The sequence below is a fragment of the Siphonobacter aquaeclarae genome, assembly GCF_900103285.1.
Classification (GTDB): Bacteria; Bacteroidota; Bacteroidia; order Cytophagales; family Spirosomataceae; genus Siphonobacter; species Siphonobacter aquaeclarae.
This window is the reverse complement of record NZ_FNGS01000012.1, coordinates 1-57671: the sequence shown is the minus strand read 5'-3', so window position 1 is coordinate 57671 and position 57671 is coordinate 1. Positions and strand designations below refer to the sequence as shown.

Annotated in this window: 43 protein-coding genes (1 of these 43 running past the window's edge); 30 read left to right on the top strand and 13 right to left on the bottom strand. The window is 55.0% G+C overall.

Translation table 11 applies throughout. The features are described 5' to 3' along the window. The 5 genes from BLR09_RS24080 to BLR09_RS24060 form a co-directional block, all read left to right on the top strand. Nucleotides 1-2887: the 3' portion of a SusC/RagA family TonB-linked outer membrane protein gene (locus BLR09_RS24080; protein ID WP_093208793.1), read on the top strand. Its footprint begins 242 nt before the window's first position; only the last 2887 of its 3129 coding nucleotides appear in the window; the start codon falls outside the window, past its left edge; its stop codon occupies nt 2885-2887. A gap of 12 nt (nt 2888-2899) precedes the next feature. Beyond that, entirely contained in the window at nt 2900-4570 is a 1671-nt protein-coding gene (locus tag BLR09_RS24075; protein WP_093208790.1) for a RagB/SusD family nutrient uptake outer membrane protein, read from the top strand. A 52-nt stretch (nt 4571-4622) separates the two neighbouring features. After that, nucleotides 4623-6161 carry a glycoside hydrolase family 30 protein gene (locus tag BLR09_RS24070; protein ID WP_093208788.1) on the top strand — a complete coding sequence of 513 codons (1539 nt, stop codon included), beginning with the start codon at nt 4623-4625 and terminating at the stop codon, nt 6159-6161. A 245-nt stretch (nt 6162-6406) separates the two neighbouring features. Continuing rightward, nucleotides 6407-7288, top strand: coding sequence for a helix-turn-helix domain-containing protein (locus BLR09_RS24065; RefSeq protein ID WP_093208785.1), 882 nt, complete (start codon nt 6407-6409; stop codon nt 7286-7288). A gap of 50 nt (nt 7289-7338) precedes the next feature. Then, nucleotides 7339-8253, top strand: coding sequence for a 1-phosphofructokinase family hexose kinase (locus BLR09_RS24060; protein WP_093209037.1), 915 nt, complete (start codon nt 7339-7341; stop codon nt 8251-8253). Here BLR09_RS24060 and BLR09_RS24055 read toward each other — a convergent pair. From BLR09_RS24055 to BLR09_RS24040, 4 genes are all read right to left on the bottom strand, one after another. Then, nucleotides 8241-10640 (bottom strand): TonB-dependent receptor, encoded by a 2400-nt coding sequence (locus BLR09_RS24055; RefSeq protein WP_093208782.1) that lies wholly within the window; start codon nt 10638-10640, stop codon nt 8241-8243. The genes BLR09_RS24060 and BLR09_RS24055 overlap by 13 nt on opposite strands. Nucleotides 10641-10681: 41 nt before the next feature. Next, nucleotides 10682-11962, bottom strand: coding sequence for a sensor histidine kinase (locus BLR09_RS24050; protein ID WP_176785658.1), 1281 nt, complete (start codon nt 11960-11962; stop codon nt 10682-10684). Further along, a complete protein-coding gene (locus tag BLR09_RS24045) occupies nt 11959-12633 on the bottom strand; it encodes a response regulator transcription factor (RefSeq protein WP_093209034.1) in 675 nt (224 codons plus the stop codon). The genes BLR09_RS24050 and BLR09_RS24045 overlap by 4 nt, the downstream gene beginning before the upstream one ends. A gap of 107 nt (nt 12634-12740) precedes the next feature. Continuing rightward, on the bottom strand, nt 12741-15935 hold the full coding sequence (locus BLR09_RS24040; protein WP_093208777.1) for a TonB-dependent receptor: 3195 nt from the start codon (nt 15933-15935) through the stop codon (nt 12741-12743). A gap of 394 nt (nt 15936-16329) precedes the next feature. Between BLR09_RS24040 and BLR09_RS24035 the strand changes: the two genes are divergently transcribed. The 4 genes from BLR09_RS24035 to BLR09_RS24020 all read left to right on the top strand — a co-directional run bounded on the left by BLR09_RS24035 (nt 16330) and on the right by BLR09_RS24020 (nt 22229). Beyond that, complete coding sequence (locus BLR09_RS24035) at nt 16330-17145, top strand: metallophosphoesterase family protein (RefSeq protein ID WP_143011209.1); 816 nt, start codon at nt 16330-16332, stop codon at nt 17143-17145. Between the two features lie 196 nt (nt 17146-17341). After that, the gene (locus BLR09_RS24030) at nt 17342-18154 is read left to right on the top strand and encodes a helix-turn-helix domain-containing protein (RefSeq protein ID WP_093208772.1); all 813 of its coding nucleotides are present in this window, start codon (nt 17342-17344) and stop codon (nt 18152-18154) included. Nucleotides 18155-18194: 40 nt separating this feature from the next. Next, nucleotides 18195-19700, top strand: a complete 1506-nt coding sequence (locus BLR09_RS24025) for an FAD-dependent monooxygenase (RefSeq protein WP_093209031.1) — start codon at nt 18195-18197, stop codon at nt 19698-19700. Nucleotides 19701-19853: 153 nt separating this feature from the next. Further along, nucleotides 19854-22229, top strand: a complete 2376-nt coding sequence (locus tag BLR09_RS24020) for a TonB-dependent receptor (RefSeq protein ID WP_093208770.1) — start codon at nt 19854-19856, stop codon at nt 22227-22229. A gap of 65 nt (nt 22230-22294) precedes the next feature. Here BLR09_RS24020 and BLR09_RS24015 read toward each other — a convergent pair whose 3' ends face one another. From BLR09_RS24015 to BLR09_RS23995, 5 genes are all read right to left on the bottom strand, one after another. After that, the gene (locus BLR09_RS24015) at nt 22295-23716 is read right to left on the bottom strand and encodes an alpha-L-fucosidase (RefSeq protein WP_093208767.1); all 1422 of its coding nucleotides are present in this window, start codon (nt 23714-23716) and stop codon (nt 22295-22297) included. Between the two features lie 52 nt (nt 23717-23768). Further along, nucleotides 23769-25562: a RagB/SusD family nutrient uptake outer membrane protein gene (locus BLR09_RS24010; protein ID WP_093208765.1), complete on the bottom strand. Its 1794-nt coding sequence runs from the start codon at nt 25560-25562 to the stop codon at nt 23769-23771. Between the two features lie 2 nt (nt 25563-25564). After that, nucleotides 25565-29017 (bottom strand): TonB-dependent receptor, encoded by a 3453-nt coding sequence (locus BLR09_RS24005; RefSeq protein WP_093209029.1) that lies wholly within the window; start codon nt 29015-29017, stop codon nt 25565-25567. A gap of 146 nt (nt 29018-29163) precedes the next feature. Then, entirely contained in the window at nt 29164-30204 is a 1041-nt protein-coding gene (locus tag BLR09_RS24000; protein WP_093208762.1) for a FecR family protein, read from the bottom strand. A gap of 69 nt (nt 30205-30273) precedes the next feature. Next, the gene (locus tag BLR09_RS23995) at nt 30274-30861 is read right to left on the bottom strand and encodes an RNA polymerase sigma factor (RefSeq protein WP_093208759.1); all 588 of its coding nucleotides are present in this window, start codon (nt 30859-30861) and stop codon (nt 30274-30276) included. Nucleotides 30862-31332: 471 nt separating this feature from the next. Here BLR09_RS23995 and BLR09_RS23990 point away from each other — a divergent pair, with 471 nt between their 5' ends. Continuing rightward, nucleotides 31333-32817 (top strand): capsule assembly Wzi family protein, encoded by a 1485-nt coding sequence (locus tag BLR09_RS23990; RefSeq protein ID WP_093208756.1) that lies wholly within the window; start codon nt 31333-31335, stop codon nt 32815-32817. Between the two features lie 19 nt (nt 32818-32836). On the opposite strand, the gene BLR09_RS23985 is transcribed toward BLR09_RS23990, so the two are convergent. After that, entirely contained in the window at nt 32837-33211 is a 375-nt protein-coding gene (locus tag BLR09_RS23985; protein WP_093208754.1) for a VOC family protein, read from the bottom strand. A 134-nt stretch (nt 33212-33345) separates the two neighbouring features. Here BLR09_RS23985 and BLR09_RS23980 point away from each other — a divergent pair, with 134 nt between their 5' ends. The 14 genes from BLR09_RS23980 to BLR09_RS23915 all read left to right on the top strand — a co-directional run bounded on the left by BLR09_RS23980 (nt 33346) and on the right by BLR09_RS23915 (nt 43711). After that, entirely contained in the window at nt 33346-33921 is a 576-nt protein-coding gene (locus tag BLR09_RS23980; RefSeq protein ID WP_093208751.1) for a Crp/Fnr family transcriptional regulator, read from the top strand. Nucleotides 33922-34012: 91 nt separating this feature from the next. Further along, nucleotides 34013-34654 (top strand): NADPH-dependent F420 reductase, encoded by a 642-nt coding sequence (locus BLR09_RS23975; RefSeq protein ID WP_093208749.1) that lies wholly within the window; start codon nt 34013-34015, stop codon nt 34652-34654. Between the two features lie 310 nt (nt 34655-34964). Continuing rightward, nucleotides 34965-35345 carry a hypothetical protein gene (locus BLR09_RS23970; RefSeq protein ID WP_093208746.1) on the top strand — a complete coding sequence of 127 codons (381 nt, stop codon included), beginning with the start codon at nt 34965-34967 and terminating at the stop codon, nt 35343-35345. Between the two features lie 150 nt (nt 35346-35495). Then, a complete protein-coding gene (gene ureA / locus BLR09_RS23965) occupies nt 35496-35798 on the top strand; it encodes an urease subunit gamma (protein ID WP_093208744.1) in 303 nt (100 codons plus the stop codon). A gap of 2 nt (nt 35799-35800) precedes the next feature. Further along, nucleotides 35801-36178 (top strand): urease subunit beta, encoded by a 378-nt coding sequence (gene ureB, locus BLR09_RS23960; protein ID WP_093208741.1) that lies wholly within the window; start codon nt 35801-35803, stop codon nt 36176-36178. After that, on the top strand, nt 36175-37884 hold the full coding sequence (ureC, locus tag BLR09_RS23955; protein ID WP_093208738.1) for an urease subunit alpha: 1710 nt from the start codon (nt 36175-36177) through the stop codon (nt 37882-37884). The genes ureB and ureC overlap by 4 nt, the downstream gene beginning before the upstream one ends. Before the next feature lie 20 nt (nt 37885-37904). Then, nucleotides 37905-38531 (top strand): hypothetical protein, encoded by a 627-nt coding sequence (locus tag BLR09_RS23950; protein ID WP_093208736.1) that lies wholly within the window; start codon nt 37905-37907, stop codon nt 38529-38531. 5 nt (nt 38532-38536) lie between these two features. Continuing rightward, on the top strand, nt 38537-39031 hold the full coding sequence (gene ureE / locus BLR09_RS23945) for an urease accessory protein UreE (protein WP_093208733.1): 495 nt from the start codon (nt 38537-38539) through the stop codon (nt 39029-39031). Then, nucleotides 39031-39729, top strand: coding sequence for an urease accessory protein UreF (locus BLR09_RS23940; RefSeq protein WP_093208731.1), 699 nt, complete (start codon nt 39031-39033; stop codon nt 39727-39729). The genes ureE and BLR09_RS23940 overlap by 1 nt, the downstream gene beginning before the upstream one ends. 10 nt (nt 39730-39739) lie before the next feature. Beyond that, nucleotides 39740-40378: an urease accessory protein UreG gene (ureG, locus tag BLR09_RS23935; RefSeq protein WP_093208728.1), complete on the top strand. Its 639-nt coding sequence runs from the start codon at nt 39740-39742 to the stop codon at nt 40376-40378. After that, nucleotides 40378-41154, top strand: a complete 777-nt coding sequence (locus BLR09_RS23930; RefSeq protein WP_093208726.1) for an urease accessory protein UreD — start codon at nt 40378-40380, stop codon at nt 41152-41154. The genes ureG and BLR09_RS23930 overlap by 1 nt, the downstream gene beginning before the upstream one ends. After that, nucleotides 41151-41849: a hypothetical protein gene (locus BLR09_RS23925; RefSeq protein WP_093208723.1), complete on the top strand. Its 699-nt coding sequence runs from the start codon at nt 41151-41153 to the stop codon at nt 41847-41849. Before BLR09_RS23930 ends, BLR09_RS23925 begins: the two co-directional genes overlap by 4 nt. A gap of 16 nt (nt 41850-41865) precedes the next feature. Beyond that, nucleotides 41866-42759 (top strand): urea transporter, encoded by an 894-nt coding sequence (locus BLR09_RS23920; protein ID WP_093208721.1) that lies wholly within the window; start codon nt 41866-41868, stop codon nt 42757-42759. 64 nt (nt 42760-42823) lie between these two features. Continuing rightward, complete coding sequence (locus BLR09_RS23915) at nt 42824-43711, top strand: helix-turn-helix domain-containing protein (RefSeq protein WP_176785657.1); 888 nt, start codon at nt 42824-42826, stop codon at nt 43709-43711. 103 nt (nt 43712-43814) lie between these two features. Here the strand turns inward: BLR09_RS23915 and BLR09_RS23910 are convergent, their stop codons facing one another. Next, entirely contained in the window at nt 43815-44933 is a 1119-nt protein-coding gene (locus BLR09_RS23910; protein WP_093208716.1) for a DUF4236 domain-containing protein, read from the bottom strand. Nucleotides 44934-45115: 182 nt separating this feature from the next. Here BLR09_RS23910 and BLR09_RS23905 point away from each other — a divergent pair, with 182 nt between their 5' ends. After that, a complete protein-coding gene (locus BLR09_RS23905) occupies nt 45116-45724 on the top strand; it encodes a HEAT repeat domain-containing protein (RefSeq protein ID WP_093208713.1) in 609 nt (202 codons plus the stop codon). A gap of 139 nt (nt 45725-45863) precedes the next feature. Beyond that, nucleotides 45864-46496 (top strand): NAD(P)-dependent oxidoreductase, encoded by a 633-nt coding sequence (locus BLR09_RS23900; RefSeq protein ID WP_093208710.1) that lies wholly within the window; start codon nt 45864-45866, stop codon nt 46494-46496. 34 nt (nt 46497-46530) lie between these two features. Here the strand turns inward: BLR09_RS23900 and BLR09_RS23895 are convergent, their stop codons facing one another. Further along, nucleotides 46531-47589: an NADH:flavin oxidoreductase gene (locus BLR09_RS23895; RefSeq protein WP_093208707.1), complete on the bottom strand. Its 1059-nt coding sequence runs from the start codon at nt 47587-47589 to the stop codon at nt 46531-46533. A 101-nt stretch (nt 47590-47690) separates the two neighbouring features. On the opposite strand from BLR09_RS23895, the gene BLR09_RS23890 reads away from it, so the two are divergent. Together BLR09_RS23890 and BLR09_RS23885 are read left to right on the top strand one after the other, a co-directional pair. After that, entirely contained in the window at nt 47691-48008 is a 318-nt protein-coding gene (locus tag BLR09_RS23890; RefSeq protein ID WP_218126709.1) for a winged helix-turn-helix transcriptional regulator, read from the top strand. A gap of 56 nt (nt 48009-48064) precedes the next feature. Next, nucleotides 48065-48790 carry a YoaK family protein gene (locus BLR09_RS23885; protein WP_093208704.1) on the top strand — a complete coding sequence of 242 codons (726 nt, stop codon included), beginning with the start codon at nt 48065-48067 and terminating at the stop codon, nt 48788-48790. A gap of 122 nt (nt 48791-48912) precedes the next feature. On the opposite strand, the gene BLR09_RS23880 is transcribed toward BLR09_RS23885, so the two are convergent. Further along, on the bottom strand, nt 48913-54726 hold the full coding sequence (locus BLR09_RS23880; protein ID WP_093208702.1) for a DUF3320 domain-containing protein: 5814 nt from the start codon (nt 54724-54726) through the stop codon (nt 48913-48915). Between the two features lie 547 nt (nt 54727-55273). On the opposite strand from BLR09_RS23880, the gene BLR09_RS23875 reads away from it, so the two are divergent. Both BLR09_RS23875 and BLR09_RS23870 read left to right on the top strand, forming a co-directional pair. Beyond that, nucleotides 55274-56491, top strand: a complete 1218-nt coding sequence (locus BLR09_RS23875; protein WP_093208699.1) for a site-specific integrase — start codon at nt 55274-55276, stop codon at nt 56489-56491. 728 nt (nt 56492-57219) lie between these two features. After that, on the top strand, nt 57220-57549 hold the full coding sequence (locus BLR09_RS23870) for an ArsR/SmtB family transcription factor (RefSeq protein ID WP_093208696.1): 330 nt from the start codon (nt 57220-57222) through the stop codon (nt 57547-57549). Nucleotides 57550-57671 lie beyond the last annotated feature (122 nt).

Sequence of the window (57671 nt, the reverse complement as noted above, 5' to 3'; positions counted from 1 at the left end):
CGCGCTTCCCAACGGGCAGGGCACGCTTCAGATCTCGTACATCGGCTATGTGAGTAAGGAAGTAGCCGTTGGCAACCAGACGCAGATCGACATTCGCCTCGACCCGAGCGATACCCACCTGGAAGAAGTAGTCGTGGTAGGTTACGGTGTTCAGAAAAAAGCCACGCTTACGGGCTCGGTCTCCGAAGTAAAAGGTGCGGATATCGTAAAAAGCCCGCAGCCGAACGTTTCAAACTCCCTCGCTGGTCGCTTTTCCGGCTTCGTAGCGAACAACCGTGCAGGTGAGCCGGGCTATGACGGCTCCAGCTACACCATTCGCGGTTTTGCGACGACGGGGAACAACGACGTACTGGTTGTCGTCGACGGCATTCCCGGTCAGGTAGGCGGTCTTGAACGCCTCGATCCGAACGACATTGAGAGTATTTCGGTCCTGAAAGATGCCTCCGCTGCCGTATACGGAAGCCGTGCGGCTAACGGCGTCATCCTCGTCACGACCCGCCGCGGTACCACCGGCAAGCCTGTGATTTCCTACAGCTTCAACCAGGGTTTCTCGTCGCCGACACGCCTGCCGAAAATGGCCGATGCACCTACCTATGCGACCATCCTGAACGAAATCGACTATTACAACAACCCGAACGGAGGCATGAACCAGCATTACTCCGCCGAGCAGATCGAGAAGTTCCGGAACGGATCAGACCCCATCAACTACCCCAATACCAACTGGCAGAAGGAGTCCCTGAAGCCCGTTGCCCTTCAGAACCAGCAAAACCTGGCGATTAACGGCGGCACGGAAAATGTCAAGTACTATGCCTCCCTCGGTACGCTCTATCAGGACGGTCTGTACCGCAACAGCGCGACGACCTACCGGCAGTATAACTTCCGGTCCAACATCGACGCAAACATCACGAAGGATTTCAAGGTAAGCCTCGGGCTGTCAGGACGGCAGGAAAACCGGAATTTTCCGGTATCCTCGGCCGGTAACAACTTCCGCTCGATTTACCGTGCCTATCCGACAGTCATCGCCCGGTATCCGAATGGCTACTATTCGACAGGTGTAGAAAACAACAACCCGGCCGTACTCGGCACGGACATGGGCGGAACGACGTCCAACCCGACCTCGATCTTTAACGGCATTCTCCGTGCCAACTATGCGCTGCCGTTTGTGGAAGGGCTTTCGGTAGATGGTTTCTATTCGGTCGACAAGTCGTTCAACTTTTCCAAAAGCTTCGCAATTCCCTACCGCCTGTACAACTACGATTCGGCAACAGGTACCTACAACGCCGTCGTAACCGGTGGATCAGCGGGCGCGGCTTCCCTGTCACAATCCCAGACCAACGTGACAAACATCACCCAGAACTTCCGGGTGAGTTTCCTCCGCCAGATCGGCAAGCACAACGTCAACACGTTTGTGTCGTACGAACAGAACCGCCGCAACGAAATCTCCTTTGGTGCGTCCCGGATCAACTTCCCGACGCCCTCTACCCCGGAACTTTCGCAGGGCGGCGCCGCTGCTACCGACAAGAACAACTCCGGCAGCAGCTACAACTTCACCCGCCGAAGCGTCATCGGCCGGCTGGCATATTCGTACGAAGACAAGTACCTGGCGGAAGTACAAGCCCGTCTGGATGGATCGTCGATCTTCCCGAAAGGCAAGCAATATGGATTTTTCCCCTCTGTTTCAGCCGGTTACCGTATTTCGGAAGAAAACTGGTTCAAGGAAAGCGTCCGCTTTATCGACGACCTGAAGTTCCGGGCTTCCTATGGTATGCTGGGGAACGACAACGTCGGGCAGTTTCAGTTTTACAACAACTACTCGTTCAACAACCAGTATGTGCTGGGCTCGAACGTGATCACGCCGGGTATCGACCTGACGAAACTGGCCAACCCGAACATCACCTGGGAAACGTCCCGGAAGCTTGACATCGGGTTGAACGCATCGTTCCTGAAGCACTTCACACTGGAAGTGATCTACTTCCAGCAGAAACGCTCGGACATTCTTGCGTCGCGTAACGCCTCCATCCCCAATACCTCCGGTATCGTCAATCCCTATGGCTCCGGCACGCTGGTACCTGATCAGAACCTCGGAAAGGTCAATAACTCCGGCTTTGAGACGTCGCTCAGCTACAACCATTCCGGCCGGTTCCGGTATAGTATCTCCGGCAACCTGACCTATGCGAAAAGCAAGATCATTTTCATCGACGAAGCGCCGGGACTGTTGCCCCACCAGCGTCAGACGGGCGGACCGCTCTACACCTACCTGCTGTACCGCTCGCTGGGTATCTTCCGCAGCCAGGCGGACCTGGACAAGTACCCGCACCTGTCAGGCGCCCGCCTGGGTGACCTGATCCTGGAAGACTACAACAAGGACGGCAAAATCACCGCTGACGACCAGGTTCGTACCTCCTATGGCAACGTACCGCTCCTGAGCTACGGCCTGGTACTGAACGCCGGCTACGGCGCCTTCGATGCTTCGGCTGTTTTTGCGGGACAGGGCATGGTCAGCCAGTATGTACTCCCGGAATCGGGCCAGGTAGGAAACTTCTACAGCAGCTGGGCGGATAACCGCTGGAGCCCGACCAACCCGAACGGAAGCTATCCGCGGGTAGATACCCGGGCGTCGTCGTCCATCAACGGCGGCCTGTATGCGAATAATTTCTGGCTCAACAACGCTTCTTTCCTGCGTCTGAAGAACGTCGAAATCGGCTATACCCTGCCGAAGAGTACCCTCAGCCGCCTGAAGCTCCAGTCGGTCCGCGTGTATGCGAGCGGTTTCAACCTGTTCACGATCACGAAAGTGAAGGACTATGACCCCGAAGGAAACAGCAGCAGCGGGCAGTTCTACCCGCAACAGCGTATCCTGAACCTGGGCCTGAATGTCAAGTTTTAATCTGAAGTTGAGATGATCAAGAAACTATCCGTTTCCCTTTCTATCGCGGCTATGCTGGCTGGAATGCTGGGTTGTAGCCAGAATTTCCTGGACGTTGTACCGACCGACCGGGTCTCCGACCCCTCTATTCTCTCGGACTCCGTTCTCTTTGAATCTTACGTCATCAACCGTTACATGGGCACCCGGCTCACCGACAAGGAAGCCGAAGGTACCCTGCCCGGATTCGGGCGCGGTTTTGAATATGCGATGTGGTCGTCCGTCACCGATGAGTCGATCTACAACAACGACGACAATACCTGGCTGATTCAGCGCGGGCAGATTGCGCCGGAAAATACCGGTATCGCCGGAACATTCTGGGGCCGCAGCTACCGCAGCATCCGCGAAATCAACTACGCGCTGGCCAACCTCGACAAGGTACCCATGAGCGCGGGGCACCGCAGCCGGCTGAAAGGCGAGCTCAAGTTCCTTCGCGCTTTCCGCTACCATGACCTCATCCGGAACTACGGAAAGGTGGTTCTCTTGGGCGACAAAGTGTATGAACTGAGCGACAACCTGACCGATCCCGCCCTGTTTCAGCGGTCGGATATTAAGTCAGGTATTGACTATGCCGTCGCCCAGCTCGACGAAGCAGCCTCGCTCCTGCCCGCCACGACCGACAACGGTAACTGGAAACTGGGCCGGGCTACCCGCGGCGCGGCGCTGGCGCTGAAGTCACGTCTGCTGCTGTACGGAGCGAGTCCGCTGTACAACGCATCTACCTGGCAGGCAGCCGCAGCAGCCGCCAAAGCGGTGATGGACCTCAACCAGTACAAGCTGTACTCAGGCGGGTATGGCGCGCTGTTTACGGTGACGAACAGCGAAGAGGTAATCTTCAGCCGGATATATGCCATTGGCGCGCGGCACGTATGCCTTGAAATCGCCAACGGTCCGAACGGATACAATGCCTGGGGCGGAAACGTTCCGCTGCAAAACCTGGTGGACGACTACGAAATGATCGACGGTACCTCCATCACCGAAACCGGCACCAGCTTTAACCCGAACGATCCGTACAAAAACCGGGATCCGCGTTTCTACGCGACCGTCCTCTACAACGGAGCCGCCTACCGCAACAGCACGGTACAGACCTATACCCCGGGCGGAAAAGACAGCAAAGACGGCCCGTCGAACTGGAATACCTCGAAAAGCGGATACTACCTGAAGAAATTCATGAACGACAACCTGCCGATCGACAATCCCTGGGACGTAGCCGGTACGCAGACCTGGATTTACTTCCGCTATGCCGAAATCCTGCTCAACTATGCCGAAGCGCAGAACGAAGCGTCCGGCCCCGATGCCACGGTATACGCCGCGGTGAACAGCATCCGGAAACGTGCAGGCATGCCCGACCTGCCGGCCGGCCTGACCCAGACGCAGATGCGTGACCGTATCCGCCACGAGCGGCGGATTGAGCTGGCGTTTGAAGAGCATCGTTTCTATGACGTCCGTCGCTGGAAAATCGCTCCGCAAACGGAAAGCGTCCCCGCCTATGGCATTGAAGTCGGAAAGAACGGGAATACCTATACGTATACCCGGAAAGAAGCCCTGACCGGCCGGACCTTTGCCGACAAGCAGTACTGGCTACCGATTCCGAGAGCCGAGATCCAGGCCTCCAACAACCAACTCGAACAAAATCCCGGTTACTGACCGGAACGCGGCGCGGGTTCCCCGCGCCGCGTTATTTTCTTCCTCCCATCCGATGACTCTTCTCCCGCATTCCCGGCGGCTGCTTGCCGCCCTCGTCCTGCTCGCCTCGGCGTGCCGGGCCGGCGGCTCGGAAACGCCTGATCGTCAGCCTCCGCTCCGCCTTCGCATCGATCCGTCAAAAACCTACCAGACCATCGAGCATTTCGGCGCATCCGACGCCTGGTCGTGCCAGTTTATCGGTACCTGGCCTCTCGCCCGAAAAAACGCCATCGCCGACCTGCTGTTCAGCCGTGATACGCTGGCGGACGGTCGCCCGAAAGGCATCGCTCTCTCTCTCTGGCGCTTCAATATCGGCGCCGGCACGGCCGAACAGGGAAGCGGCAGCGGTATCGGCGACGAATGGCGGCGTACCGAAAGCTTCGCCGTACCCGGAAAAGGCTACGACTGGAACCGGCAGGCGGGCCAGGTATGGTTTCTGGAAGCCGCCCGGGATCGCGGCGTACCGTCTTTCCTGGCTTTTTCGAATACGCCTCCGGTAACGCTCACGGTCAACGGGAAGGGCTATGCCACCAACGGGCAGGCGAACATCCGCGAAGAACGTTTTGATGCTTTTGCCACCTACCTCGCCGATGTACTCGACGGTATCCGGACCAAAACCGGCATCGCCATTCAGTACCTCAGCCCGTTTAACGAGCCGCAGTGGGACTGGAGCGACGGCGGTCAGGAAGGTACGCCCATTTTCAACGACCAGCTCGCTCCCGCCGTCCGCAAGATCAGCGCCGCGCTTCTGAAACGCAATTCTCCTACCCTCATCAGCCTCCCGGAAAGCGCACAGATCAATTACATCTACAGCGATTTTAACCGGCCGGGGCGTGGCAGTCAGGTACAGTCGTTTTTTACTGCTGCTTCGGCTAATTACCTCGGCGATCTGAAAAACGTCGACAAGGCGATTTCCGGACACAGCTATTTCACGACGTCTCCCTATGCCGCCGCCGCGCAGCAGCGTAAGACGCTGGCCGGCGCGTTTCCGGCGGGGGTACGGTACTGGCAGTCAGAGTATTGTGTTTTGGGTGATAACGAAGGCGAGATCAACGGAAACGGCCGCGACCTCAGTATGACTTCCGCCCTGTACGTCGCCCGGGTGATACACAACGACCTCGTCAACGCGAATGCTTCGGCATGGCACTGGTGGCTGGCCGTTTCTCCGTACGACTACAAGGACGGCCTCGTATATGTCGATAAAAACAAAACGGATGGTCAGTACTATTCCTCCAAACTGTTATGGGCGATGGGGAATTTCAGCCGGTTTGTACGTCCCGGCGCTGTGCGGGTATCGGTGACCGATACCGATCCGGCCGACGGATTACTGGTTTCTTCCTACCGGAATACAGATAATCAGCTCGTTACGGTACTCATCAACTCCCGGCCGGAAGCGCGGGAAGTACAGCTCGACCAGGCCGACCGCGCACTGGCGCCGGTACGGGTTTACGAAACTTCAGAAACCCGCGACCTGGCTCCGGTAACCGTTTCCGCAGGCGGTACACTTACGCTGGCTCCCCGGAGCGTCGTGACGGTTATCAGCCGTTTGTAAGTCTTTTTCTTCCCGTTTGAAAGCGAAAAGCCCGTCCGGACATCCCGGCGGGTTTTTTCATATTCGTGCCGAATTGATCGTATAAATGCGACAAAAACAGCTATGCGCATTTTCGCTAATTCAGAGCGCGAACGAACGCAGGGAAGTATCCCGCCTTTCTTTTCCTCTTTCTGAAAAAGCGAGCAAAAAACGGCGGAAAATCCCAGTCAACAACCGCCTGCCCCGGTTCGCCTTTTTCAAAAGCTATGAAAGCAATTGCTGTTCATCTTGGCATAGATTCCCAGACCCTGTTCCGGATCAAGGAATACCGCGGAACGTGTTTCTCAACCGATTATCACTACCACAGTGAGTTTCAGCTCAATCACATCGTGCAGGGCAGCGGCCGGCGGATTATCGGCGACAGCATCGAAAACTTCGCGTGCGGCGATATAACCCTCGTTGGCTCCGATATGCCGCATGTATGGCAAAGTCAGGCGGCGGCGGCAGCTCCTCTTCCGGCGGCGCATTCCCGTGCGGTGTATTTTTCACCGACGCGGCTGATCGAGTACTTCGCGCCCTTTTCTGCCGGGAAAGAAGTAGAAAACTGGCTGATGAAAATGCGGCAGGCGGCTGTTTTTCACGGCCAAACGCGCGACCGCCTCGCGTTCCTGCTCCGGAAACTCCACGAAGAGCAGAGTCTGGCGCAGGCCTTTGTTTTTCTGGAGATCATGCGTACGATGATCGGCTCTGACGAATATACGCTGTTGAACTCCCAGCCTGTTGCCGTCCGACCCGATAGCTATGACAACCAGCGTATCCGGACGCTGACGCGGTTTGTCGGCGAGCACTTCCGGGAACCCCTCTCGGTGGAAGAGGCGGCGTCGACCGTAAGCCTCAACAAGCACGCATTCTGCCGGTTTTTCAAGGCCCGGATGGGAAAGACCTTCACCCAGTATGTCAACGAAATCCGCATTTCACATGCCTGCCGCCTGCTTCGGGAAAACGACTGGAACATCGAAGTAGTCGCTTTTGACTGCGGATTCAATAACCTGTCCCACTTCAACCGGCATTTCAAGCGACTGACGGGCGTTACGCCCAAAACCTTCCGGGACCGCCTCCGCGCCGCGCGCCTCGCCGTTATTTCCTGACGCTTTGCAGGCGATTGCGTACCTTGGGAACTGTTCAATCGCTGAAAACCATGATTGTTACCCTGACGATCAGTCCTGCCGTCGATAAAAGTGCCGTCATCGACGGACTTATTCCCGAGAAAAAACTCCGTTGCCGCGATGTCCGCCGGGAACCCGGCGGCGGCGGTATCAACGTCAGCAAGGCGCTGAAAGAACTCGGGGAAGCGAGCCATGCCGTATTCGCGGCGGGCGGTCCGAACGGAACGGCCCTGGCACAGATGCTGACGGAGGCCGGGCTGGCGTTTACCGCAGTCCCGATCGCCGCCGAATCACGGGAAGACCTCAGCGTCACCGATGCCCAGAGCGGCGCGCAATACCGGTTTGTGATGCCCGGCGCACCGCTGACCGGCCAGGAAGAGGGGCACCTGCTCGAAGCGGTATGGAGTCATCGTCCTGCCCTGCTCGTCGCCAGCGGCAGCCTCCCGCCGTCGGCAGATCCCGGGTTTTACGCCCGGCTCGCCCGCGAAGCGAAGATCCGGGGCGTCCGGCTGGTACTCGATACCTCCGGCGAACCCCTGCAACGCGCTGTCCGGGAAGGCGTCTTTCTTCTCAAACCCAACCTCTCCGAACTGGCGGCATTGACCGGCCGGGAAAACATTTCAGACGAGGCGATCGTCCCTGCCGCCCGCGAAGTCATCAGCCGGGGCGGCTGCGAAACAATGGTCGTATCCATGGGCAGTAAGGGCGCCTGGCTGGTAACCGCGGAAGAAGATCGCTTTTTACCTGCTCCGGATGTGCAAGTCCGGAGTACGGTCGGCGCCGGCGACAGCATGGTGGCCGGGATGGTACATCAGCTCGCCCTCGGCAAAACGCCCCATGAAATGGCCCGGTTTGGCGTCGCCTGCGGGTCAGCCGCGACGATGAACGCCGGAACCCATCTGTTTAACCGGGAAGATGTGTTCCGGCTGCTCGATCAAAATTTGTAGTTGTACCCCGCCCGGATTACCTGAGTTTCGTAGTAGTCGGTGCTGGTGTAATGAAAACCGGCGCCGTTGATGGTTTTTTGTATCCGGAGGGTATTGAAGAGGTCGGTGGCATTGAGAAACCATTCGTTCTGGCCGACGGTCTTTTTCAGACCGGCGTCGACTGAAAAACGGCTGCCGATACGCCCCTGCGGTATCAGGTCCGGAGCAAGATAGATGGCTGTTACCTGAAGGTCGGTCCCTTTGCCAACCGATACCTGCCCGTTCAGTTTCACGTTTCCGGAAAACAACTCTTGTTTTTCCGACGTAAAGGTGTTTTCAACGGGGTATTTGTTGACGACTGTAAAGGCGTCGATGACATTGCGGTACCCGTTCAGGTTCAGGCTGATGGCGCCCTTCCGGCCCAGCGAGCGGGTGAAAAGCAGCTCCGCACCCGTGTTATAGCTCTTTCCTGCATTCTGAAAAATCGCGTAGATGAGCGTACTGCCGTTGACGGTACTGGAAATACGGGTAATCGTCGCATCCATCTGCTTGTGGTAGGCAGCGAGGTAGAGCGTCGATTTGTTCCAGCCGGTTTTGTACCCCAGCTCATAGGTATTGGTAAACTGCGGACGCAGGGCAGGATTCCCGACTTTGATGATTTCCGCATCGTCGTACTTCGGAAAAATCCGGATGTCTACTTCATTCGGTCGGTCTACCCGACGGTTGTAGAAAAATGAAAGGCGGTCTGTTTCATTGAATTTGTACGCCAGGCGTAAGTTCGGGAAAGGTTGGGTATACGAATAGCTCGCACTTTTGTAGGTCGGGTGGTTGGGATTCACGTCGTAATCTACCCGGACGTATTCCACCCGTACGCCTGCTTCCAGTTCTACACGATCACTTTCAAAGACATAGTTTCCATACACGGCCGGAATGGTCTCGCGGTAGTTGGCCCAGCCGCCTGCCGTGGTATCGAGCGGGGAATTGAGGCCGGGAATAAAGTGCATATCCGTCGGAATGGTACGGCGGCGCAGCTTTACGCCCCCTTCGATACGTCCGCGCCGCAACGGCTGGACGTAGTCGACCGTCGCATCCAATACCTGCTCGTCTGACAGTAGTTTGAACGCATCCTTACCGGTAAACGACGGCATGATGTTATCAAAAAAGTACTTCTCGTTTTCCCGGTGATAGGTGTAGTTGAGGCCGGCGTTGAGCTGACGTCCCGGCTGATCAAACCGCCGCTGCCAGGTAGCAGTACCGGTCGCAGTGGTCTTCAGCTCGTCTTCCAGAAACTGCCAGAGCCGCTGCCGCTGAGACAGGTCTCCGTTAAAAAATGGCTCGTCTCCGCGGTCAAGAATCTTCTCACTGCTGAAAAGGCCGGATACGGACAGGGTATTCTTCGGGTCGATGGACCAGTCCATTCCGGTTCGTACTGTCACGATATTGGTCGTCCGGTTCCGTTTGGTTTGCTGGCGGATGATCTGCCCGTCGTCGTAGTACCGGTCGACAAACTCGTTTTTGTTCAGCGTCCGCGTGAAAAGGTTGTCGGCTTGCAGAAACACGTTCATCTTTTTCTTCCGGTAGTTGAGAGAAACCGATGGATTCAGTTTCGGCGTAGCAGTATACTGTGGCCGGATATCGGGCAGGTTTTGTTTCCGCACCCAGAGCGCTCCGGCGCCGACGGACAACCCGATTTTGCCATTCAATCCTTCCTTTTTTTCCTTTTTGAAGACGAGGTTGATGATCCCGGCGTTGCCGTTGGCGTCGTACCGGGCGGAAGGGTTGTTGATGATCTCGACTTTTTCAATGGCCGATGCGGGTATGTTTCCGAGGGACTCCTGCCCGCCGAAACCCGTCAGGGCGGTTTGCTTCCCGTCGACCAGCACGGCTACTTTATCGCTGCCGCGCAGCAGTACCTTGCCCTCGGAAAGGGTTACGCCGGGCAGGTTGCGCAGCGCGTCGAGTACCGAAGCGCCCGTCTGCGTGAGGTTGTCGGCGAGGTTGAAGCTCTTCCGGTCCATTTTTTCGCTGATGCCCGTCTGGTTTCCGGTGACAGTTACCTCCGCAAGCTGGCGTCCGGCGCGCAGTTCGATGGTACCCAGGTCGAGGTTCGGACTGAGGTGGCCTACGGTCGCCGGTTTTGTCACCGTCTCATACCCGGAATACGTCACCCGTAGCAGGTACTTGCCACTGGGCACGGCCGGAAGGGAATACCGGCCTTTTTCGTTGGTGACGGTACCGGCTACGAAAGTCGAATCCTTGTCTTTCAGGAGTACGACGTTGGCGAAGGGAAGATCTGCCTGGTCGGCGGCATCTTTGATCTGTCCGGAAAGTTCGACACGGGCCGACTGGCCCCACGACACATTTACCGAACACAATACAATGGCGGGAAGAAGATAGATGGCTTTCATGCCTCAATTTTCAGACAGGAATCAGAAGAAAATCTGAAGGATCAGAACGTCACGGAGAAAATGTGGCTTTTTTCTTCAAACCGATACGCGATCGTCCATCCATACCTTGCACAAATTTGTGCGGCAATAGCCAGGCCGAGGCCGGTGCCGGGTTCGTCACGGTTGGCCCGGCCGAAGCGCTGAAAAACCACATCGCTGCGCAACGGCTGCGTTCCGGGATTCGTCACCGTGAAGCAACGGCCTTCTACCGACAATCCAAGCAGACTATCCGCCGGACTATATCGGATGGCATTGCGGAGCAGATTGGAAACGAGGATTTCGACCAGGGTCCGGTTAGCAGGAATGGAAAGCTGCTCCTTCGGGTCAAAACGGACCGTCAGCCGCTTGTTTTCCATGAATTCAGCTGAAAAGTCCAGGTTTTCAGCCGCTACTTCTCCTATCTCCACCGACTCGGTATCCGGAAACTGGCTGTTTTCAATCCGCGCCAGCATCAGCAGGTTTCGATTGATGCGATTGACCCGCAGCAGCGCCCGGTATGCTTCCTCGATCGCGCCGGATTGGCCGCCGGTCAGTTCCGGGTCCTGCAGCAGCAGGTCGAGTTTGGACTGAACGACAGCCAGCGGCGTCTGAAGCTCATGCGCGGCGTTTTCGATGAAGTGCTTTTGCTGGGTATATGCCGCCATATTGCCCTCAATGAGCTTCGACAACCCGTCGTTGAGTTCACGAAATTCCGTGATGCTGGTATCCTGAAAAGAAGGAGGCTCCGGACGGCTCAGGTCAAACCCCCTGATCTGCCGGAGGGTATTGTAGAACGGTCGCCAGAGACGAACGGAAAGCCGCCGGTTCAGAAACACAAAACCCACCAGCAGGATGGCCAGAAAAAGTACCGTCACTGCGGTGAGCGCCATGACCGTCTCCCGCGATTCCTCCATGTTGGTTTCGACGGTCAGTCGGTACACCTGCCCCTCCCGCTCGAAATACGTCACCAATCCCTGAAAACGATCTTCGCGGTCGTGTTTTGAATAGGTATTGTACCGGTAGACATTGTAAAGGCTGTCGGGGCGGATGCGGTCGGCAACAGTCATTGTCATTTCCGGGCGGATGGTATTCCAGGCCTTCAGGTGCGCTTCCAGTTCGGCCCGGCTCAGCCGGAGACCGGACAGGTGGTGCTCGATGCCCTCCGCGACGATGCGGTTGTGCTCGGTCAGTTCCCGCTGCCAGATCGCATCGACGAGGTAGTAGTAGGCCGGAACGCTGGCCACCAGCACGGCGACAGCATACCCGATGATGAACCGGAATGTCCGGGAGAGTAGCTTGCTCATGCTTCCCATTTGTAACCGGAGCCGTAGACGGTACGGAGGTAGTTCCGGCAGCCGGCGTCGGTCAGTTTGCGTTTGAGGTTTTTGACGTGGGCGTAGATTACGTCATAGCTGTCGAAGATTTCGGCAAGTTCTCCGGAGAGGTGCTCGGCCAGCGCCGCCTTGGAAATCACCCGGTTGCGGTTACTGAGAAAGTACAGAAGCAGGTCGTATTCTTTCCGGGTAAGGGACACCTCCTGCCCGTGAACGGAAACCGTCTTAGAGGGCAGGTCTATCGCCAATTCATTCTGCACCAGCCTGTTGACACTATCAAACGAACGGCGGCGGATCACAGAATAGATCCGCGCGGCCAGTTCCGGCAGGTGAAAGGGCTTCGCCAGGTAATCATCCGCGCCGATTTGCAATCCCTTGATTTTGTCGTCAAGACCGTCTTTCGCCGACACAATGATGACGCCGTCACGCTTCTGCTGGCTTTTGATTTCCTGGAGGATATGCATGCCGTCGCCTCCGGGCAGCATCAGGTCCAGAACAATGCAGTCGTAATCAAACAGGCTGATCTTGTCCATCGCTTCCCGGTAGGTGGCGGCGGTTTCGCAGAGGTATTGCTCGCCGGAGAGGTATTCGGTCATGCTGGCGGCGAGCGTCGGTTCGTCTTCGATGATCAGGATTTTCACGCCGGAAAGAACGGAGTAAATTCTGAAATTCTTCGGAACGGTCTCTTTCCCCCAAAAAGAAAAGCCGGAAACAACGTCTCCGGCTTTTCTGCAACACCAATAGAACATTAAAAGGAGAAGCGCGCCCCGAACTGCATCTGCCAGCGGGACGCCAGCGGATCGATCGAGTAAGGTGTCGTCGGCTGTGCCCAGGTAAATACCGGATCGCCGGTACCCGGGTTGTTGGTGCGTTTCAGCCCGACGGATGCGGTAGAATTAAACGTATTGGGAGAGAAGTATACCCATCCCAGCTTCTTGTCGACCAGGTTGAGGACGTTCACAATATCCCAGCTCAGTTGCAGGCTGCGGCGGCCACCGAGTCTGATTTCGTGGAGAATACGGAGATCGGCGGTGTTATTCCAGGGCGTCCGGTCGCCGTTCCGCTCCGTGAAAGTGCCTTTGCGGCCGTTGAGATACGGGGTACGTCCGACGAAAGCCATGAAATCTTCGGCCTGTGAACCTGTCGGCAACAGGGCTTTGGCCTCGGTCAGGTCTTTCGGTATATAGGCCAGACCGGCTGCCTGGGGCGTTCCGGCGATGTTCGAATTGATGTATCCCCAGCTGAACGGCGCGCCTGATTGCAGGGAATAGAAGAGCGTGAACGTCGTCGCGTTGGTTTTGCTCCATCCCAGGCGGTAGTTGAGCGTTCCGACGATGCGGTGACGGATATCGAAGTTGGAATAGGCCAGTTTGGGGTCGTTGGGCGTCAGCGACTGGTTGAGCTGCCAGTTCGATTCCATCGAGTTCCGGATACCGTTTGAGATATCGTAGGACTTGCCGTAGGTATACGCCGCGGAGAAACCGAAGCCGGTTTCATAGGTTTTCTGTACCTGGAACGTCAGGCTGTATCGGTAGCCTTTCGAAGTATTCGACAGCAGGTAGGCGTTGGAAAACGAGCCGTTTACCTTCTGCGCACCCGACGCGCCGCTGCCGCCTACGTAAATCGGCTGCTGGTGGCCGGCGTCATACGAGTAGTACCGGACGGTATCTTTCATGTTGACCTGCTGGAATTTCAGGTCGTGGATGACCTTGGTATACAGTCCTTCTACCGTAAACTTATAGCCGTTCACGATGTAGTCGACAGCCAGGTTCGAACGCCACATCTGCGGCATTTTGAAGTTGTTGTCGACGAGGTCCACCTGGGTAGATTTCGTCTTCAGGTTCTGGGCGTTGTAGGCGGGGGCGCCGGTGAGCGGGTCGCCGACGGGCCGCTGGGCAGGCGCCGTAGTGGCGATATTGTTGTAATCGTATGCGCCGAATCCCACGCCGTCGTTGTAAAAGGCATAGCCCAGCCAGGCAAAGGGTATGCGACCGGTAAATACGCCGCTTCCGCCTCTGATTGTCAGACTTTTGTCTCCGTTAACGTCGTATACAAACCCAAGCCGCGGCGAGGTCTGTACCTTCCCGAAAAACTGATTGGACAACTGGTTGAACGGGGTAAAGGTGAATGTCGTGCCGTAATTGGCGTTCGTCGGCGTGGCATTTACCTGCGGATTCAGTAGCGGTTTTGTCGGTAAGCCGGTATAGTCGAAGCGGAGGCCGGGGGTTACCTTCAACCGGTCCGTCACCCGGATTTCGTCCTGGAAGTACAGGCTCAGCAGGTTCGCATTGAAATGCGCATAGGGGTTGTTGAAGAGGTAATCCCTGTTGTTCTGACTATCGTTGAATGCATAGGATCCCCGTACCCGGTTCGGGAGCTTGTTGTAGAAATCGTCGAGGCTGTTATACGACACCCGCCCGTTCCAGGAATTGACAAATCCGTACTGAATGCTGTACAACTCGTTGTGCGTTCCGGCGGTGAAGGTATGGCGGCCTTTGAACCAGGTCAGGTTATCGGTGATTTCGAAGGTTTTCTGACGCAGGTTGAAGACCGTAGCTTCCCGGTCGTTGCCGAGGAGAATCGTCCCGCCGTTGTAGGCAATTTCGGTCTGCGGGAACGCGGAATTATTCGAAAGCGGGTCGCGGTAGTCATGAATCGCGGTGTAGCCGAGGATCAGGCTATTAGACACGCGGTTCGAAAACCGGCTTTTCAGCTCGGCGACGGTACTGCTCTGGACGTTGGTTTGCTTGAAATCGATGCTCCCGAAACGGAAATTGGCGGCGTCGCGCTCCAGGTTCGTCGCCTCTGAGAGAACGGTGTTGTTCCGGAGGGTAAACTGGTGTTTGTCGTTGATATTCCAGTCGATGCGGTTGAAGAACTTCGTGCTTTTCGAGTAGATCTTATAGTCACCGAACGAGCCGGCGTCGAAGTTGTAGTTCGTCTTCAGAAAATCCGAAATCTGCTGAGCTACAGCAGCATCCCCGATCAGCGAACCTTTCGTACCGGCCTGAAACTGAACCGGTTCCTGCCGGTTGGTGATTTCTTCGTTTGTAAACCAGAACAGCTTGTTTTTCACGAGCGGAAGCCCGAGGCGGAAGCCCGTCTGGTAATCGTGAAAGGTATTCTGCAGCTTCGCTTTGGAGTCGGAAACGGGGTTGTAGCTGCCCACGAACGTGGCATTCCGCCCGAACGCATAGACCGAACCGGCGACGTCGTTGGTACCGCTGCGGGTCACGGCGTTGACAGATCCGCCGAGAAAGTTGCCGATTTTCACGTCAAACGGCGCGATATACACCTGAATATCCTGAATGGCGTCAAGGCTGATGGGGTTGTTCCGGGTACTGCTGCCGGGCATGCCGGAGGAGCCGGTCTGGCCGCCGAGCGACGGACTGAATCCGATCGCATCGTTGTTGATCGTCCCGTCGATCGTAACGTTGTTGTACCGGAAATTTGTCCCGGCAAAGGAGTTATTGCTGCTCTGAGGCGTCAGACGCGTCATATCCGTGATGCTCCGCGAGAGGGTTGGCATTGTCCGGATGGTCGCTTCGCTGACGTTGACACCGGCGGCAGGTTTGGTATCCCTGTTTCCGCGGACGACGACGTTTTCAAGCAAAACTGCCTGTTCACTCAAGACGATTTTCAACGTAAGATCCTCGCCCAGCGTCAGTTGCAGATCAGAGCGGGTATCGGTTTTCATGCCGACAAAGCTCGTCGTCAGTACGTAAGGACCACCGGGAAGGGCATTGGCGATCAGAAAGCGGCCGTTGGTAGCGGTCAACACGCCGTAACGCGTACCGGTAGGCTGGTGGACGGCAAGCACCGTCGCGCCCGGAATGACTTCGCCTTTTACATCCTGAACGGTACCGCTGAGGCTGGACGTCGTGACCTGCGCCTGCGCCCATTGAAAGGCGAAAAAGAAAAGAAGGAGTAACCGAAATTTCATTTTTTTGGGGGAAATGTGAGACAAATACCTCCCTGTCCGCGCTGGAAACAGCCGGTGGCAGGTAACGGAAACAGCATAGCGTCAAGGGGAGAAACAGACCATCGGGCAACGAGGTCGCTCGTCGGCAGTCGTGTTTCAGGGTCGCTTTCGCGGAGAGTAGTAGTGCAGTCGGGAAGGGATCACGTCGTAGCCGCGACGAATCACAGCACAAAGGTATAACCGGAGCAGGCCGGCGTACCTCTTTTCGTCTGTTATCAAATTGTGAAGTTCGCGAAAAGGGCTCCCGGCGATTCTCGGGCGTATTAAACCCCGATTAGAATTCCGGCCGGTTGCTGGTTTCGTGCAGGATACCCGCTACTTTCAGGCCATTATTCCATTTTTCACCCCGATTGTAATGAAGGTTCTGTCACGCCGCGAGGCGCTGAACATCCTGGGCGGCCTGGCCATCGCCTCGGCCTGCAAGCCCTCCGGTGGTGGCGACCCCACCCCGAAACCCGACACGTCTTTCCGTTTTCTGGTGGCGTCTGACGGCCACCTTGGCGAAGTCAATACGCCTTCTGATCAGTACTTTACGGATCTCATTTCGGCCGTCAAGGAAAAGCACGCCGAGTCGCCGCTGCGGTTTGTGGTCGTCAACGGCGACCTGGTACACGGCGACAATACCGATCAGCTACCCAAAGCGAAAGCCTACCTCGATACCCTTCCGGTTCCTTACTACGTTACACGCGGCAACCACGACCGGGTCACGAACGATGTCTGGAAAAAACTCTGGGGATACGATACCAACCATGTAGTTGCGCGGGACGAGGCGACGCTGATTCTGCTCGATACCTCCGATCAGTGGGGAAACTACCTTTGCGGCGATACCGCCTGGCTGAAACAGCAGGTATTGGCTGCCCGGCCCGGCGTACCGCTGTTCCTTTTCATGCATATTCCCTACCTGCGGGACCTGACCGGAACGACACCGTGCCAGGATATTCAGCAGGTCATTGCCGATTTTCCGACGATACGCGCTGTTTTTCACGGCCACGATCATACGCTGGACCTCGGCGTTCTGTCCGGTAAAACGGCCCTGCTCTTCGACGCCCATTTCGGCAGCAGCTGGGGAACCCCCTACCGCGGCTTCCGCGTCGTCGAATACGATACCGACGCCTATACCTATCAGTATGACTTTGTGAATAAAAAGAAGGTGAATGAGATGAGGTTTTGAGGCGGCGGAGAGAGTTCGGTTTACTGTTTTCAGTTTACTGTTTTCAGTTTGGGGTTGGATGGGGTAGTTGCAGGGGCGGGGTTACCTGCCCCTGCAACTACCCCATCCAACCCCAAACTCTAAACTTCAAACTCTAAACCCTAAACTGAAAACCGAAAACTGAAAACCGTAAACTGAAAACCGAACCAAACTCCCCATGCACCTCGAATTCCAACCTCCCGAAGCCCTGCGCGATACCATTCGCTGCTTTTGGTATGACCGGCAGGAGTATGGAGAACAGCCTGCGGCTTTTGAGGTATTGCCGGATGGATATGCCGAAATCATCTTCCATTTCGGCGGGGATTGCAGCCGGATGGAAGACGGTACATTGCGGCCCCTGCCCTCTCCCTTTCTGATGGGACTGCTCAACCAGCCGGCCGTCTTCTATGCCAAAGGCTGTCAGGAAATCATCGGCATCCGGTGTTTCCCGTGGACGGTCTTTGACCTGCTGGAACTTCCCTCCGGAAAAGGGATCCGGGTATTCGAACACCCGGTAGCCCGGCTTCATCCCGCGCTGGAAAGACTCGTCCGCGCCGGGCAGATCGACGAGGCCATCACCCTTGTACAACAATATTTCCTGATTACCCGGTCTCAAATCGGCGTAGACAGCATGTTGTTCAAGGCCGGAGAAGCCATGCGGAAAGCCAATGGCACCCTTCCCGTCGGACAGGTGGCAGCCGCGGCTCATGCGACAGTCCGCACCCTCGAGCGAAATTTCAAGCAATCGTCCGGCCACACGGTCAAGGATGTCTCGGCGGTCATGCGCTTTGAACAGGTCAGGAATCACCTGTGGCTTCATCCGGAGGCCAGCATCGCCGGCCTGGCGGCTGAGATCGGGTATACCGACCAGTCTCACCTCAGCCGGGAATTCAAGCGCTACTCCGGAACTACTCCCGCCGCTTTCGCCCGAAAAGCGAAGAAGAGAAAAGAGGCGCTGGCAGGTGATTTTGTCGCGTTTGTACAAGCCTGACGAGCTCGTACGGGAGAATTTTGTGCTTCAATCCAACGCGATGAACACACCACATTCTTCTTACGAAATCATCATCGCCGGCGGCGGACCCGTCGGCCTCTTTCTGGCCTGCGAACTGGCACTGGCCCATTGTTCTGTCCTTATCCTGGAAAAGACTGAAAATCCGGCTTCCCCGATCAAACGGCTTCCCTTTGGTCTCCGCGGGCTGTCGGCGCCGTCTGTCGAAGCGCTGGACCGGCGCGGCCTTCTCGAAGAACTGGAAATTCCGAAACGTCTTACCGACCCGCATATGCCCTCCGGCAATAGCTCCCGGCGACAGACCGGCCATTTTGCCGGCATTCCGTTTTACGACGACCAGCTCGATACCACCCAGTGGCCCTACCGCCTCCCCGGCTCTGCCCCTACCCATCTTCTGGCGGAAATGGAAGAACTCGAAACCGTACTGACCCGCCGCGCGGAAGCGCTGGGCGTTACCATCCGGCGCGGCCTCGCCTTAACCGGCCTCCGGCAAACCGAATCGGGTGTCATCGTTCAAGCCGGTCCCGAATCGGTTCAGGGGCAGTGGCTTATCGGTTGCGACGGCGCCCGGAGCGCCGTCCGCAAGCTCGGCGGCTTTGACTTTGCCGGTACCGATCCGGAGTTTACGGGGTACTCGGTACAGGTGGATGTCGCTGATCCTCAAAAACTCCGCCCCGGCCGGAACCATACGGCGACGGGCCTGTACCTGCAATCGCGTCCGGGGTATTTCGCCATTCAGGACTTCGACGGAGGTGCTTTTCACCACTCCGGCGAGCCGCTTACACTCGCTCACATCCAAAAGGTACTCAGGCGCATTTCGGGTACCGATGTAACCCTGACGGCGGTGCATGTCGCTACATCCTGGACCGACCGGGCACGGCAGGCAACCGCCTATCGAAACGGCCGCGTACTCCTCGCCGGCGACGCCGCACATATCCATTCCCCGCTTGGCGGGCAGGGGCTGAACCTCGGCCTGGGCGATGCCCTGAACCTGGGCTGGAAGCTGGCGGCGCTGATCCGGCGTGGAGCACCGGAAACACTGCTGGATAGCTACCAGGCTGAGCGTCACCCCGTTGGCGAGCAGGTACTCGCCTGGTCGCGCGCGCAGGTAGCCGCCATGAAGCCCGATCCGACCGGCCGTGCCCTGCTCGACGTTTTCCGCGATATGATCGGTACCCGGGATGGCGCTACGTATGTCGCAGGCCGGGTATGGGGTATTTTCAACCACTATCCCCTGCCGGGCAGCCACTCGCTGACCGGTCGCAGCGCCCCGCATTTCACCTTTGATGACGGCACGACACTGGCAGAACACCTGCGCCAGGGACAGGGCTTACTGCTTGATTTTGAAGCCAATACATCTCTGGAAACGTTCTTCGGCGAACGATACAGCCATATCCTATACCGCCGCCTTCGACCAGCAGCCCCCTCCGACCTCAGCGCTCTCCTGCTCCGTCCCGACGGAATTGTTGCCTGGGCGACCAACGATACCGTTGACTGGCAGGAGCTGGAAATCGCCGTCCGGGAATAGCAAAGGGTATCCCGCCCGCTTAAACAGCACTTATCCCTTCTCTTCTATAAATCTCCCGTGACAATAATCTTATTTTGAATCAGTCTTAATAAATTTCATGCCGAAACGGACCAACGGAAGGACGTTCCTTCCGTTGGTCCCGTCTTTTCCAGCATGAGAACTTCTATTTATTTCCTGATTTTGAGTTGGGTAATCGGACTGACGACGGGGTATTCCCAGTCGACCGGCATCATTGCCGGCCAGGTCACCTCGGTAAGCGGCGAGCCGCTGGAGTCTGTATCCGTATCGTTACCCGCTCTGCACCGCGGAACGCTGACAGACGCCGGCGGGCGGTATCAGCTGGCGGGCCTGGCTCCTGGTACCTATGTAGTCCGCATCCGGCAACTGGGCGCTCCGCAGGCGGACCTGACGGTAACCGTCGCCGCCGGTCAGCTTTCTACGGCTGACTACCGGTTTCCGCAGGAAAATATCCGGGGGTTGCAGGAAGTGACCGTTACCGGCAATACCAACCGCTTTTCCCAGAAAGAAAGCATTTACATCGCCCGTCTTCCGCTTAAAAACCTGGAAAATCCACAGGTCTATTCCTCCGTTCCGAAAGAATTATTTCAGGAGCAAATGGCAGTAAGCCTGGGAAATATTTCGAAAAACGTACCCGGCGCCGGTATTCCGATGCTGGCTAATCAGGGGCGGGTAACCTTCCGATCCCGGGGTTTTGAAACCGAACCCAATGCCCGCAACGGTGTCGCTGGGGCCGCTTTTTCCAGTATCGATCCGGCTAACCTCGAACGCATCGAAGCCATCAAGGGCCCTTCCGCAACGTTGTTTGGAACCTCTGTTTCAAGCAGTTACGGTGGCCTCTATAACCGCGTCACAAAGAAACCATACAATGGTTTTGGCGGAGAAGTATCGTTTTTCGGGGGAAGCTGGAATTTCAACCGGCTGACGGCCGACGTCAACACGCCGGTCAACGCCGACAAAACCGCTCTCTTCCGGTTCAACGGCGCGACGAGCTTCGAAAGAAGCTTTCAGGATCAGGGATTTACGAACAGCGTAAGCCTCGCGCCAAGCTTTTCATACCAAATCACGGATCGCCTGTCGCTATGGCTGGACGTAGAGTTCGGCCAGGCGAAAGGAACGTCCGTCGTGCGCTTTAACCCCTATACCGGCAGTAATAAGATCCAGTCGATCGCCGACATGCGCTTCCCGTATAACAAGACGTTCCTCGGAAACGATCTGCCGTACCAGACCCAGATGATGAACATATTCGCGCAGCTCAACTACCGGATTTCGGAAAAATGGACCTCACAGACCATTGTATCCCGGGCGCGGTCTACCATCAACGGCTATATCACGGCCCTCAACGGACGAACGGATTCGACGCTGCGGCCTCAGGTTATTTCAGGGTATACCTCCTTTATTGCCACGCAGATTCAACAGAATTTTATCGGAGATTTCCACATCGGTAGTCATCGGAACCGGGTGGTATTGGGGCTGGATTATTACAACAACTTCAATGATTTTGACCGGGTGACGGTTAATACCCAGACGATCAGCTTCGTTCGTCCGCCGGCCAACTACCGCGTCACGCGCTTCAAGGTAGATTCCCTGACCAGTACCGGTACTTTACGAAAAGAAAACTCCCGGGACCACAGCTATGCGGCTTATTTTTCGGACGTGATCAATGTGACGGATCGCCTGCTCGCCATGGTCAGCCTCCGGCTCGACCGCTACCAGTACGACGGCGTATACAATGTCACGACGGGTACTACTTCCGGCGGTTTGGGTACTTCAGGCGCACAGTCGGGGCCTTACGGCCAGACGGCCCTCTCCCATAAGCTGGGCCTGGTGTATGAAGTGGTGAAAGACCGTGTGTCGCTCTTCGGAAACTACCTTAACGGCTTTTTCAACCGGAGCGGCTCTGACAAACTCGGCAACCAGTTCAAACCCGAACATGCCAACCAACTGGAATTCGGCGTGAAAGCGGATGCCTTCCGGCATAAGCTGACCGGCTCTGTCAGCTATTACGACATTCAGGTAGCCAACGTACTGCGCACCGACCCAACCGATGCCAACTACTCCCTTCAGGACGGTACCCAGCAAAGCAAAGGCGTGGAAGCAGACGTCACAGCCAATCCTTTTTCCGGACTGAATCTGGTTGCCGGTTTTGCGTATAACGACAGCAAATACACGAAGGCAGATGAGTCGGTCAATACCCTGCGCCCTGCGCTATCCGGACCGGCGCGCATGTTCAACTTCTGGGTCAGCTACCGGGTGCCGGTGGGCAAATGGAAGGGCCTGGGAGCAGGTTTCGGCGGTAATTCGGGTAGTTCGTCTTACCAGACCAATACCAAAACAGCCAAGGTGATTATTCCGGCGTATACGATGCTCGATGCAACGGTTTTCTATGACCAGCCGAAGTACCGCATCGGCTTCAAGGTCGATAACCTGACCAGCGAGAAGGCCTGGTCGGTCCGCCTGACGCCGCAGGCGCCGGCGGCGTTTCTGGGTAGTTTGACGCTTCGGTTTTAGAGCAAAGGGCAGAGGGCAGAGGGTGGTTCGATACCCTTTGCCCCATGCCCTTTGCCCCATGCCGTCTACGTCTTCGCCTCCTCCTCCTTCCCCGAAGAGCTGCCTTCCGAAAGCTCCATTTCCAGCACCTGCGGTATATTCCCGGCGGGTATTTTGAGTTCGATGAAGTACTCCTGCTTCCGGATTTCCTCGGTTTTCAGGGTAGCGCCTTTCAGCTCCCGTACCGTACGGAGCTGCCGGCCGGCGGGTAGTCTGACGCGTACTTTCCCATTGACGGGCCGGTTGAAAATCGTCAGGTAAATCTTACCGGTTTGCCTGTTTCTGGTGAAATAGCCCCAATCCTGCTTTTCCAGTCCGGCATAGCCGCAGTTGTACACGGCTTCGCTGTTGGTCTTCATCCAATCGCCGATTTCGCGGGCGAGGCGGGTTTCTTCTTCCCGGATTTTTCCGTTGCCGTCGGGGCCGAAGTTGAGGACGAAGTTCCCCTCCATCGCATTACATTTCACCATCATCTCAAGCAGCTCGGTGCTGGTTTTGACGTGGCCCTTCCAGTCGGAATGGTACCCCCACTGGTTTTCAGGGATGGTCATGACGCAATCCCAGTCGTTTCCGTTGAGCTGCTGGATGTTGTCCGGAATTTTCCGCTCCCAGCCCTGCTCGTAGTCGCCGATGAGGTCGCCGTTTGAGTCGAAATGCCGCTTGCCGTTTTCATCCGCACGAAAGCGGCTGCCAATCACCAGCCCCGGTATTTTGCTGCGCAGTTCGGTTTCAAGGGAATCGGCGAAGGCAGCCTGCTCTACCCAGGCTTTGTCCCAGGTTCCGTCAAACCAAAGTCCCTTGCAGGCCGGGTATCGTTCCAGTAACTCCAGCAATTGGTTTCGGGTGAATGTTTTGAAACCTTCGTATGCCTGCCGGTCGGCCGGGGTATTCAGGCTCGCCCTGTACCCGGGGTGGTTCCAGTCGATGATCGAGAAATACAGGTATACGTCTATGCCTTCGGCTTTGTAGGCGTCGGTCAGCGCACCGATAACGTCTTTTTGGTACGGAGAATGGGCGACGGTATACGAGGTGTATTTGCTTGGCCAGAGGCAGAATCCGTCGTGATGTTTCGTCGTGATGATGACGTATCGGGCGCCCATTTCCTTTGCCTGCCGTGCCCAGGCCCGTGCGTCAAAGCCGGTCGGGTTGAACTGTTTGTAAAGATTGTCATACTCCTCTTTCGGCATTTCGGGCCAGGAACGGATCCACTCGGCTGCGCCGGCGTAATACTTGCCTTTCCAGTGGCCGCCGGGGATGGCATACACGCCCCAATGCAGAAACTGACCGAGGCCATATGCCCGCCAACGGGCCATCGCGGGGTCAGTACGCCGGCCCAGGCGATGGGCGCCGTGCTGAAGGGTAACAGAGGAGCGCTTCGCAACCTGCGCCGAAGCGGGCAGGATGCTCCCTGCTAAAATCAGGATCAGGATTTTCCGGAATAATGTCATAACAGGTTTAAAAAACGATCTCCCGCAGGGGTAGCTGCGGGAGATCAGGTGATTACTTCACCGATTCCCATACCGGGTTCTGAACGAGGTTCTTGTTGAGAACCAGGTCTTCGAGCGGAATCGGGAAGAGGTATTGCTTGGATTCGTCAAACTTGCGGCCGTTCGGCAGCGTCTGGAAATAGGGCTGTATGTAGCCCTCCTTGCTCAGGAAAACGTCTTTTCCCGGTACAACCTTCGGAAACTGGCTCTGCACAAACCGGATGCCTTCCACCGGAACTTCCAGGAAACGGCCCGCTTTCCACCGCATGAGATCGTCCCAGCGAAAGTTCTCAAACGCAAATTCGATGCGGCGCTCCCGGCGGATTTCCCGCAGCAGCGGGTCTGGAACATAGGCTGTGTAAGCGGCATACCGGGCATCGAGAGCCGGGTCGGCCGGGATACTCCCCAGCACCAGTGCCGGCATATTTACCCGCTTGCGGACCGCGTTGACGGTTTTGTCGAGGACATCCTGCGTGCATTCTCCCAGCTCGTACTTCGCCTCGGCATACGACAGCAACACCTCGGCATAGCGGAACAGCGGGCAACCCTGCATGCCATTGGTGGTGCGGTCCCAGTCGACCGGATCGTTGAAAAACCACTTCGCCACGCGGTAGCCTGTGGGGCACTTGTTTCCGCTCAGGCCCGGAATATTCGGCAATGGCGCGTTGTTGGCGCCCTGTTTCACCCCTACCGCAAGCGCATACTCCCCGAAATTACAGATCGTCTGCCGCAGGCGCGGATCGCGGTTGACAAACTCCCGCTGGATCGAATCCTTTCCCAGAAACAGCGGACTGGAGGAAATGGGTTTTCCGTCCGTACACAGGTACTCATCTACCAGCGAGCGCGTAGCCCCGTGCTGGTGCCGGAGGTTCTGGGCATAGTACCTGCTGAAGGCCACGCCGAGGTTTTGCGCGGCAGAGTACTCTTTCCAGAGAATAATCTCCGGGTTATTCCGGTAGGAATATTGAGCGAAGAGATCGTTATAGTCTTTCGCCGGTGCGGCATTGGCATACAGGCGATAGCTTTTGCCCATGAGTACTTCGGCGTCGGTGGCGGCCTGGCGCAGGAATTTCTTTCCGTCCAGATTCAGCTCTTTGTGGTACTTGCGGTACGTGCCTTCGAAGAGACAGACGCGTATTTTGAGGTGCCGGGCGACGTCCCTGTTCAGCCGGTCCGTTTTCTCCGCCCCTTTTTCCGGCAGCCAGGCGATGGAGCGGTCGAGCAGGGCTACTACCGAATCCATGACCACGGCCCGGGCCGTCCGTGGCGCCTGTAACTCGGGCGAATTGGTTTGCAGGGTATGGTCCAGCCAGGGTACATCCCCGAAGAGCTTCACTTTCTCGAAATAATCCCACGCTTTGAAAAACAGGATTTCTCCGGCATACACATTGCGGGCGGCGGGCGTTACGGCCGCACGCTGGTAGTTTTCGAGGAAGTAGTTCAGCCGCCGCATACTGGCCCAGTTCCAGCCGCCGCTGCCGCTGCCGCCGGTAATATGGCCGTTGTATTCGTTGGCGGCGACTTTCGAGTAGGTATTCGGTGCGGCGTTGTCCGAGATGACATCTCCGTAAGCAATCGCGGCGTCGTTATATCCCCACGGACTCAGCGTACCGTCACCCCAGGAGTACCCGAAACCGGTGATGTAGGTTGCATAAAAGTTGTTACAGTACAGTTCCAGGTCCTGTTCCGACTTCCAGAACGTCTCGTCGTTGATCTGATCGAGGGGGTAGCGGTCCATGAAGTCGTCGTTGCAACTCCAGCACAAACCGGCCACAAAAGAGAGGAGGAGTAGTTGTATCTTTTTCATCGTTAGAAAGAAACCTGAAGTCCAAAAGCAAGGGAACGGATCATGGGATAGTCGAACGAAAGCACCTCAGGATCAAACATTTTTGGGGTTTTGGCATACTCCCAGATGTTGTAGGTAGAGCCATATACCCGGACTTTGTCGAGGTGAAGGGGTTTCAGCAGCTTCTTCGGCAGGGAGTATCCCAGCGTCACGTTTTTCAGGCGGATATAGGCAGCATTGACGAGGTATTTTGTCTGCGTGACGATATTGGCCGATTTGGCCTTGTAGGCCGGAAAAAAGGCATCCGTCCGTTCCGGCGTCCAGGAGTTGTTGTAGACGTCCCAGGTACCGGTTCCCCCGGCAATCGCGCCCCAGTACAGGTTACTTCCGATCCAGAAGTCCCGCTTGCCGACACCCTGAAAGAACAGGTTGAGGTCAAAACCCCTGAACGAAACATTGGTATTCAATCCAAACTGAAAGCGCGGTGTGTTGTTGCCGATGATGCGGCGGTCGCCCGGGTCTGCCAGCGTACTCGCTCCCGGACCGATTTTGCCGTCTCCGTTGGCATCAACATACCTCACGTCGCCGGGGTACCATACGCCGGTGCTCAGGAGGGACTGGCTCGGCGCCGCCTTGATTTCATCATCTGTCCGGAAGATCCCCGCGGTCCGATACCCCCATATTTCGCCCATGCGCTGACCGGCATACAGGGTACTGAGGAGATAGTTGGGGTTACCGTCGAACCGGCGGATCGAGGATTGATAATCCGACAGTGTGAAAAGAACGTCATAGCTCAGGCCGTTTTCGAGGCGGTCTCTCCACTTCGACGAAAATTCCCAGCCGGTCGTCTTCATCTGGCCGGAGTTTTTGGTCGGCGCGCTGGTACCGATCACCGCCGGGTACTTGTCTCCGTCCACGAGAATGTCGGAGGTGGTGCGGCGGTACCAGTCGAACGACAGCTCCAGTCGCTTGAACAGCGTCATGTCCGCGCCGAAATCTACGGTCGACGCCGTCTCCCACGTCAGGGCCGGATCCACGAGCCCGGGAGGCGTGATACCTACCGGACGAACGCCATTGAACAGTTGCTGTACCTGCGTGATGGTACTGTAGGAGGGAATATAGATGTAATTGGCGACGTTCTGATTGCCCAGACTACCATAGGAAGCCCTGAGCTTCAGGTCGTTGACATACGGCGTAATCGGAGCAGCGAAACGTTCGTTGGTCACATGCCAGGCGCCGGAAAAGGAGGAGAAAAACTTGAACCGGCTCGCCGACGGGAAGCGGGAAGTACCGTCATACCGGCCATTCGATTCGAACAGGTACTTTCCTCCGTAATTATAGGTAAACCGGTAAAAGCCGCCGCGGATAGCCCAGTGTTCTTCCGAATCATAGGCATATTCATTGCCAAGTGTCTGGGAGATGACGGGAATACTCGACGACAGGATATTCTCTCCCCGGCCGCCGAGGTAGTCTGATACATACCATTCCTGGTTAAAGCCGACCAGCCCGTAGAGTTCATGTTTGCCGATCGTCCGTGTATAGTCGGAATAGGCGTTGATCGTATACTGGTTAGCGTGCGTTTTCCAGCGCTGGATATAGCTCGGCGAGGTATGCGTAGTGGTCGGAGAATCCCAGCGGGTATCAATGCGTTTGAGTTCCGGCACTATCTGTTTACGGTCGTAGTTGTACGATTTGAACGACAGGTCACTCCGGATCCGCCAGCCTTTCAGCGGGGTAATCACCGGCGAAGCACCCAGTACGATGGTCTCTTTCTTTTCCCGGTTCATCGACCCGTAGTCCATGAACGACAGGATGTTATCGGTATACATCACCCCCACCGGGCTATTGGCCGGCGTCTTTACCGGCATGTTGATGTTCCGGCCGGGTTCCTGGGCCATGGCCGTCCACCACCCTCCTTTTCCGCCCGGATTAACGGGTTCGGTATACTGGCTGAAGTTATACTGCGAACGCAACTCCACTGAAAACCAGTCGGATACCTCCGACGTCACGTTCAGCATCGTATTGTACCGCTTGTAGGTGTCGGTGTTGATTTTATATAAGCCGTCCTGTGTCTGATACCCCAGCGAACCGTAGTAGGAGGTCTTTCCGCTGCCGCCGGAAAGGTTCAGGTTGTGCTTCTGCATGGGTGAAAAACGCCGCACGGCCAGTCCGTATACGTCGGTATTCCCAACCCAGATGATGTTTCCGCCTGCGTCCATGTAGTAGGGTTGTTCGGTCGACGGGTTAGCCATGTACGCGCCGATTTTGTCAAGCTTCAGCAGGGCGTCGCTCGTGGGCGTTTTGTTTTCCAGCTTGAGGGCATTGATTGCGGCATTCTGAATGGTATAGGCATCCAGCAGATGCGGGACGGAAGATGGTTGACTCTGCTGGAAGGAATTGCTGTAGGAAATACGGGTACGCTCGGATTTCTTTCCCTTTTTCGTCGTGACCAGCATAACCCCATAGGCCGCCCGCGCGCCGTAAATAGCCGCTGACGCCGCGTCTTTCAGCACCGAAATACTCTCGACATCTTCCGGATTCAGCTGGTTGATATCCATTTCGATCCCGTCCACCAGAATCAGCGGACTTCCGGACAAAAACTCCATGTTTCCGCTGGAATTTTTAGCGAACGACGTCCCCCCGCGTACGTTAATACTCGGCGTGGTATTCGGGCTGCCGTTGGCAATGGAGACGTTCAGGTTCGGAATCACGCCCTGCAACGCCTGGCCCATATTGGCCACGGGCCGGTTTTCGAGGCGGTCGGAAGAGATCTGGCTGACCGCGCCCGTGAGGTTGACTTTCTTCTGCGTCCCGAACCCGACTACAACCACTTCTCCCATCATTTTCAGGTCTGAGAGCAGCACGATATCGAGCGTTGTTTTCGCGCCAACTACCTGTTCCTGAGACGTGAAGCCCACATAGCTGACCACGAGCGTAACCGATCGCTCCGGAATGGAAAGCGCAAAGCGGCCCTTGTCATCGGTTGTGGTACCCCGGTCGGTCCCTTTGACGAGCACGGTCGCGCCCGGAAGAGGCTCCCCTTTGTCATCTTTCACCGAGCCGGTCAGGGTACGATCCACCGGCCATTCCGGCACAACCGGTACCTCTGCTTCCTCCGCACGCTTCAATACAATGCGGTTGCTGACCTGTACATAGCGGATATGAAAAGGTTTCAGCAGCCGGTCCAGTACCTGATGCAGGGGTTCTTCCCGAGCGGTAAGCGTCAGCCGGCGGGACGGGTCGAGCAGGCGTGAATTATAGGAAAAGCGAACCCCGGCCGACTCCTCCAGCCGATGCAGCGCCTGCTCCGGCGCGAGGTCCGTGAACTGCACGTTCACCCGCTTGTCGAGGAGATTCTGTCCCGACACGGGGACCGCCAGCGCCATGCCCGAACAGATGATTGCGAGGATAAACTGCAGGATTGACTTTTGCACGATCTGGTAGAGTAATCGTTTGGTGGTCAAGGTTTTTTTCATAGTTTTGACTTGTTTTTGAGTACATACTTTCACGGTATAGGCAAAAACAATCCCTGGCCCTTGGCAGAGGGCAGACCATTCGTCAACAGGGATTTTCAGGAGCGTCGGCATGTAGCAGCATCCCGGCGCTTTTTTGTGGGGAGGAATCAGTTACAGCCGGTGGAGTAAATGGTAATCTGGTCTCCTTTTATCTCAAACCGGGTATTATTGCCGAGGCTTTCGCAGACAATCTTGAGTTTCTCCGGCAGCGGCTCGTCCGTCAGCGATGTCGAGAGATAGCAGTCTTTCAACACGCTTTCCGGGAACGTAATCCGGATGGGATAGGCCTGTTCGAGCGTCTGGAAAATCCGACTGACAGGCGTATCAGTAAACTCAAAACTGGTTTCTTCTACTTTGGCGACGGCGGCACTGGTTGGTTCCGGCTTGCGGGTTAGTTTCTCGAATTGGCCGGTCGATACCCGCACGGCTTCATTCGGGCTGAGGGCGATGCCGGCTTCGCCTTTTTCTTCAAAGGATTTCCGGGAATAGACCTTCACCTTTCCGGTATGCACTACCACCTCTACATCCGGGCGATGCTCCCAGGCAATCACCCGGAAACTCGTGCCCACTACCCGCGTGACCGTTTCATTGGCAAATACCAGAAACGGATGTGCGGCGTCTTTCCGGATCTCGAAGAAAGCCTCCCCTTTCAGGCGGACCTGCCGCGAAGCAAACGCCGGAGCATACGTCAGCGAACTGTTGGGTTGAAGGAGGACGGAGCTGCCATCGGGCAGCGCTACGAGCCGTGGCTTATCCATCGCCTGCACAATCGTTTCACCCGGCGCGACCGCACGCGGCGTTCCGGAAGGCGCTGACGGACGGATCATGTAGAAGACAACGGCTACCAGCGCCACAACGGCCACGGAGGCAGCGATGCGTACCGGCGTCAGAAAACGACGAGGCCGGAGCGTATTTTCCCCTTCCTGAATCTTCTGCCAGGTAGCCCGGAGCGCTTCACCGGTATCAGGCGCCTCGCCTGCGGGTACTCCCGTCGCGAGCAGCCAGTGCCGGGCCTCCCGGACAGCAGGCTCCCGCTCCGGATTGTCCCGTAGCCAGGCCGACCAGCCGGCACGGTCGTCGCCCTCCAGAATCCATTTCCGGAACGATTCGTCGTCAAGAAAATCTTCGGCTTTTTCGTAGTCTTCCATCTGAAAAAGGGTTTCAGACGGGGAGAGGTCGGCCCCGGAAAACCATACTCAGTCCCGGGAAAAAATTATTCAGGAAAGCGAGAAAAAGGCGAGCAGCAGCGGCAGGTCTCCAACCCAGGCGCTCCGGAGCTGCGAAACCGCGCGGTGCAGGAGATTGACGGCCGATTGGTAATTGATCTGCAGCATGGTCGCAATCTCCGCTACCGGAAGACCGTGGTGATACCGAAGGTACAGCGCCTCCCGCTGGCGCGCCGGCAGGGCATTTAGCAACCGGTTGAGCTGGCGGACGGCCTCGCCGGTTTCTTCGTCCGTAATCAACTGTTCCTGAATAGTAAACGGAAGGGAAAACTCCAGCCCATCCAGCGGCGAAGCCCGGCGAAAGACACGATCGCGCTCGTACAGACGTGCCAGGCGCTTGCGGGTACTGGCGAGGAGATACGCCGGAATACTGCCTGTTTCGCTCAGCGTATGCCGGTAAAGCCAGAGGTCGGCAAATACCTCCTGAACGCAATCGGCGACGGGCAGGCTTATCGTCAGTGAACGCCCGTATGCCACCATTCTGCCGTAATACCGTTCGAAAAGCAACGTAAATGCTTCCTCGTCTCCGTCGCGCAGGCGGTGCCACAGTACTTCATCGGTGAGTAACGGTTTCAGCAAGTTGATGAGGCAAATTTTCTATCGTGTAGAGACAAAAATAGAAAACAATCAACGAACACCGTCGAAATGAGTGGCAGATTATTTGCCTGACTAACGGATAAGACAGGTTTCGTTGTGGTAGGAAAAAGACGAAAACGGACGCTTCCTACCCGGAGTTTTCAAAAGACCGGGTTAATCGGGGCGGCCGCACATCCGGCTTCGGCTGCAATGCATTAGTCCTGAATTAAACCTGCATTAGAAGTAGATTAAACGGAAAAATCCGCCGATCCGGGCGTGTACCTTAGCCGCCGGTCCGGACCGCCCGGCTGTTTCACCCCAACGAAAAAGTACCCATGAAGCGCTATTCTATCGCCGGCTGTAAGACATAGGCCGTCAACGGGTACCTGCCAGTCAGGCACCCGTTCTTTCTCCGGATCAACCCTCCTTCCCTCCTTCCGCGGAATACCACGGAAACACTACCTTATTGTTTCTATGAAATATCTACCCGGACTATTGTTACTGCTTTTCCTTCAGGCGAATGCTCAGAAACGAGCCGGAACCTGGTTTGCCGAGCTGGGTACCACCGCCCTGTCTACCGGAAGCAGGACGCCTTTTTACCTCCGTGCCAACCAGTTCGGTACCGTCCCGCTTGCGCCGCAGTCCGGCCTGTTTTCAGCAGGCGGCACATACCGGCTGCCCCTCTCACGGCATCCGGATCGGTGGGCCCTGACAGCTGGCGCCGAAGGAGTACTTCAAACACAAAATCCCGGAACAAAGGGCGTTCTCGTCCAGGGATACCTCGGTCTGCAATTCAAAAAATGGGAACTATATGCCGGCAGAAGACGGGAATACTACGGGCTGTCGGATACGCTGACCGGCATGCGCTCGCTGGCCTGGTCGGGCAACGCACTGCCTATTCCGCAGGTCCAGATCGGTACGCGCGGCTTCGCGCCGGTACCTTTCATCGGCAAATGGCTGGCATTCAGGGCCTGGTATGCGCATGGCTGGTTCGGAAATCCCAAAGACGGTTTTGCGCAAAATGTCTACCTGCATTCCAAGGGGTTGTACTTCCGGCTGGGAAAGGAAACGTGGCCGGTCCGCCTGTACGCCGGTCTGAATCATTTTGCCCAATGGGGAGGCTATTCTGATTTTCTGAAGGACGATCCCGGTATTCTCTCCAAACACGGCAGGTTCAACGGCTCCTGGTTTGCCTACTGGAACGGAGTCGTTCTGGCGAAGAGTATGCAGGTACACTATGGATATGCCGGATACCCCGCAGACGACTTTATTTCGATCGACGTAAACCGGATTGGCAATCACCTGGGTACGCTGGACCTAGGGGCAGAATGGAATCACTGCGATTTCAATGTCTTCGTGTACCGGCAAAGCATGTATGAAGACGGGTCGTTGTTTTACCTGATTAATGTCACGGACGGGCTTAATGGTATCCGGTATCTCAACAAAATTCAGCAGGCATCGAACCTGCATCTGTTGCGGGTTAACCTGGAATGGCTGAGTACGACCAACCAGGGTGGCCCGACCTTCGATATCAACGACCCGCTCAAGCGCGGAAACGATAACTACTTCAACCACAGCCAGTACCAGGACGGCTGGACGTATAACGGGAAGGCCATCGGTACGCCGTTCATTCAACCCGACGATGAGCTCCAAAACCCGTCGCATGTCCGGGGCTTTCCCAACAACCGCGTTCAGGTAGCATCGCTCACGGTGAGCGGCCGCTACCGCCGCCGCACTACCTGGGAGCTACGCGGTTCTTTTTCGGAAAACTACGGGACCTATAATTCCCCCTTTTCCGACAGCCCGAGGCGTCAGTTTTCCGGCCTCCTGCGGATGGGTATCCGGCTTCCGTTTTGGGGCGGGGCGGAATTTTCCGGAGCGGTAGCGTATGACAACGGTCAGTTGTATGAAAATGCACTCGGTGCTTTTCTCGCGCTGCGGAAGTCCGGAAACTGGTAGCCGGGCGAATTCACCTTTCTCATTCCAGAAAACCAAGCACGTATCCGTCAGCGTCCGCGATGTAAAATTCCTTTCCGTACGGCATCGACCGGAGCGGTACGATGATCTCGGCGGCCGGATCGTTCAGCCAGCGTTCGTAGGTATGTTCAATATTCCGGACCGAAAAAAGCAAATCGAGGTGTTCATTTTCCCGTCGGTTGAGCCGCTCTTCCGGCGTCGGAGTACCGGATTTCAGGTGAATGGAGTGCCCGTCCCGGTACAATCCGGCGTAAAAATCCTCGTACCGGAACTCCACCGCAAAACCCAGCAGGCCGGTATAAAAATCAATCGAGCGCTCCAGGTCCGGAACTACCAGCTGGACGCTCATGGTGCGGAATTCGGGAAACGTGCTCATAGAGAAGGCGTTGAAGAAGTTTCATTCGTAAAACTCCGTAAACAGGGCCGGTGTTGTCTGATGCAGCCGGAATTTCCGGCGCCGTCGCAAAGTCGGCGCCCGCGGCGTAGCTTTGCAGGAAATCTATTGCCGGTATGCTTCCTCTTATTCCTTTTTTTGAACGTTTTCTCCCGCTTACCGAAGCCGAAAGGCAACTGATCACCGAACGGGTTACGGAGCGACGGATCCGCAGAAGGCAGGCCCTTTTGCAGGAAGGGTTTCCCTGCAGGCATTATACCTTCGTGGTAGAAGGATGTTTCCGCATGTTTGGCGTAGATGCAAAGGGCAACGAACACAATCTTCAGTTTGCGGCTGAGAATGAGTGGATTGCTGATATCGGAAGTTTCCACTCCGGCAAAGCCAGCCGGTTGTTCATCGAAGCCATCGAGCCGGCTGCTGTTCTGCAGATCGAACAGAAGGACCTGTATTTTCTCTACACGCATGTTTCGAAGCTCGACCGGATTTTCAAGGTTATCATTGAAGATAAGTATGTGGAGCTGCAAAATCGTGTGCTTCAGAACATCAGCTCTACGGCTCAGGAACGGTACCTTTCTTTTCTCGACCAGTACCCCAAACTGGCTTCCCGCCTGCCCAATACGCAGATCGCTTCCTACCTCGGTATTACGCCGGAATTTCTCAGTAAAATCCGGAAGGATCTCGCGACGGCTTAATCTTGTTTAAGGGTATTTCCTATACTTGTTTATGGGTCGCGACGCGCCCCTGTCCGGACCTTTGTCGTGTCAATAAAACAACAACACGACCATGGCTACTCCTTCCCTTGCGATCATCGGCACCGGCCATATCGGCCGGGCGCTTGCCCTCAACCTGACCAAAGGCAACCGCCCTGTTTCGATCGCCGCCCGTGACATTACCAAAGCACAGAAACTGGCTGCCGAAGCCGGGCCGCTCGCGCGGGCCGTCCCGATGGCGGAGGCTGTCAAAACGGCTGAGATCGTTATCCCGGCGATCGGATTTTCGGAAATCGCGGGATTCCTGAAAACCTATGCGGATGACCTCCGGGGAAAGATCATTGTAGACCCCTCCAATCCCATTGCGCCCGACGGGAAGGGCGGATTTGTGAAAGTCATCGGCGCGCACGAATCAGCGGGTGAATACAACGCCTCTTTTCTCCCGGCGGGAGCAAAACTGGTCAAGGCGCTCGGCACACTGGCGGCGGGTACGCTGCTTGCTGCTTCGGGCCAGACACCCGACCCGGCTGTACTGTTTTATGCGTCGGACGACCGGTCCGTTGAGCCTGCCATCGAAGAGCTTCTTCGCGACACAGGCTTTGATCCTGTGCGTATTGGCGGTCTGGATCAGTCGATTCGCCTCGAAGTTTTCGGCGAACTGCATGAATTCGGCGCACTTGGCAGGACGGTAACAAAAGCGGAAGCAGCAGCCTGATCCATTCTTTCCCTGCTCGTGTAACAGCCGTTCGGGCCGGAGGTTCGTTCCTTCGGCCCTGTTTTTTTCCGGGTCTCCGACTTACCACCGGAAACAGCCCAGCGGTAGCACCAGGCCATTTTCTGACGATTAATACCCAAAAAAACTGCACTTTACCAAGACAAATCACTCAGCAGTTATACCAGTTTATGAAAGAATAGTCACGTTTTGTGAAAACAGGCTATTCCCCCGGCCCTCTAATTTTGGCGATTGTCGGGAAAGAAGTATTTGCTTCTGACCGGCTTTCCTCCAGGGATTTAACAGGCAGTATATGCGCGTCTTACTTCTTTTTCTGTTGACGTTCTGCAGCTGGCAGACACACGGAAAACCACTCCGGACAGGAGCGGAAAGACGGCACTATACACTCGCCCGCCCGGATACGCCGATTCATTTCCGCGACCCGGCCCTTCCGGAACCGGAGTCTCCCCTGGCCGAACTTGTCTTTGCCGATGAAAATGAACCTTCACAGGCAGGCAAGAAGCTTCTACTGACAGACGCGGCGCTTGCTTCGTTTGTCTTTCAGGTCGTGTTCCTCCGTGCCGGACGGCCGGAAGAAGTATCGCCGGGTCGGCCGATCACCCTGACCGGTGTCACCCGTGTTCCATTCTACATTCTGTTCCGGTCGTTCCGGGTCTCCTCGGCATCCTGCTGATTTCCTTCGTTTCCGTTGATTTTACAGGCGTTTCACACCGGATCGCCGCCTTGTTGCGCGCGCTCTGCTGACAGGAAATAACGGCCTCCGGCCGTTGTTTTCCCGGAATCGCTTTGCCTGATTTTTCCCTCCACTCAATCTTTTTCTGCTATGCACTTAACTCCCAGAGAGCTGGAAAAGCTCATGCTGCACGCGGCCGGCGAACTTGCCCAGAAGCGTCGCAACCGGGGCCTAAAACTCAACTACCCGGAGGCCATCGCGCTGATCAGCAGCCATGTGCTGGAAGGCGCGCGTGACGGCCGGTCGGTCGCCGAACTGATGCAGTCCGGAGCCACCGTCCTGACCCGGGAAGACGTCATGGAAGGCGTCCCCGAGATGATCCATGACATTCAGGTGGAGGCCACCTTCCCTGACGGAACCAAACTTGTCACCGTTCACGACCCCATTCGCTAGCCATGATCCCAGGAGAAATTTTCGTCAAAGACGGCGAGATCGTCTGCAACAAAGGCCGCAGGACGGTCCGGCTTACGGTTGTTAACACGGGCGACCGGCCCATTCAGGTAGGTTCCCACTTTCATTTTTTCGAAGTGAACAAAGCCATGCAGTTCGACCGGGAAAAGGCCTTCGGCATGCGCCTGAACATCGTTTCAAGTACTGCGGTCCGGTTTGAGCCCGGAGAAGAGAAGGAAGTTGAGCTGGTTGCCTTCGGCGGCCTGCAGCGTACGATCGGTTTCAATAACCTCGTCGACGGCTCCACCTCCGGAACAGCCGATTCCAATAGCGCTTTGTTTCAATCCGGCCTCCGTGGCTTCAAAAACGTCCCGCAAAAATGAGTCTCCACGTAAAAAGAACGCAATACGCGAATATTCTGGGCCCCACAGCCGGTGACAAGATCCGCCTCGGGGATACCGAACTCATCGTCGAAATCGAAAAAGACTTTGCGAATCCGGGCGATGAAGTCAAGTTCGGTGGCGGCAAGACCGTCCGCGACGGCATGGGCCAGAACGCGACAGCCCTCCGCGATCAGGGCGTTCTCGACCTCTGCATCACCGGCGCGATTATCATTGACCACTGGGGCATTGTCAAAGCCGATATCGGCATCCGGGACGGCAAGATTGTCGGCATCGGCCGGGCCGGTAACCCCGATACGATGGACGGTATCGACATGATTATCGGTGCCGCAACGGAAGTACACGGCGGCAACGGCTACATCCTCACAGCCGGAGGGATCGATACCCACATCCACTTTATCTGCCCTCAGCAGGTTGAAACGGCACTGTTCAGCGGCGTGACTACCATGATCGGCGGCGGTACCGGGCCGGCCGACGGCACGAATGCGACGACGGTTACCCCGGGAAAATGGAACATCCGCAAAATGCTCGAAGCGGCAGAAGACTTACCGGTCAACCTCGGTTTCTTCGGAAAAGGCAACTGTTCGACGACAGGCCCGCTGGTTGAGCAAATCGAAGCAGGGGCGCTCGGGCTGAAAATTCACGAAGACTGGGGCGCTACCCCCGCCGTAATCGACGCCTCGCTGACCGTCGCCGATGCCTATGACGTACAGGTAGCTATCCACACTGATACCCTGAACGAAGCAGGATTTCTGGAGGATACGATGGCGGCGATCGACGGGCGCGTCATCCATACCTTTCACACGGAGGGAGCCGGAGGCGGACACGCGCCGGATATCATCAAAGCGGCGATGTATAAAAATGTGCTGCCGGCTTCGACCAACCCGACGCGTCCTTACACCGTCAATACCATCGACGAGCACCTGGATATGCTCATGGTCTGCCACCACCTGAGCAAGAGTATTCCGGAAGACGTGAAGTTTGCCGACTCCCGTATCCGGCCGGAAACGATTGCGGCCGAGGATATTCTGCAGGACATGGGTGTCTTTGCGATTATGAGTTCTGATTCCCAGGCGATGGGCCGGGTTGGAGAAGTCATCACCCGCACCTGGCAGACAGCCAGCAAGATGCGCCAGCAACGCGGACCGCTCCCGCAGGAAACCGGTAACGATAATTTCCGGGCGAAGCGGTACGTCGCGAAGTACACCATCAACCCGGCGATTGCCCACGGAATTTCAGCGTATGTAGGTTCCGTCGAAAAAGGCAAAATGGCCGATCTCGTACTGTGGAAGCCGGCGATGTTCGGCGTGAAGCCCGAAATGATCATCAAGGGCGGGATGATCATCGCCAGCAAAATGGGAGATGCCAACGCGTCTATCCCTACCCCGCAGCCCATTATTTACCGAAACATGTTCGGGGCACTGGGTAAAGCCCGTCTGCGGACGTGTGCGACGTTCGTCTCCGCAGTCTCCATCGAAAAAGGTATTGTACAGGAATACGGCCTCGAAAAGATGGTACTGCCGGTAGCCGGTTGCCGGAGTATTTCGAAGCAGGACCTGATTCACAACGACCAGACACCGGAGATCGAAGTCAACCCGGAAAATTACAAAGTGACGGTCGACGGCGAGCACATCACCTGCGAGCCCGCTACCGAGTTGCCCCTGGCCCAGCGGTATTTCCTTTTCTGATCTTTATCCTTTCCCGACGCATGTTTTCACTCAAAACTGCTCCGGTCTGGCTGCTCTTCTTCCTGCTTGCCGGGAAGGGAGCTGCCCAGACCCGGGCCGACGACGGCCCCAAAGGCCAGCTGATGATTTATGGATCGCTAGACTATTCCAAAACCAGCGCTCCGCAAAACAACAGCAGCAGCTTCAGTACCAGTCCGAACGCCGGTATTCCGGTGGGAATCGGGTATTTCATCGACAACAACAACCTGATCGGCATCAACATGGCGTTTGCGCGCAACAAAGATGCGGCGGGGCAGCTCGCCTTTCAGCAACAGGAAGTGGGGTTCTGGTACAGTCCTTCAAAACAGATCGGGGAGCATTTTCTGCTCATCGCCCAGGTAGATGCGCATTATGTGTGGGGGCGATCGCCCGGGGTACCCTCGGGCGACCTTACTGCCTACCAGGGCTATCGCCTCCGCGCCTATCCTATGCTGGGCGTACTGCTGGGTAAGGGCTGGGCTCTGAAGTTCAAGTTCGGCGAGCTATCGATGCTGACGACCAAAGCCAAAGGCCAGGGCGCGCAGCATGACTTCGTAGCCGGACTCAGCGGCGCAACCTTCGGAACAGGTATCTCCAAGAATTTTTCACTCCGGAAACGGCACGATTAACCCCTATGCTGGTAGAAGCAATCATCGGAACCCGCAGCGAATGGCCCGGTCTGGAAACCGACTGGCTTGAACTGGAATGGTACGAAACAACCCGGCGTATTCAGCGGAAAAAGAGCAATGGCGGGGTGGAACTGGCTATTCGTCTCCTGAAAGAAGGGCAGCGCCTGAAACAGGATGACGTCCTCGTCCGGGATACGCAACGCCTTGTCGCTGTACACATCCGGCCGTGCGACGCCATCGTGCTGCGCCCTCAGTCCCTGCTTGAAATGGGTACGGTCTGTTACGAGATCGGGAACAAACACCTGCCGCTGTTCATCCAGGAAGACGAGGTACTGATGCCGTATGAAGATCCTATGTTCCGCTGGCTCGAAGCTTCCGGCTATCGTCCTGAAAAAGCCGAACGACAGCTTCGTAACCTATTGAAATCCAATGTCGAACCGCATGCACACGGAGGGGGGCCTTCGCTCTTTTCCCGCATCCTGAACCTGGGAAGTAACTGATGTCCGGCCGAACCGCCACCCGCTACCTGGGGAGCCTGCTGCACCTCTCCGATCCTACCCTGCCGATCGGCGGGTATACCCATTCCAACGGACTGGAAACCTATGTGCAGGCCGGTATTGTGACAAGTGCGGCAAGCCTTCGGGCGTTTGCCGAACACATGCTGCAGTATAACCTGAAATACAACGACGCTGCTTTCATGCGCCTGGCGTATGAAGCGGCAACTGTTGGCGACGTGGCGAAACTCATCCGTCTCGATCAGGAATGTTCAGCTCTTAAATGCGCACGGGAAATCCGGGAAGCCAGCCAGAAACTCGGCGTTCGGCTGATCAAGATTTTCCGGAGACGGTATTCGTCAGACATTACTTCCGCTTTTGAAGCAGCAGTAGGCAAGCAGGCGGAAGGGCACTATTGCATCGTCTTCGGGCTGTATGCCTGGCAACTAGGTATTCCCCTACCCGAAGCACTGTATTCCTTTTACTACAATGCAGCAGTAGGTATGGTGACAAACGGCGTCAAACTCGTTCCGCTCGGGCAGCTCGACGGGCAGGATATCCTGTTCGATCTCCAGCCGCTGCTTCGTACGCTGACGGAAGAATCCGGCTCGCTGGATCCCGACCTGATCGGCCTGTGCCCGATCGCCTTTGATATCCGCTGCATGCAACACGAGCGACTGTACTCCCGCCTGTACATGTCCTGAACACAACAACATGAAAGACCGCAAATATGTAAAAGTGGGAGTCGCCGGACCGGTCGGCTCCGGGAAAACCGCTCTCCTTGAGCGCCTTTCCCGCCGGATGATGCAGGACTACGACCTGGCCGTCATCACCAACGACATCTACACGAAGGAAGACGCCGAATTCATGGCGAAAAACAGCCTCCTGCCCCGGGAGCGGATCATCGGCGTGGAAACCGGGGGTTGCCCGCACACCGCTATCCGGGAAGATGCCAGCATGAACCTGGAGGCGGTAGACGAGCTTGTCCGCCGGTTTCCGGATGTAGAACTGATTCTGATTGAAAGCGGCGGAGATAACCTGTCGGCAACGTTCAGTCCCGACCTGGCAGACGTCACGATTTTTGTCATCGATGTAGCGGAAGGAGAGAAAATCCCTCGGAAGGGCGGTCCCGGTATTACCCGCTCCGACCTGCTGCTGATCAACAAGATCGATCTCGCCCCCTACGTCGGCGCCAGCCTGGAGATCATGGAGCAGGATGCCCGGCGCATGCGGAAAGGCCAGCCGTTTGTCTTCTCCAACCTCATGAGTATGGAAGGACTCGACAGCGTGATTGGCTGGATACGGAAGTATGCCTTGCTGGAGGAAGTGGACGAACCCGCCCTTGTCCGCTGATGCAGTGCCGGCTCCACGTCACCGTCGGCCATAAAAACGGCCGCTCCTATGCCCGGGATATCTTCGCCGGCAAGCCCTTCCGTGCCATGCCGGTAGGTCAGTATGCCGCGGATAATGCCCTGCACCTGATGCTGATGAGTGTGTCGCCGGGTATTCTGGACGGCGATCACTACGATGTGCGGTTTGACCTCGACGCGCATGCCCGCCTCCGGCTGGAGGCGCAGTCGTACCAGCGCCTGTATACGATGAATACCCGGGCGACGCAGGAGATGACCATCACGCTGGCTCCCGGCTCCGACTTTGCTTACGTTCCCTATCCGGTTGTTCCGCACCGGGATTCGACTTTTATCAGCAAAACGCGGGTCGAGCTGCATCCCGGGGCCCGGTTTCTCCTCGGCGAAATCATCACCTGCGGGCGTAAACTTTCGGGGGAACGCTTTGAGTATACGCGTTTTCAGAACCTGGTCGAAGTCGTGACGCCAGACGGGACGCTGTTGCTGAAAGACAACGTGGTGCTTATTCCGGCAGCCATGCCGCTGACCGAGATAGGTCTGCTCGAAGGATACACACACCAGGGTACGCTGATTTGCCTGGGTCAGGAAGACGACGGCACCCTGCTCGACCGGCTGCATGACGAACTCGTCACCGAAGCGGGTATTACGTTCGGTATCTCCGCCACCCGCTATCCCGGCTTTGTGCTCCGGATACTGGGGCCGGGCGGGGAGCAGTTGCACCGTTGTTTTGAACGCATACGCGACATTATCTGGGACCTATGACACCGACCTTACTCGCGCTGATCCTGACGGCAGTTACGATCAGTATCGCCCATACGGCAACGGGCCCCGACCATTACCTGCCGTTCATCGTCCTGGCGCGTTCGCGGAAATGGGGTCTTGCCTATACCGTTTTGCTGACAACCGTCTGCGGAATCGGCCATGTACTGAGCTCTGTTTTGCTGGGCCTGCTGGGTGTTTTTCTGGGATGGCAGCTCGACCGGATCGAGTGGTTTCAGGGGTACCGCGGCAACGTGGCCGGGTGGGCGCTTTTCCTGTTCGGACTGGCTTATTTCGCCTATGGTATCCGGTCGGTGTGGCTGAACCGGCCCCACAAACATTTCGATGTACTGGGCGAAGAGGTGTACGTGTATGAGCACCGGCATGGAGAATTTGTCATGCCGGGAAGCCGGAAACGTGTAACACCCTGGGTACTGTTTGCCATTTTCGTCATGGGACCGAGCGAACCACTCATTCCGCTGCTGTTCTATTCTGGCGCGCACCGTTCTACCCTCGAAATCGGCGTCCTGATTACTGTATTCACACTTTGTACCATTCTGACGATGCTGACGATGGTGCTGATCGGCCTGTACGGCGTCCGTTTTTTCCGGACAGAAGTACTTGAACGGTACATGCATGTCATCAGCGGCGCCGTCGTCACCCTTTGCGGCGCCGGTATCACGTTCCTCGGCTGGTAATTTCACCTTGAACCTCATGAACAACCAAACTCCCCCCTTTTTAACGGCCGTGCTCAATGGCATCGGTCAGATCATGTTGCAGGAAAACGCGTGGACGGGACTGCTGTTTCTCATCGGTATTTTTTACGGCGATGTCCAGATGGGCCTGGCCGCGCTTGCCGGAACGGTAACCGGCACGCTGACGGCCCGGCTGCTCGGCTATGACGACAAGGAGATACGGATGGGGTTATACGGTTTCAGTCCGGCGCTGGTGGGCGTTGCGCTGACGTTTCTGTTTGCCGCCAACGGCATCGTGTGGGTACTGGTGATAGCCGGAGCGGCGATGGCGGCTGTGCTGCAGCATTTTTTCATTGTCCGGAAGGTTCCTGTCTTTACGTTTCCGTTTATCGTCGTGACGTGGGCGCTGGTTTTTCTGCTACATAAGTTTACCGGATATCCACCGTCGTCGTCCCTGCTGGCGCCGGCAGATCTGAGCGATCCGAGTGATTTTACGACTTCAACCAACGGCTTCGGCGAAGTCATTTTCCAGGGTAGCTTCTTTGCGGGACTTCTGTTTTTCGTGGCGGTTTTCGTCAGCAATCCGGTGGCGGCTTTGTACGGGTTGGCGGGGTCTATTCTGGCGGCGGCAATCTCTGTCCGCTTTTCAGAACCGATGCCGCAGATCCGGATGGGCCTCTTCAGTTTCAATGCCGTACTGTGCGCCATTACCTTCTCAGGAACCCGCCGGATAGACGGCGTGCTGGTACTGATTGCGGTAGTACTGGCGACATTAATTGACATTTTCCTCCTGAAGTCCGACTTTTCCATTCTGACACGCGCCGGCGGCGTACTGACGTTTCCGTTCGTTCTGGGCTCCTGGCTCACCCTGCCGTTAAAGAAGCTTGCAGACAGGCATTTTGCGGCTTCCTGAACCGGGCAGGACAACTGAATACCCTGACATCCAGTATGTTTCCACATTAGAATGAATGCATATTATGAGCGCGGCAGTAAAGGTGATTTCCAATTTTGACTACAAGAAGCTCTTTCTTTTCGGGCTGTCAACGGAGGTAATGCTCAACGACATGGAGTTGCAGCTTTACCGCATCGAAAACTACCTGCGCAGCATCCTGATCCCTGTGCTGCCGTATAAGACGACTTTCAATTTCCTGCTTTTCGTTACGAAAGGACATATCCGGCAGCACCTGGGTGTCTCGGAGTTTCAGCTCGAGCCCGGCTCCATGCTGCTCATCCGGCAAGGAAGTATCACTGCTACGCTCGAAATTTCGCCCGATGCGGAAGGCTTTTTTCTGGCCTGCGAAAACACTGTTTTTGACCATGTTTTGCTGAATACTCCGCCGACGTTTTTTACGCTGACCTCTCCCTTCGTCTCCCTGCGCAAGGAGTATTACCCCTGGATGATGCAGTTGTTCGAAACCCTCGAACAACGCCTTCAGGCAGTCGAAAACCGCAATATTGAAATCCCCTGCCTGGCGTTTCAGAACATTCTCACGACATTGGTTCACCTCGACAACCAGCATACGAAGACGGCGCTGGTTTCCCGCAAATCCCGGATTACCCAGCAGTTCAAGGAACTCATTCAGACCCATCACCAGGTACACAAGGAAGTTCAGTTTTATGCCGACGAACTGTCCATTTCGGAGAATTATCTCTGCAAGTGCATCAAGGAAACGACCGGCAAGGCACCCAAACAGTGGCTCAACGAAACGACGGTACAATACAGCCAGGTATTGCTGCAAAACATCGGCAAGGACATTTCCTCGATTGCCTATGAGCTTAATTTCCAGTCGGTTTCACATTTTACCCGGCTTTTCAAGAAGATAACCGGCATTCCGCCGTCGGCGTACAGGAAGAAGATATTTTAGGTATGGCAGGATGAAACAAAACAAATGCCTTGTTCATCCTGTCGAAAATTTTCGTCAGGTTTCACACATTAACGATATTATTCGCGTTATCCTGAAAAATTTCCTAACCTCTGCCTTTGGTACTTGTTTGATAGGCTTTCAGCGCCCGACTGAAATCTTCGGCGTATTCGTAGTTGCTGAATTCATATTCTTCATTTAGTCCGGTAGCCGTTTTCAGAGCTATTTCACCATATCTGACTACCGGAATCTGATAATTTGCTTTGAATCGTTTGTCTCTTGTACCATTCTTGTTAACCTTAGCCCAGGTGTGGTACATTACACGCGAATCGGCGGGAACAGAACCGGTTTCTGTAAAGCTGATAGCTCTGAAGCTAAAGATCAGCTCGTCAAAGCTGATTACCGCGAAGCGCTTGACTCCCGAATACATAACAATAAAACCGGGATAAAAATATAAGTCACCTCCGTTAGCGTTCCTGAAGCAAAGTACCTGAAAATTTGAACGGATGAAAGGCAGGCTATCAGCGCTGAAGCGTATCTCTCTTTTTTTTACAATTGTACTGGCCGATGACCGTGTTTTAACACGGTCTTGATAATGCGCACTCGTGACGTCCCAAATTTTCCGGGAGGTCATGAGTTTGCCGAAAGAGGCGACTACCCGCTCGAATAGCTGCTCCGTTTCGGAGTCAAAGTCAACGTCCAGCGGGACATACGAGTTGGCAATCTGCTCCCGTATTTGACGAATGGCATCCCGTTGTGCTTCGGTATCTTCCTTGAGGCGTTGCGGTATTTGTTTCCAGATTAGCCCGTACCCAAGCAGGAAGCTGGCACTTCGCTTTATTAGGGAAAATGTAAGCTGAGATTTTACTTTTCTCAGGTCCTTGTGAAGTTCGTCTCTCTGCTGGCCGGCAAGCAAGATAGCCTCCTTAATGCCCTCCATTCCCTCAGTGGTAATCTCCTGAACATCCGCGCTGAAAATATTTCCTCTGCCCTCAGATTCAACTTCCTCAAAGACTGGATTGGGAGATGGCAGTCTCCGGCCGTCTGAAAGCTGTTGCCGATTGTACAGACCGAGTTGGGGAATGCTGGTATTCAGGAACGTACCATTCTTACCTACTGTGATACTTGCTCCTCTAACACCTATAGATGTTGAAATCCCGCTTTTACTGACGTTGAGATGTACTCCAGGGATAATTTTGATACGTTTGCGAAAACTCCAGGCCATATTCGTTTTAGTTGGATGGTTAATTCATGAATCTGTCAGTTAACATGGCGGTTAGATAATCAAAGATAAAGTGGACTAAAAAGAGTCTACCCCTGTTTATAGGGGAGAGAACTATTTGGTTATCTCTTCCGCACATTAATCCAGTTACTTAAATCCACTAACTTCCCCCAAAAACCTTTCATGTGACAGAAATTCTCACCGAACTCCTCGACCGCCTTTCCCAAATCGAACACGGCTTCAAACACGTGCAGGAAGCCGGCGACGCCCTGCTGCAGCGACCTGACGTACCAGCCCTGGCTACAGCATTGCTCAAAGACCCACGGTATCAGGCGCGTATGCTTGCGGTACACCTGCTTGGGCGAATTTCGTCGGATAACCCTCAAGCGATGGAGGTACTCCGGACCGTTGTAGCGAAAGACTCCGACTGGCGGGTACAGGAAATGCTCGCCAAAGCCCTCGATCAATATGGCAAAGACACCGGCTACGAGCAGGCGCTTCCCCTCTTCCGGGAATGGCTGGCCAGCGAAGAGCCCAACCGCAAGCGGGCCGTGGTTGAAGGCCTCCGTATCTGGACCTCAAGACCCTACTTCCGCGATCATCCGGATGTGGCGGTTGCGATGATCGGCGCCCATCATGCCGACCCCAGCGAGTACCTGCGGAAATCGGTAGGCAATGCGCTTCGGGATATCCGGCGGAAGTTTCCGGAACTGGTCGACGCCGAAGTTGCCCGCTGGGATACACAAAACCCGCTTACGCACCTGACACGGAAACTGGTCGAAAAATCAGGATAGCACAGGGTTTTCCTCCGGGCTGAATCCTATCTTTGTCTCATTCGGCTCTCTTTCTGACATATTGACGCCCTTTTTCTCCTGCTTCCGGTAGCGAACCCACCGGAAACAGATTTCCTGTCTCCGTTTCAGAAAGAAAAGCATGACTACTTCCTTCAAAATAGCCGTCATCGGCGGAACCGGTAAGTCCGGCACATACCTCGTTGAAGAACTCCTTCGCCGTTCTTTTTCCCTTCGTTTACTCCTGCGCCGTCCGCACCCGGTAATGAACGTCGAAACCGTCCTCGGTAATGTGACGGAACCTGACGCCCTGTACCGCTTGCTGAGTGGTTGTGACGCCGTCGTCAGTACTCTTGGGCTTGGACAGCCTCCAAGTGAACCTATCATTTTCAGTCAGTCTACCCGGCATGTGCTCCAAGCGATGCAGGAAACGGGAATCCGGCGGTATGTGCTTACGACCGGGCTCAATGTAGATACTCCGGGCGACATCAAAAGCCAGGCTACTGCCGCCGGCACAGCCTGGATGCAGCGCACTTTTCCAGTCTCAACGGCAGATAAACAGCTGGAATACAAGCTTCTTACTGAAAGTTCAGCCGACTGGACACTGGTTCGCCTCCCGTTGATTGAACTGACGGATGCTGCGCCGCCGGTTGTCGCTTCCCTGCATGATTGCCCGGGAGATGCTGTCAGCGTAACGAGCCTCGCCCGCTTTCTCGCCGATCAGTTATTTGATCCAGCATATGTGAGGCAGGCGCCGTTTCTGGCGAATGCCTAAAAAAAGCCGACCCCGTTGTGGGGTCGGCTTTTTTTCAGTAGTAGACGCCTAAACTGGTCGCTTCGAAGGAACGTATGTCATCAAACCGTTCCTCGCGGATCTTCTGCACCCACTCGGGATCCTGGAGAAGCTGCCGCCCGACGGCCACGAGGTCGAAATCTCCCCGCTCCAGGCGCCGCACCACTTCGCGCAGATCAGCATGGGCCGAGCCTTCACCGCGAAAAGCATGCGTAACGTCAGAGGCAAGCCCGACAGACCCCACGGTAATGCTCGGCAGTCCGGTTACCTTCTTGAACCAGCCGGCGAGGTTGAGGTCGGAACCATCAAACTCCGGCGTCCAGTAGCGGCGCTGGGATCCGTGAAAGATATCGACGCCGGCTTCCGCCAGGGGAAGTATCCAGTCTTCCAGCTCCAGGGGCGTCCGGGCGAGTTTTACCTCGTAATCCTGGCCCTTCCACTGCGAGAGGCGGAGGATAATGACCATATCCGGGCCGACCGCCGCACGGACTGCCTTCACGACGTCGACAGCGAAACGGGAGCGCTCTTTCAGGGTCCTGCCACCGTATTCATCGGTACGGTTGTTGGTTTTCTCCCAGAAAAACTGGTCAATGAGGTATCCGTGCGCGCCATGCAGCTCCAACGCGTGAAAACCGAGGGCTTTCGCCGAGCGAGCGGCATCGGCAAAGGCGGCGATGGTCTGGTGAATATCTTCCAGGGACATGGTATCCGGACTCTCGAAGGGAACCGGCGGCGTCCAGCCGTAGGGCGAGTTGCCGACGTGCCAGATCTGCGGTGCGATGGCGCCGTTTTGCGCCGTTACCTGATCCACGACCTGCTTCCAGGCGCCGAGTGCCGCTTCTCCGTAAAAATTCGGAATGTCCTTCTGGTTTTTGGATGCCGGACGGTTGATCACCGTCCCTTCTGTCAGGATGAGCCCGACTTCTGCCGCGGCCCTGCGCTCATAATAATCAGCAACTTGCGGCGTAGGTACGCCGTCGGGCGACTGTGCGCGCGTCATCGGCGCCATCACGAGGCGGTTCCGCAGGACGAGGTTTTTGTATTCAAAAGGGACGAAAAGCGATGAATAACTCATATCGATATTTTTGGATTTGTATGCCAAATAAACCGTCTTTAGTCTCTTTTTGTAACTAACTTTGTGCGAAAGTAGTAACCAATCGGTAACCACTTTTCATCATGAATACAGACAAGCTGAAACACGCGGATTGTTCGATGCAGCGCTCGATGGCGGTGCTGGGCACGAAGTGGAAACCAATTGTGATTTGGGTACTCCGGGACCGCAAGGCGCGGTTCGGCCAGATTGCGGCGATGATCGGGGTGATATCCCGGAAAGTACTGACGAGTACGCTGCAGGAGCTGGAAGCGGATGGTATATTGTGCCGGGAAGAATTCCAGGATTCTCCCCGGCGAGTGGAATACAGCCTGACCGCGAAGGGGCTGGCGTTGGTACCCATTCTGAGAGAGGTTGTGGAATGGGTGGAACAGTATCCATAGAGACTATTCTACCTGTATACAAAAGAGATTTTCAGCTCTCCAATTTTGAGTCAGGTATGTTCCGGCATAGAGGAAAAAACAGGCGGTTCAGTCATAACGTTCGGTTGGCGGCGGTGCTTTCGTTCGTGGCAGGCATCGTGAATATCACGGGATTACTGGCCACCTCGGTCATGACGACAAACGTTACAGGGCACTTTGCTTCATTCGCGGAGGAATTTGTCCGAAAGAATTTTGCCCATGCTCTGGCGTTCGTCACGTATATTTTTTGTTTTCTGCTGGGGTCGTTTGTATCAGCGGTGGCTGTCCAACTGACCGAGCGCATAAGGCCCGAGCGCAGGCATGTGGTGCCGATTCTGATCGAAGTCGCGTGCCTGACCGGTGTAGTACTGACCGGGAGCCGGGATGTCAGGACTGCGTGCGTACTGCTCTTTGCGATGGGACTTCAGAACGCGCTCGTGACGTCGGTTTCCAATGCCGTTGTCCGCACCACCCATCTGACGGGCCTTTTTACGGACCTGGGTATCGAGTTGTCGAGGTTGTTTTTTGCTGCTTTTGACCGGAAGCGTCTGATCCGGAGTATCGAACTCCGGTTGCTGATCATTCTTTGTTTTTTCGGGGGATGTGTGGTCGGCGGCTACCTTTTCCATCTTCTCGACCTATCCGTTCTCTATGTTGCGGCGGCGCTGCTGCTCCTGGCGATGGTATATGACGTCACGCGGATACGCCTGCAGCTCCTCCGCCGGCGTATCCGTCATCACGCTTCGCTTACCGAAACCGGGTAATTACTTCTTTCAGGGGATGTAAATCTGCGGCAGTGTCCGGAGTTTTTTCAGAGCTATTGTTCAATACTACTCCCGGAATCAACAGGCTTGCATTGGCAAGAAGTCATTGCCCCGTCATTACCTCATATCTTCCCAACAATCCGATCCTCTTCCTGCGACAAAATTCCGGTTCTGCTTCCGTGCCGGATCCCGAGCGTCACTGCCTGAACAAGATTTGTACCGACACGGCTGAATCCGAATTGGCGGGCCACTTCCCGGACGAGGTCCATTCTGTCGAGACTAATTTGTTGCCGGAGTATTTCGCCGATAGCATTTGCTACTTCTTCGGGAGGAAGATCCTCCGCGTCTCTTCTCAGTTCGTCTGATGAAGCATACCGAAAAGCGGTATAGTTTGTCGCGCCGTGAGGCTGACTCCAGAAAAACGTACGCCCGTCGTGTCGTGTATGTGCCGGATCAAGCTCCGAAATCAGCAGGTCAAAATGCGCGCTGATCCGTATACCCTGCCGTGCTATTCCCCAGGCATTCAGTACCCTCTTCCGAAGTAACGCGTCGCTGATGGGCGCCTCAGCGCTGATGACCTCGTTCAATTGTTGTTTAATCCGGTTACGGTGCTGAGGCCAGAGAAATTCATCAGGCGACGCGTCATAAACCGAAGGCAATTCGATAGCGATATAAGGCTGCCCGGAAGACTTCACTTCGGAAAAAGATTGAGAAGATTGCGGCAAGACAGCAATCGGTTCGGAACTGAGTACAGGGGGTTCAGGATCAGACTGACGCATCTGTTCTGCCTTTTTCAGGGCCTCTTCGATACCGGCAAGCACCTTACCCGGAGAGTCCCACCATTCGGTCGCCCATATCTTATGAATGTTCCAACCGAGCATTTTCAACACATCCAGCTGCGTAATCTCACGGTCTCTGGACGTATGAGCCTGGTAGTAATTGTAACCGTCGGTGAGTAAGCCGAGGAGATACGTTTTAGGCCTTTCGGGATCAACAACTCCCAAATCTATTTTGAAAGCAGAGGTCCCGATTTGTGTATGCACTTCGTATCCCATTTTTCGTATCGCCTCGGCGACCAGATTTTCAAAGGCTCCTGATTCTTTTCCGGACGGATTTGATTGCGTCATTGGCAAAGCGGCTATCCCCTTTTCCGCATACGCTAAAAAAGCCTTCAATCCCGCTACACCCTCCGATCCCGTCCGGTTCAGGTTTATTTGGTCAGATTTCAGGGTTGAAAATACCACCATCTCATACCGGGCACGGGATACGGCAACGTTCAATCGTCTCCATCCGCCCTCCCGATTGATCGGCCCGAAATTGAGGCTCACCTTTCCCTCCTGGTCCGGTCCATACCCGATCGAAAACAAAATCACATCGCGTTCATCTCCCTGCACATTTTCCAGGTTTTTGACAAACAGTGGCTCTTCTCTTTCGAGAGCCAGTTTTTCGATTTCCGGACGGTCTTTGAATACATCAGTCAGCATATCCTCGACCAGTGTTTGCTGAGCAGAACTGAAGGTAACGATTCCAATGCTGCGACCAGCCAACCGCGGATCCGATAAACGCGCTACTACGTCGGCGACGATCGCTTTGGCCTCAAAACGATTTTGCCGGGTTCGTCCTTTATCGTAGAAGCCTTCTACCGGAACAAGCCGAACCTTACTGACGATATCGTCTGTCGACGGAAATGTCAGCAGGCGATTCTCATAGTATTTTGCATTACTGAACGCTATTAGGCTTTCGTGCTTGCTCCTGTAATGCCACAGCAAATGGCGGGAAGGCATGGAAAGGGCCAGACAATCGTCCAGAATGCTTTCGAGATCTTCTTTTTCAATGTTGTCCTCGTCGATAGCCGAACCGGAAAAGAAATTGGTTGGCGGCATTTGTTTGGGATCTCCGACCACTATGACAGCACGGCCCCGGGCGATCGCACCTACGGCTTCACTCGTTGGCATTTGCGAGGCCTCGTCAAAAATGACCAGATCAAATTTTGGGCTTGCGGCGTCAAAATATTGGGCGACGGAAATTGGACTCATCAGCATGCACGGCTTCAAACGATGGAGCAAATGGGGCATCTGATCGAAAATTCTGCGGATGGACATCGCCCTGCCGTTCGTGCGCAATGCGCGTTGCAGCATTCCGATTTCTGAGCTTTGCGATGCCTCTTGCTGGAGGGAGGGAATCCCCGCAGACAATCGGGCATACAGCTCCTGGCGCGTCAGGGTTTCAAATTGCTTACTTATAGTCCGGAATTTCCTGACTTTTTCCTCAAAAAGTCCTCCGTTAAAGGTGGCCAATACCTGGTGTTTGTTGATAATATAATCGGCAGTCGACCGGAGAAATCCTCTCCGGAATTGACGTGCTACTTCTTCTGACGTTATGTTGCCATCCTCATACGATGCCAGAAGCTGACTCAGCCCGGCTGACAGTACCGCCTCTCTCACCAGCACATAGTTGTGCCAGTCTTTCAGTTTGTCCAGGTTTTCAAGCCACCCGCTGATCAGTTGTTTCAGCCCATCGTGTTGCCGCAGTGTTTCCGGTGGAAGGCCCATCAATGTTTCAAGCGCCCGTGTGGACTCCGCGAATTGGGTCTGTAGCTTCGAGTACTTCCGCAATTCCCCTTCGCAAGCGATCATATAGCCCCTGCTCCCTTCCGAAAATTCTGCGGCAAGCCGGCTGCGCCATGTTTTCAGTTGCTCATTTGTAAGAAGATTTCCGGCGAGTCTGTTGCATGAAATCAATGCCGTGGCGATTCGTGCCAATCCATCCCAGTCACAGTCCCCGTTTTGCCAAAGAAATCCTGCGGTTGCCGGCAGGAAAGCGGCCTTGTCCAGCAGTGTTTGTTCAACCTGAAAGTCAATGACATGTTGCAGGACCCCAGGCACCTGTTCCTTTCTTACGGCTCCGGTTTTGTCGGTACTCCGGATCCGTTTCAACAGCTCCTTCTGCTTTTTCCACCGCGGGTAAAACCACTCGCGGGATGCCAGTTGCCATTCACTCAGCAATTGTTCTGCCGGAAGTTTCAGTACCTCTGTACGGAATCGCTGCAATAGCTGAGTGCGCAGCCGGTCCCGCTCTTTGCCGTGATTTGTCAAATCCAGAACCTGTGCCATAGTTCGTTCCAGCGCTTCTGCCTGTAACATCGTCGACGGGATATCTCCGGCTTGCAGAAGTTGCGCCCCCAATTCCTCCAGCCGCCTCTGTTGCTCCGGAGTAATGGTCGTTCCCTCCATTTTGAGCATGCTGAGAACAGTAGAACTCTGTTCCGAACATTGAGCGGCAAATCGAAGGACATCTTCAATCAGACGTTGTACTTCCTGTTTCAGCTGGGGATAATACCGTTCCAGTCTGACGCCGCGGAAAGGATGGTCAAGCGGATGACCGATCAATGAGCCAACTTGCTGCAGTTGCTCTGCCAGGTCCTGCCAGGTGGCCAGTTGCGCGGCATCCAGCCGTTCCAGAACATTCTCTTCAAAAGATACCTTGTCCTCTCCGGACGGCAGGAGGCCATAAGCGGTAAACGCGTCAAACAGCGAATAGCCGAATGCCTGGCGTTCGTGCAGCGCTTCCGCATAGCCATTTAATTCGGACCGAACACCAAACAGTCGCTCCGCCTCGAAAGCGAAGTTTTCCGGAGCTGCGCTTTTTGTGATTTCAACCGTCTGCTTCAATTGTTCAAGAACAGCTGATTTTTTGGCTTTGTTGGAATGAAGTTCCAGGCAAAACGGCCCGATACCGATTGCATTCAAGCGGCTCTCAACAACGTCCAAAGCCGCTTTTTTGGCGGCTACAAACAGAACCCGTTTACCGGTGTAAAGCGCATGTGCGATGATATTCGTAATCGTTTGAGACTTTCCTGTACCCGGCGGTCCGTGAAGCACGAAGCTTTTACCGGACGCGGAACTAAGGATTGCCTGCAACTGCGAAGAATCTGTGCTGATAGGCAGGGCTACAGAGGACGGATGCAACAGGTTGTCCGATATGGCCTCCACTCCTTCCTGCTCACCGGGTGTCCATTCCAGCTTTCCCGAAACAAGACTGGCCACCAGCGGATGCCGGTTCAGGTCCGCTGCATTGTGATGAATGTCGTTCCAGAGGATGAATTTGCTAAACGAAAAGATTCCCAAAACTGCCTGTTCTTCCACCTCCCACCGGGGCTTGCCCATCACGATTCGCCGGATTACCCGAAAAACCTCCTTTACATCTACCCCACTCTCATCACGGGGTAATGTCTCCAAACCGCCCAAAACGATTCCGAAATCCTGTCGCAGCATTTCCAGCAGCGTAATATTCAGAATTGTCTCCTCTTCCCTGCTCCGGATGATAAAACCCTTCTGAGCCGACTTGCGGATAATTTCCACAGGAATCAACAGTACCGGTGCAAAACGCGGCCGTTCGCTGGCATCTGTTTCATACCAACGCAAAAGGCCCAGTCCAATGAAAAGCGTGTTCGCGCCATTTTCTTCCAGAGACAGCCGGGAGGACCGAAACAGATTGGTCAGACTGTTTGTGAGGTCAGACTCCGACAGATAGGTCCGTATCCGCCGCTCGCCCAGTTCGTGCTCCACCAGATCGGCGACAGGATCCGACTGATGCAGCACCTGATAAAGTCCGGAATCCCGCAGCGGATGGTCCCAGTCAGATGGCTTTTGCAGGATTTGAAACTCTTCTCCATCAGCCAGTGCATCTTCCAGTTTGCTAACATCGAACGTGGCAAACTGGACCATACTGCGGTTGGTCCGAATGTTGAGCAGACTGTTCCGGAGGGTGAGATCAAGCAGTTTCCGCTCCCACAGGCGCTGTTTCGTCACCGGAATTGCGGACGCATACTCAGGTTTGGGACCTGCCACTATTTTCTCGGGCAAAATGCTCGGTCGAGTCGCGATGTGCTCCTCCTGCACTTCCCAGCCGGATGACGTCTGAACGCGCAACGGCAACGGCCGAACGCGGCTAATTCTCGCCCGCCTGACATCTATAAACAACACGAAGTCGTCTGTACGCAGCAGCCGCTGATCTGCGATACGGCTTGCTTCGTCAAACGACTGCGTATTTCCCGCATTCATACAGGTTCCTTCGACAACAGCTATTTCACCAATTCCGGGTGCGCTTCGTTTCGTAATAAGAGAGGGATCATCATTGACAGTATCCGCAAATGACTCATCCACCAGCCAGCCGCCGGCAAACGCATGTCCTTTCACGATGACGAGCAGTGAGTGAATTCCTACCGCCTCCAGACAAGCGGCGTACAAAAGTGAAATATCCAGGCAATTCGCGAGTTTGTGCCCGAAAATAGTATCTGCCAGTCGCACACGCTGCCCGCTCTCTTCGAAGCTGGCCGGCACGGAGCAATACACCAGTTGAAGGCCCGCAATCGCCTCATAAATAGCGGCCATCTGCTTGCGAACGCGATCCGGATTACGGCTCTGATAGTCATCGAAGGAGGGATCGCCCGTCCATCGCTGTAATATGGACGAAGCCGCCCGGATGATGCCGGGAATCTGCGGATGGTTGGGCGTAATGAACGCGGCAAGCATTTCCGGTAACAGGCCGACTCCACCCCACTGATCAAAGGCCAAAACCGTCAGCGGAGAATACTGCGTATGAATTATTTCTCCCCGGACCGACAGCGTCATCCGCAGGCTCTCTGTCGTCGCCTCCGTCAACGTCGCCAGAAACTGCGCGGACACCTGAAGCGGAAACGAATGAAAGGCGTGGCTGGCTCCAGCCGGCAATTGAAGCAGCGACTGCCGCCAGGGTAGTGTACTGGAAAATTCGGAAGTGATCTCGAGCACAATGTCCTGCCACTCCAGCGCTGTTGTATTCGTCAGGATGAGTTCCCGTATGATCGGAACGTGGTTTTGCTGCTGAGCAAAGTTTACAGACGGAAGAACCTGCAGACTGATAACAGGCATTGGGGCGGCTTCTTTCACTTCCATAAGGTATTTGAATTTCGGAGCGACGAAAGGTAAAATTGGAATTTAGCGGCAGGCAATTTGTGGAATAACCGGTCGAATACAACAGGTATGGAAACGCGCAGAGCGTTCCTGTTTACCGGGAATATATACAGCGGCTTACACCCTTTCCTTTACAATCAAAAATAGCAGATCCCGGCCTCGCTCTTCCCCCTATTTATCGGGGTCCGTTTCTAAATTGTATCGTATTATCAACGACAATAGCCAGAACTTACGATTTATAAGACTGAATCAAAAAGGATATATACCAGGAGTCAGAGGGCTTTTCACCGGAAAACAAAAAGTCCTGTCTACCGGCGGTAAACAGGACTTTTCAGGCACATGTTGCAGAGAGTAAGGGATTCGAACCCTATTTTTACTGGTTCGATGTGATCCGATATGAAATCAAACTGCTGATTTACTGAAACTTACGAAACAAACAAATTCACCGAATTTCATAAAAAGACACGAATTGTTGTACCTATGTTGTACCAATTCCCTAGCTTTGGCATGTCACTGAACAACATCCTCCATGGCTACGGTCAAAGTTGTCCTGCGGAAAAAAGCAAACAAAGACGGCTTGTTCCCCCTCGCACTTCGTATCACCAAAGATAGAAAAACATCCTTCATCCATCTTGGACACAATCTAAGAGAGGATGAATGGAATGCGGCGGTGCAGCGAGTCAAGTCGTCTCACCCTAATTCGAAACGACTCAATAATTTCATCCTAAAAAAGAAAGCAGAAGCCAGCGACAAATCCATCGAAGCCGAAACGCAAAATGACGATGTCTCTGTCAAGGCAATCAAGCGTAAGGTAAAGCCTGTTACCGGGGCAACTTTTGTGCCTCAAGCCCAATTGTATCTGGATCGGCTGAGAGAAGCCGGAAATTTCAACGTATATGCCACCGAAAAATGTCGTCTGAAAATTTTCAAAGATTTCGCGGGGGGACACGACATTGCATTTTCGGATATTACGGTTGGCCTTCTGGAGAAATTCAGACGGTATCTGAAGGCTGAAAGGAAAATTCGTGACAGGACTGTGATGAACTACTTGATTCTGGTCCGCGCTGTTTTCAACCAGGCCATTAAAGAGGGGGTACTTGATAAGAAGTACTATCCCTTTGGCGGTGATGACAAAATCAACATTAAGCTACCTGAAAGCTCCAAGATCGGTGTGAGCCTGGAAGACGTTGTTAAATTGGAGACCGTAGTACTGTCAAACCCCACCCATGACCACGCCCGTAATCTCTGGCTCATCTCCTTTTACTTCGCCGGTATGCGCATTTCTGACGTTTTACGTCTGCGTTGGTCTGATTTTCAAAACGAGCGACTGCATTACACTATGGGCAAAAACAATAAAGTAGGGTCGCTTAAGGTTCCCGAAAAAGCGCAGCTCATCCTGAAAAAGTATGAACCGCTGAAAGCTGCACCGGATGATTTGGTCTTTCCGAACCTGAAAGGTCTGGATTTCAAAAATACCTTCGAGATCAAACGAAAAATTGCCTATGCGGTCAATCGTTGCAATAAAGTGCTACAGGAGTATATCACCCCTATTGCCCAGATACAAGGCAAGCTTACCACGCATTTAGCACGACATACATTTGCAACGCTGGCTGGAGATAAAGTACCTCTTCAAATGCTTCAAAAATTATATCGACACAGCGATGTCAGGACAACTATAGGGTACCAATCTGCCTTCACATACAAAGACCCTGATGAAGCGCTGGAAGCAGTAATTGGATCTACATGAGTTCTCTAAACTTCAAATTTTTATCCCATTTAGCTTTTCAGATACAATCGCTCAATTGCCCTATGATAGTGCTCTTTTTCCTTTGGTCTGGTATATCTGTTTAGTACCGGCACAATCGATCAGATTATTCACGGAGGCATCATCACCTGTGTAGCTCAAATAGCATCTCCGTGATATACTGACAAAAGTCGATGCGCATCGCAATAAGGTAGTTAGCCTTAAAGGTGTTCGGATATTTACGTTATAAACAACTGAAAATCAGATATTTAAATATGCATCTATTTTGACTGGTACAACATAGGTACAACAAATTATTTTCAAAAATTTCAGTCCGTTCGGTTCACTAGCCAATGAAAAGCGCTTTATCAACCGCCGCTTAAGATATTCATTCAAAAGGACACAGACTGTCAAAGATCGTTATACCCCATGGCTCGATGCAAATCATATTTCCGAAAAGACTGCGTTGGAGGAGCTAGGTGACAATGAAGACCTTTCGGCATGCAGCAGCTCAAAAATCAGGAAACTCGAAGCCCTACCCCGTTCTAGTCGTCATAAGAGAACGAATACTTGTGGGACAAAAACGTAAGCACTCTTATTAGAGGTGTTTGCAACACTGCTCTTTGGTCTATCACGTAACAGGGCTTTGAACCCGGGCACTTCTTCATTATATTATCCATATTTTTCATTGTAATATTGCGATAAACAATTTTTCGTCTTACCTTTGTCACATGGGAGTTACGAAGACTGAGATCTTTACTGAACAACAGAACCGGGTGGCTGATCTGGCGAAGGCTTTCGCGCATCCGGCTCGGGTGGCTATCCTGCAGCTTCTGGCCCAAAAGAAAGCTTGTGTATGTGGGGACCTGGTAGATGAACTTCCTCTTGCGCAGGCGACGGTCTCCCAACACTTGAAGGAACTCAAGCGTATCGGTATTATCAAAGGAGAGATCAACCCGCCCCGGGTTTGCTATTGTATTAATGAGGTTGTTTGGGAAGAAGCTAGACAGACATTTGGTTCACTTTTTGATATTTATGTGGGTGCCTCTACTTGCTGCTAGCGAGAGGGGCTCTTTTTTTGTTCTTGTTTATCGTAATATTACATTAAACCAATAGAGCACGATGGAAAACGCGGATCAGATTAAAGAAGTGGTGCGGCAGAAATACGGTACTATTGCCGAAC

What these genes read in the sequence shown, in the direction of transcription:
- BLR09_RS24075 (WP_093208790.1), top strand. Translation starts at nt 2,900, where the DNA reads ATGATCAAGAAACTATCCGTTTCCCTTTCTATCGCGGCTATGCTGGCT.
- BLR09_RS24070 (WP_093208788.1), top strand. Translation starts at nt 4,623, where the DNA reads ATGACTCTTCTCCCGCATTCCCGGCGGCTGCTTGCCGCCCTCGTCCTG.
- BLR09_RS24065 (WP_093208785.1), top strand. Translation starts at nt 6,407, where the DNA reads ATGAAAGCAATTGCTGTTCATCTTGGCATAGATTCCCAGACCCTGTTC.
- BLR09_RS24060 (WP_093209037.1), top strand. Translation starts at nt 7,339, where the DNA reads ATGATTGTTACCCTGACGATCAGTCCTGCCGTCGATAAAAGTGCCGTC.
- BLR09_RS24055 (WP_093208782.1), bottom strand. Translation starts at nt 10,640, where the DNA reads ATGAAAGCCATCTATCTTCTTCCCGCCATTGTATTGTGTTCGGTAAAT.
- BLR09_RS24050 (WP_176785658.1), bottom strand. Translation starts at nt 11,962, where the DNA reads ATGAGCAAGCTACTCTCCCGGACATTCCGGTTCATCATCGGGTATGCT.
- BLR09_RS24040 (WP_093208777.1), bottom strand. Translation starts at nt 15,935, where the DNA reads ATGAAATTTCGGTTACTCCTTCTTTTCTTTTTCGCCTTTCAATGGGCG.
- BLR09_RS24035 (WP_143011209.1), top strand. Translation starts at nt 16,330, where the DNA reads ATGAAGGTTCTGTCACGCCGCGAGGCGCTGAACATCCTGGGCGGCCTG.
- BLR09_RS24030 (WP_093208772.1), top strand. Translation starts at nt 17,342, where the DNA reads ATGCACCTCGAATTCCAACCTCCCGAAGCCCTGCGCGATACCATTCGC.
- BLR09_RS24025 (WP_093209031.1), top strand. Translation starts at nt 18,195, where the DNA reads ATGAACACACCACATTCTTCTTACGAAATCATCATCGCCGGCGGCGGA.
- BLR09_RS24020 (WP_093208770.1), top strand. Translation starts at nt 19,854, where the DNA reads ATGAGAACTTCTATTTATTTCCTGATTTTGAGTTGGGTAATCGGACTG.
- BLR09_RS24015 (WP_093208767.1), bottom strand. Translation starts at nt 23,716, where the DNA reads ATGACATTATTCCGGAAAATCCTGATCCTGATTTTAGCAGGGAGCATC.
- BLR09_RS24010 (WP_093208765.1), bottom strand. Translation starts at nt 25,562, where the DNA reads ATGAAAAAGATACAACTACTCCTCCTCTCTTTTGTGGCCGGTTTGTGC.
- BLR09_RS24005 (WP_093209029.1), bottom strand. Translation starts at nt 29,017, where the DNA reads ATGAAAAAAACCTTGACCACCAAACGATTACTCTACCAGATCGTGCAA.
- BLR09_RS24000 (WP_093208762.1), bottom strand. Translation starts at nt 30,204, where the DNA reads ATGGAAGACTACGAAAAAGCCGAAGATTTTCTTGACGACGAATCGTTC.
- BLR09_RS23990 (WP_093208756.1), top strand. Translation starts at nt 31,333, where the DNA reads ATGAAATATCTACCCGGACTATTGTTACTGCTTTTCCTTCAGGCGAAT.
- BLR09_RS23985 (WP_093208754.1), bottom strand. Translation starts at nt 33,211, where the DNA reads ATGAGCACGTTTCCCGAATTCCGCACCATGAGCGTCCAGCTGGTAGTT.
- BLR09_RS23980 (WP_093208751.1), top strand. Translation starts at nt 33,346, where the DNA reads ATGCTTCCTCTTATTCCTTTTTTTGAACGTTTTCTCCCGCTTACCGAA.
- BLR09_RS23975 (WP_093208749.1), top strand. Translation starts at nt 34,013, where the DNA reads ATGGCTACTCCTTCCCTTGCGATCATCGGCACCGGCCATATCGGCCGG.
- BLR09_RS23970 (WP_093208746.1), top strand. Translation starts at nt 34,965, where the DNA reads ATGCGCGTCTTACTTCTTTTTCTGTTGACGTTCTGCAGCTGGCAGACA.
- ureA (WP_093208744.1), top strand. Translation starts at nt 35,496, where the DNA reads ATGCACTTAACTCCCAGAGAGCTGGAAAAGCTCATGCTGCACGCGGCC.
- ureB (WP_093208741.1), top strand. Translation starts at nt 35,801, where the DNA reads ATGATCCCAGGAGAAATTTTCGTCAAAGACGGCGAGATCGTCTGCAAC.
- ureC (WP_093208738.1), top strand. Translation starts at nt 36,175, where the DNA reads ATGAGTCTCCACGTAAAAAGAACGCAATACGCGAATATTCTGGGCCCC.
- BLR09_RS23950 (WP_093208736.1), top strand. Translation starts at nt 37,905, where the DNA reads ATGTTTTCACTCAAAACTGCTCCGGTCTGGCTGCTCTTCTTCCTGCTT.
- ureE (WP_093208733.1), top strand. Translation starts at nt 38,537, where the DNA reads ATGCTGGTAGAAGCAATCATCGGAACCCGCAGCGAATGGCCCGGTCTG.
- BLR09_RS23940 (WP_093208731.1), top strand. Translation starts at nt 39,031, where the DNA reads ATGTCCGGCCGAACCGCCACCCGCTACCTGGGGAGCCTGCTGCACCTC.
- ureG (WP_093208728.1), top strand. Translation starts at nt 39,740, where the DNA reads ATGAAAGACCGCAAATATGTAAAAGTGGGAGTCGCCGGACCGGTCGGC.
- BLR09_RS23930 (WP_093208726.1), top strand. Translation starts at nt 40,378, where the DNA reads ATGCAGTGCCGGCTCCACGTCACCGTCGGCCATAAAAACGGCCGCTCC.
- BLR09_RS23925 (WP_093208723.1), top strand. Translation starts at nt 41,151, where the DNA reads ATGACACCGACCTTACTCGCGCTGATCCTGACGGCAGTTACGATCAGT.
- BLR09_RS23920 (WP_093208721.1), top strand. Translation starts at nt 41,866, where the DNA reads ATGAACAACCAAACTCCCCCCTTTTTAACGGCCGTGCTCAATGGCATC.
- BLR09_RS23915 (WP_176785657.1), top strand. Translation starts at nt 42,824, where the DNA reads ATGAGCGCGGCAGTAAAGGTGATTTCCAATTTTGACTACAAGAAGCTC.
- BLR09_RS23910 (WP_093208716.1), bottom strand. Translation starts at nt 44,933, where the DNA reads ATGGCCTGGAGTTTTCGCAAACGTATCAAAATTATCCCTGGAGTACAT.
- BLR09_RS23900 (WP_093208710.1), top strand. Translation starts at nt 45,864, where the DNA reads ATGACTACTTCCTTCAAAATAGCCGTCATCGGCGGAACCGGTAAGTCC.
- BLR09_RS23895 (WP_093208707.1), bottom strand. Translation starts at nt 47,589, where the DNA reads ATGAGTTATTCATCGCTTTTCGTCCCTTTTGAATACAAAAACCTCGTC.
- BLR09_RS23890 (WP_218126709.1), top strand. Translation starts at nt 47,691, where the DNA reads ATGAATACAGACAAGCTGAAACACGCGGATTGTTCGATGCAGCGCTCG.
- BLR09_RS23885 (WP_093208704.1), top strand. Translation starts at nt 48,065, where the DNA reads ATGTTCCGGCATAGAGGAAAAAACAGGCGGTTCAGTCATAACGTTCGG.
- BLR09_RS23880 (WP_093208702.1), bottom strand. Translation starts at nt 54,726, where the DNA reads ATGGAAGTGAAAGAAGCCGCCCCAATGCCTGTTATCAGTCTGCAGGTT.
- BLR09_RS23875 (WP_093208699.1), top strand. Translation starts at nt 55,274, where the DNA reads ATGGCTACGGTCAAAGTTGTCCTGCGGAAAAAAGCAAACAAAGACGGC.
- BLR09_RS23870 (WP_093208696.1), top strand. Translation starts at nt 57,220, where the DNA reads ATGGGAGTTACGAAGACTGAGATCTTTACTGAACAACAGAACCGGGTG.